Genomic DNA, 57671 nt, shown 5'->3' with positions numbered 1-57671 from the left:
GCGGTGTGGGACCCGACGACCGGTAGCCGCGTGGCGGCGGTGAGCGACGCGGTGACGGCGGCCTGCCGCGACGCGGCGATCGGCAAGTGCGTGGAGTGGGGCTATCACCCGTGGAAACTGGCGGATTACCACCAGACGTGTACCCGGCTGGTGCGCGCGGACTATTGCGGCGACGGGATACCACACACGACCGACAATGTCATGATCCACGTGGTCGACGAGATCGGGGTGCAGGTGCCCGAGCCCGACGCCAGCTATGCCGTCGAGGCCGAATGGGATCCGAACGGGGCGACCTGCCTCAACGCCGAGCACACGCGGTTGCCCGCGCCGGACATCGCGTGCGTGCTTCCGTCATGCGGCGAGGCCTTCGATTCGGGCGGACTGATCCAGACGGGGGTACCTGCGCCCTGAGCGATGCGATGGCCGATGCGCGACCCCAGCCCACGGCGATCGTCCCCTTCGTCGTCCTGCGCAAGCTCGGCGAGGGCGGCGCCTGAGCGGTTCAAAGGGGATTTCGTCGAGGTGTCGAGGACAAGAACGCTCGGAGGCCCACGGAGCAGGGTCAGCTCGTGAACCCCGATGCTCGACCTCGAACGGCTCTACAAGGCTCTCCGTCGGCAGGTATCGTGAATTGGGGCCGGCGGCAGTGGCGGCGATAGAAGCCCGACGGGCTCGGCTGCATGTACCGCGGTTCAACGACGGCAGCGGCCGCCCGTTGCCGTCGAGGCGGCGCTGGCGACGCTCGACGTCGCCGCGAGACCTCAATTGTGGCGCTCCGGCGACGACCGCGCCGGCGTGCGCGGCACTCACGTCGAGCTCGTGCTGCTCGGCTCCGGCGATCACCGGCGCGAGATCGCCGAGCCGAGCCCACCTCGCTCGTCAGCGTGCGCGGGGCCGCGGTCGCCCGGGCCGACCTGCGTGAGGAGGTGTCCGGCGGGGCGACACTCCTGCTCGCCGTCCGCGGGCCGCTCGACCTCCGCATCTGCGAACACGGCCTCGTCGCCCTCGTCCGCGTCCATCCGTGAGCGCAAAACCGCGCCGGTATCGCGACGGCGACCCGATGGCCGCACAGCCAGGAGCGGGCCAGTGAAGCGCGAGCCGCCACATCCCTCGGTTCGAGTCGACGCGCCGCAGACGCCACACGCGCAGGCCCGCCAGCACCACGACCCCCCGCGTACGCTGCCCCTGTCCCGCCGCCCGCCTCCGAACGTCCGCGGGCCCGCGGCTGAGCGGACGGGGAGGGCCCCGCGGACCCGATCGACGACACGCGCCGATCGGGCCGAGGACCGGAGTCAGGCGCCCTCGCAGACCTTCATCGTGTTGTCGAACAGCGCGTCGGACATGCACGCGTTGACGGACGAGCAGCCGCAGGCGCCGTCGTAGCACTTGTCGGAGTACATGGTACCCGCGCAGTCCGAGTCCTGCCCGCAGCCGCACACGCCACCGTTGCAGACCGCGTACCCGGCGATGCCGGAGCCCTTGCAGTCGTCGTCGCTGGCGCACTCGCACTTCCCGGTACCGACATTACACGTGGGGTGGCCGCCCTGCGCCGGACAGTCGGCGTTCGCCTCGCACGGGTCGAAGCAGACCTCGTCTTCGCACCTGGCCCCGGTCCTGCCGCAGACCGTCACCATCATATCGCCCTCGATCGTGTCGATCATGACATCCTCCATCATCAGGGTGGCGCACATGACGACGTCGTTGGGCTCGATCGCGCATTTGCCCATGCCGCCGCCGATGTCCACACAGGCCGACCCGGCCATGCATTCGGCCTGCGCCGCGCAGTCCACGACCCATCCGCTGATGGTGGCGTTGCACTGCTCGTCGGTCGAGCACTTGGCGCCCTCGTCGACGCAGCGGTTATTCTGGCAGGTGTAACCCATGTCGACGCCATTGATCGTACAATCGGCGTCGCCGGCGCAGGACTCCTGACAGAACTGGCCCGCGCCGCCGCCGGTGGTGGTGTCGTCGGTCGTGGCCGTCGGGCTCGTCGTCGGCGGAGCCGTGCTCGTCGGCGAGGCCGTGGTCGTCGTCGTCTCGTCCTCGGTGGTGCCGGTGGCCTCGTTCGTCGTCGTCGCCGTGGTCGAGGTCGATTGGGTGGTGTCCACGGTCATGGCGGTGACGCCCCCCGTCTCGGTCTCGCCGCCCTTGTCGTCGCCGCAGGCCAGCGGAGCGGTGATGAGGGCCATCAGAAAGGGAAGAACAGAAGTTCGTGAAGTGAAGGTGAATTCCATTCACCGAGATTACATCAATCCGCGCCGCCCACAATGGTTTAAAGCACAAACGATATGTCTCTTGGGTCATGTGAAACTTGTTTCAAACTACATCGCCTCCAGCCCGGCCTTGACCACACCGCAGAGCTTCACCGGCGGCGGCCAGGATGACGACGAGGCCCGTCGGGCCGCGTTTGCGGGCCTGTCGCGGGAGGCGCGAGGCAACAACTCCGAGACTCTTCGGAGCTTGAAACTGTGATTACTCTGTCGAGCGCGCCGAACCGGCCGCGCGACCTCGGCGTCCATGAGGCGCCTCGTCTTGGAATTTTCCGTCCTCGCGCGACATATGAAGACCAGCGCACGCGTGTCGGCGCGGTCCCGGACGAACCGGCGCGTCGAGGATGCATTTCAAGGCGTGGGTGGCGGGGTGGATCGGCGTGTCGACCGCGCTCAGCCTGGTGGTCGTCGCCGGGACGGCCGGCCTCATCGTCTATCGCGACGAAGAGGAGGAGGAGCAGGCCGGGGAGGCGGTCGAGGAGGACGCGCTGGCCGAGGTGCTCGAGCAGGTCGGGCTGGCGCTGGCGGCGGCGATTCCGCTCGGGCTGGCGCTGGCGCACGCGATATTCGCGGCCACGCTTGTGCCGAGGACTGCGCCGCGAGGGCGCGGGGGACGAGCCTCCGATGCAGCAATGACCGGACTCGACGCCCGTTTCCTGTACATGGAATCCCCGTCGGTGTCGATGCACGCCGTCGTGGTCATGCTCGTCGACGTGTCGAGCATGCGGGGCGGACACTCTACCCGGAGCAGCGGCACGAGGTGGATCCGGCGCTCGAGCAGCCGTCGTACGCGCTCGAAGAGTGGTCGACGCCCCGTGCAATCTCCACCATCCGGGGTGGATCGAGGATCCTGATATCGACCTATCGCGTCACCTGCGACGAGCGACGCTGGCGTCCCCGGGCGACCTGCGGGCCCTCGAGTCCCTGGTGGGCGAAATCCTCTCGACCCACATGAGCCGCGTCCGGTCGCTGTGGAGATCACCGTCGCCGAGGGCCTGCAAGGCGGCCGCATCGCGCTCGTCTGCAAGGTGCATCACGCCGGCATCGACGGCGCGGCGATGGCCACGGTGCTGAAGCGGGTGATGAGCAGCGCCGACGATGCCCATGACGTGGCACGCCGCCTCGGTGTACAGCTCGCCAACAGGACGCTCGGTGTCCTCGGCAACGTGCTCGGCCTGCTGGTGCGGGCGCTGTTCGTCGTGTTCGTCATGTTCTATCTGTTCCGCGACGCGAGGATGGTACGGCCCGCATTGGCGAGCGCGATCCCGCTGCACGACCGCAAGACCCGCGAGATCCTGATTGGCCTCGTCGACAACTTCCTGCGGCCCCGGCTCGTCGGCAAGCGGGCAAGCTGCACGAACTCTTCATCGTCTTCGCGGTGCTCGGCGGCTTGCAAATCTTCGGGCTCATCGGCCTGGTGCTCGGGCCGGTGGTGTTGGCGATCGCCCTCTCGCTCTTCGAAGCGTTTCGCCACCCCGGAGATGCCCCGACGGGGGCAGGCTCGAATGGCCCGGCTGACGCCGGGTCCTGAGGCGCTGTCAGCGACGGGAACAGGCCGGAGAACTTCGTAGCTGTCTTGAAAGACAGGTCCTATGCCATGGTTGGAGAGTCGTCTGCCGCGCACGCGATCCGCCTCCCGGGCGAGTTCGGCTTCTGCTCGCCTGCGTCGTCGGGGCGCCGCCGCGAGGCCATCGCCACGCTCGACGGCCTCGCCGAGCCCCGCGCGACGTCGAAGCGCGAGCGGCGCCGGTGACCGAATCGTCCGCACAGCTCCTGCGTGCAGCAGTGTTAAGAATTTGTGCGTCCGAGACGGACGCTTGACTTGCATCGCGCGGGACTGCAACCATGTCTACTCGAGACGCGGACCGTGGGCACTCGAGCACGCATGGCCATCACCGTGACCGGAGTCGTGCAGGGCGTCGGGTTTCGCCCCTTCGTGCACCGCCTGGCGTCCGGGCTCGGCTTGGGCGGGTTCGTGCGCAATCGCATCGGCGACGTGCTCATCGAAGTAGAGGGGGGAGCGGGCACGGCTCGAACGCTTCCTCGCCGCGCTCGAGCGCGACGTGCCGGCGGCGGCTGCGATCCGGGGTGTGGCATGGGATGAACGGGCGCCCGGCGGTGCACGGGAGTTTTGCATCGAGACGAGCGACGAGCGCGCAGGCGGCGACGGCGTCGCGATCAGCGCGGACCTGGCGACCTGCGACGCTTGTCTGACCGAGCTCTTCGATTCGGCGGATCGCCGGTATCGCTACCCGTTCATCAACTGCACGAACTGTGGCCCGCGGCTGACAATCATCGACGCCACGCCGTATGACCGCGCCCGGACGACCATGGCGGGATTCCCCCCGTGCGACGCGTGCCGGCGAGAGTACGCCGATCCGGCGAGCCGGCGCTTCCACGCCCAGCCCAATGCGTGCGCGGCGTGCGGCCCGCGCCTGCTCGCACGCGAGGGGAGCGGCGCGCTCGACGGGGACGCGCTCGTCCACGCCGCGCGGGTGCTGCGCGAGGGGGGGATCGTCGCGGTGAAGGGGCTCGGCGGCTACCACCTCGCCTGCGACGGCACGAGCGACGACGCCGTCCGCGAGCTCAGGCGGCGCAAGCACCGCGACGACAAGCCGCTCGCGTTGATGGTGCGCGAGCTGGATGGGGCGGCCCGCCTCTGCCACATCGACGCCGACGAGGAGACGCTCCTGAGTTCGCCGGCCCGGCCGATCGTCCTCCTTCGACGACGAGCCGGGGCCAAGGTGGCCCACGAAGTGGCGCCGCACAGCCCGTGGCTCGGGCTGATGCTGGCGTACACGCCGCTCCACCACCTGCTCCTCGCCGAGCTCGACGGGACGCCGCTGGTGATGACCAGCGGCAACCGCACGGACGAACCGATCGCGATCGACGACGACGACGCGCTGGCCCGGCTCGCGGGGATCGCCGACCTGTTCCTCGCGCACGATCGGCCGATTCGGACGCGGTGCGACGACTCCGTCGCGCGCGTGATCGGCGGGCGCCCCACCGTGCTGCGCCGCTCGCGCGGCGAGAGCCCGCGTCCGCTCGTGCTGCCGTTCCCGTGCCGACGGCCGCTCCTGGCGCTCGGCGGCGAGCTCAAGGCGACGTTCGCGCTCGGCCGCGGCGCGACGGCAATTCTCGGTCCGCACCACGGCGACCTCGAGGACCACCACGCCTATCGCGCCTACGTCGACGCGATCGCGCACTTCGAGCGCCTGTTCGCGATCCGTCCCGCCGTGCTGGCCCATGACCTCCACCCCGACTACGCGTCGACGCGGTACGCCGGAGAGCGCGCGCGCGCCGAGGGGCTCGAGGTCGTCGCCGTGCAGCACCACCACGCGCATGTCGCCGCGTGCATGGCGGAGCACGGGCTCGACGAGCCGGTGATCGGCGTCGCCCTCGATGGCGGCGGTTACGGCCTGGACCGGACGATCTGGGGCGGCGAGTTCCTCGTCGGTGACTACCGGAACTTCCGCAGGGCAGCGCACCTGCGTCCCGTCCCCATGCCGGGCGGGGAGCGGGCGATCCGGGAGCCCTGGCGCATGGCCGTGGCGCACCTCCGAGACGCCGGCATCGACGCGGGCAACCGTCCGGAGGCCACGCTCCGCGTCCTGTGCGCGATGATCGATCGTCGCGTCGGCTCGCCGCTGACCAGCAGCATGGGCCGCCTCTTCGACGCGGTGGCGGCGATCGTCGGCGTGCGCGACGAGGCGCGGCACGAGGCGCAGGCGGCGATGGAGCTGGAGTGGATGGCGACCGATCTCTCCGAGGACGGCGCCTACCCGTGCGTCCTCGCCGGGGTGGACGATACGCTGGTCGTCGACACCCGTCCGATCGTTGGCGCCGTCCATGAAGACCACTGCGGCGGCGTCGCTGCCCCTCGCATCGCGCGTCGGTTCCACTCGACGGTCGTCGACATCATCGACACCGTCTGCCGCGCGCTGCGCGACGCCACCGGTCTCGAGACGGTCGTCCTGACCGGCGGCGTCTTCATGAACGCCATCGTCGCGGCGGAGGCCAGGCGCCGCCTGTCCGACCGCGGCTTCCGCGTTCGCTCGCCCGCCGCGACCCCGACGAACGACGGCGGCCTCTCGCTCGGGCAGCTGGCGATCGCCGCGGCGCGGGAGGTGTGACGTGTGCCTCGCCGTCCCCGGGCTCGTGACCGACATCCTCTCGCACCACGGGCTGGCGATGGCCGCGGTCGACTTCGGCGGCGTGTCGCGGCGCGTCTGCATCGAGCACGTCCCGGACGTCCGCCCGGGCGACTACGTGCTGGTCCACGTCGGCTTCGCGCTGTCCCGCATCGACGCCGACGAGGCGCGCCGCCTGTTCGAGCTGCTGAACGACCTGAACGAGGTGCCGGGATGAAGTTCCTCGCCGAGTACCGCGACGGCGACGTCGCGCGCCGCCTGCTCGACGCGATCGCCGGCACCGTCACGCGGCCCTGGACCCTCATGGAGGTCTGCGGCGGCCAGACCCATGCGATCGTGAAGTACTCGCTCGACGAGCTCGTCGCCCCGGGCATCGAGCTGCTCCACGGCCCGGGGTGCCCGGTGTGTGTCACCTCGCTGGAGATGCTCGATCGAGCCCACGCGCTCGCGTCGCGCCCGGGCGTGATCCTCTGCTCGTTCGGCGACATGCTCCGCGTCCCCGGCTCGCGCGGCGACCTGCTCGGCCTCAAGGCGCAGGGCGCCGACGTGCGCGTCGTCTATTCGCCGCTCGACGCCGTCGAGCTCGCGCGGAAGCACCCCGACCGGCGCGTCGTGTTCTTCGCCGTCGGCTTCGAGACGACCGCGCCGGCGAACGCGACGGCCGTCTGGCTGGCGCGCCGCGAGCGGCTGCGGAACTTCGCGATGCTGGTGTCGCACGTGCTGGTCCCGCCGGTGCTCACGGCGATCCTGCAGGCGCCGGGGAACCGCGTGCAGGCCTTCCTCGGCCCGGGGCACGTCTGCACCGTCATGGGCGAGGCGGAGTACGAGCCGATCGTGCGCCGCTACCGGACGCCGATCGTGATCAGCGGGTTCGAGCCGGTCGACCTCCTCGCCGGGATCCTCGCGGCGGCGCGGCAGCTCGAGGCCGGCGAGGCGCGGGTCGAGAACGCCTACCGGCGGGCGGTCCGGCGCGAAGGGAACCCGGGCGCGCGCCGGCTCCTCGACGAGGTGTTCGACGTCTGCGACCGGAAGTGGCGCGGCGTGGGGACGATCCCGAAGAGCGGGTTCCGACTCCGATACGAATACCGCGACTTCGACGCCGAGCGCGTGTTCGAATTGAACGACATCGAGACCGCCGAGCCGGCGGAGTGCATCAGCGGTCAGGTGCTGAAGGGGCTGAAGAAGCCCGCGGAGTGCCCGGCGTTCGGGACGCGGTGCACGCCGCAGACGCCGCTCGGGGCGACGATGGTCTCCGGCGAGGGGGCGTGCGCGGCGTATTACAATTACGGTCGAGGAGGCCGCTGATGTTGCGCGACGCGATCCTGCGGAAGTGCCGGGAGAGCACGGCCACGAAGGAGCGGTTCTTCGCGGAGCACGCCGACCGGATCGAGGCCTGCGCCCGCGAGATGGCGCGCGCCTTCGACGCGGGCGCGCGGCTGTTCGCGCTGGGCAACGGCGGCAGCGCCTGCGACGCGCAGCACCTGGTCGTCGAGATGATGCACCCGGTCGTCGACAAGCGGCCGCCCTTGCCGGCGCTCGCGCTCGGCGCGGACATGCCGCTCGTGAGCGCGCTCGGGAACGACCGCGACTTCAGCGTCGGGCTCGCGCACGAGCTCCGCGTCCTCGGGCGCGAGGGAGACATCGTCGTCGCCATCTCGACCAGCGGGCGATCGGCGAACGTGCTCCGCGCCCTCGTCGCGGCGCGCGAGCTCGGCATGCTGACCGTCGGCTTCTCGGGGCGCGACGGCGGGCGCATGGCCGAGCTCTGCGACTTCGCGTTCGTCGTCGCGAGCTTCAGCATCCATCGCATCCAGGAGACCCACGAGACGCTCCTCCACGTCCTGTGGGATCTCGTCCATCTGGTCCGCGGAGAGGAGGACGTCCTGTGACGCTCGAGTTCGACTGCCCGGCGCCGTCGGGGCGCCACGAACACATCATCCTGGGCCACGGCTCGGGGGGCAAGCTGGGCGCCGATCTCGTCGCACGGATGTTCCTCTCCGTGTTCGGCAACGCCGCAGAGGACGCCGCAGCCTGCGCCGGGGCCGGCCGGCTCGCCTTCACCACCGACGCGTTCGTGGTCCGTCCGATCTTCTTCCCCGGCGGCGACATCGGCCGGCTGGCGATCGCGGGGACCGTCAACGACCTCGCGGTGAGCGGCGCCCTCCCGCGATACGTCAGCGCGGCCTTCATCCTCGAGGAGGGGCTGGCGATGGCCGACCTCGAGCGGATCGTCGCCTCGATGCGCGCGACCTGCGAGGAGGCGGGCGTCGTGCTCGTCGCCGGCGACACGAAGGTGGTCGATCGCGGAAAGGGGGATCGCGTGTTCATCACGACGTCGGGGATCGGGTTCCTGCCGCAGGGGCGGGCGCTGTCGATCTCGGCCGCGCAGCCCGGAGACCGCGTCCTCGTGTCGGGGACCCTCGGCGATCACGGGATCGCGATTTTGTCGCAGCGCGAGGGGCTCGAGTTCGACACGGCGCTCACGAGCGACGTCCAGCCGCTCGCCGACCTGGCGCAGGCGATCCTCCAGACCTGTTCGTCCGTTCGTTGCATGCGCGATCCGACCCGCGGCGGCCTCGCCGGCGTGCTGCACGACCTGGCGACCGCGTCGCGCGTGGGCGTCCGCCTGCACGAGCAGGCCGTACCGCTCGCCCCGGCCGTGCGCGCCGCCTGCGAGCTGCTCGGCCTCGACCCGCTGCACGTGGCGAGCGAGGGGCGCCTGGTCGCCGTCGCGCCCGCCGACGAGGCGGAGGGCTTGCTCGCGGCGATGCGTCGCCACCCGCGCGGCCGCGAGTCGGCGATCGTCGGCGAAGTGGTCGCCGATCACGCCGGGACCGTCGTCCTGCGCTCGCGGATCGGCGGCGAGCGCGTCGTTCGCCCGCTCGCCGGCGAACAATTGCCGAGGATCTGCTGATGCTGCCCGCACCGATCAAAGAAGTCGATGTTTTCTGGATCACCGCCGGCCTCGGCTGCGACGGCGACAGCATCGCCATGACGGCGGCCTCGAACCCGAGCATCGAGGATGTGCTGCTCGGCGCCATCCCGGGGCTTCCGAAGGTGAACCTCTACAACCCGGTCCTGGCGCGCGAGTCGGGCGACGAGTTCATGGCGCACTTCCACCGCGCGCACGCGGGGGCGTCGCACCCGTTCCTGCTCGTCATCGAGGGGTCGGTCCCGAACGAGAAGATCAAGAGCGAGGGTTTTTGGGCCGGGTTCGGCACCGATCCCGCGACCGGGCAGCCGATCACGACCTGCGAGTGGATCGACCGCCTCGCGCCGAAAGCCTGGGCGGTCGTCGCCGCAGGCACCTGCGCGACCTATGGTGGGATCCACGCGATGGCCGGAAACCCGACCGGCTGCATGGGGCTCGCCGACTATCTCGGGCTCGACTTCCGGTCGAGCGCGGGGATCCCGATCGTCAACGTGCCCGGTTGTCCGGTGCAGCCGGACAGCTTCATGGACGTGCTCGTCTATCTCTTGCGACAGGCCGCCGGGAACGCGCCGATGATCCCGCTCGACGCCGCGCTGCGCCCGCGCTGGTTGTTCGGCGCGACGGTCCACGAAGGGTGCGACCGCGGCGGCTATTACGAGCAGGCCGACTTCGCCGACGACTACGGCTCGGCGAAGTGCATCGTCAAGGTCGGCTGCTGGGGGCCGGTCGTGCGCTGCAACGTGCCCAAGCGCGGCTGGATCGGCGGGATCGGCGGCTGCCCGAACGTCGGCGGTGTCTGCATCGGCTGCACCATGCCGGGCTTCCCCGACAAGTTCGAGCCGTTCCTGGACGAGCCCCCCGGGGCGTACATGTCGACCGCGGCGGTGACGACCTACGGCACCACCGTGCGCGCCCTCCGGCAGTTCACGACCGGGTCCATGGACCGGGAGCCCGAGTGGCGCCATCCGCGGTCGCTGCTGACGACGGGTTACCGGCCGCCTGCGAAGGACGAGACGAAATGAGCGACACGAAGTCGGGCCTGGTCGAGATGTCGTGGGATCCGATCACGCGGATCATCGGCAGCCTCGGCATCCACACGAAGATCGACTTCGCGAACAGGCAGGTCGCGGAGTGCAGGTCGACGTCGTCGATCTTCCGCGGCTACAGCGTGTTCATGAAGGGGAAGGACCCGCGCGACGCGCACTTCATCACCAGCCGGATCTGCGGCATCTGCGGCGACAACCACGCGACCTGCTCGATCTACGCGCAGAACATGGCGTACCGCTGCAAGCCGCCCCATTTGGCAGAGTGGATCATCAACCTCGCCGAGGCGGCCGAATACATGTTCGACCACAACCTGTTCCAGGACAACCTGGTCGGGGTCGACTTCTGCGAGCAGATGGTGAAGGAGACCAACCCCGCGGTGCTCGCCCGCGCGGAGGCGACGGCCGCCCCGCACGCGTCGCTGCACGGCTACCGCACGATCGCCGACATCATGCGATCGTTGAACCCGTTCACCGGCGCGCTCTACCGCGAGGCGCTGGTGATGAGCCGCCTGACGCGCGAGATGTACTCGCTCATGGGCGGGCGGCACGTGCACCCCTCGACGCTCTATCCGGGCGGCGTGGGCACGGTGCCGACCGTCCAGCTCTTCAACGAGTACCTGAGCCGACTCATGAAGTACGTCGACTTCATGAAGCGGGTCGTCCCGCTCCACGACGACCTGTTCGACTTCTTCTACGAGGCGCTGCCGGGCTACGAGGCGGTCGGCCGGCGACGCGTGCTGCTCGCCTGCTGGGGCAGCTTCCAGAACCCCGACGCGTGCGACTTCCGCTACGAGACGATGAGCGCCTGGGGGCGCGAGATGTACATCACCCCCGGCGTCGTGGTCGACGGCGAGCTGGTGACGACCGACCTCGTCGAGATCAACCTCGGGCTGCGGATCTTCCTCGGCAGCTCGTTCTACGACGACTGGGAGCATGCGGAGACGTTCGTAGCGAAGGATCCCCTCGGCAACCCGATCGATCAGCGGCACCCGTGGAACCAGACCACCGTGCCGCGGCCGCAGAAGCGCGACCTGACCTCGCCGGACGGCAAGTACACCTGGGTGATGTCGCCGCGATGGTACCACCGGGCGTCGGGCGCGAATCTGGCGCTCGACAGCGGAGGGGGGGCCCTGGCGCGCCTCTGGGTGACGGCGCTCGCCGGCGTGGTCGACTTCCAGCACATCCGCGCGACGGGGAGGAGCGTGAAGATCGAGCTGCCGCGCTCGGCCTCCGGTCCGGCGATGGAGCTCGAGTGGAAGATCCCTGCGTGGTCGAACACGCTCGAGAGAAACCGCGCGCGCAGCTACTTCCAGGCCTACGCCGCCGCGGCCGCGCTCCACTTCGTCGAGCAGGGGCTGCGCGAGGTGCACGCCGGGCGCACGAGCACGTGGACCAAGTTCGAGGTCCCCGACGAGGCGATCGGCTGCGGGTTCCACGAGGCCGTGCGCGGCATGCTCTCGCACCACTTCGTGATCCGCGAGGGGAAGATCGCCAACTATCACCCCTATCCGCCGACCTGCTGGAACGCGAGCCCGCGCGACTCGTTCGGCGTGCCGGGCCCCTACGAGGACGCGGTGCAGAACACGCCGCTGTTCGAGGAGAACGGGCCGGACCGCTTCAAGGGGATCGACATCATGCGCACGGTCCGGAGCTTCGATCCGTGCCTCCCGTGCGGCGTACACATGTACTTCGGACCAGGTAAGGAGCTCCTGGTCCGTCACTCGCCGACGTTCGGCGCCGGGCTCGGAGGCGGCGGATGAGCGCGCTGACGGCGGGCACGGCGAGCGAGGACGAGGTCGAGCGCCTGGCGCGCGCGGTGCTCTACGAGGGGTACCTGCTCTACCCCTACCACCGCGACGCGCTGAAGAACCGCTCGCGGTTCACCTTCGGCGATCTCGAGCCCGGGGCGCTCTGGCAGGCCGAGTGCCTGGTCGTCGGAGCGCGGGCGCGCGTCGACGTCAGCGTGCGCTTCCTCGAGGACACGGCCGAGCGGCGCGTCGAGGTCGAGCGAGCGGCCGTGGCGGAGCTGACGGCCGGTGAGACCGCCGGGGAGACGGTCCTCGTCTCCGCGCTCGGGCTCGGGGCCGGCGTGACGCGGCTGACGGTGCGCATGACCAACACGACCGGCGCGCGCATCCTCGCGACGCAGGCGCTCCTGCGGATCACCGACGGCGAGTTCGTGTCGCTGACCGATCCTCCGCAGGCGTTCCGCGAGCAGGCCGCCGGGTGTCGCAACATCGGCACGTGGCCGGTCCTCGTCGGCGCCGAGGGGGCGCGGGACCGCATCTTCGCCGCGCCGATCATCCTCCCGGACTACCCGCGCGTGGCCCCGGAGAGCCCGGGGGACCTGTTCGACGGCACCGAGACCGACGAGCTGCTCACGCTCAGCATCCTCGCGCTGCCCGATGCGGAGCGACACGCCATCACCGATCCGCGGGCGCGGGAGCTGCTCGAGCGCACGACGGCGCTCGGGCAGGACGAGCTCCTGGCCCTGCACGGACGGCTCGAGCGGCCGATCCAGGTCGGCGATCGCGTGCGCCTGCGGCCGAACCGCCGCGCCGACATCATGGACTCGCTGCTCGCCGGCAAGGCGGCGACGGTCGTGGCGGTCGAGGAAGATCTCGAAGGAGTTCTTCACATCGGCGTCACCGTCGATGACGATCCCGGGGCCGACCTCGGGGAGTTCGGGCATCGCTTCTTCTTCCGGATCGACGAGGTGGAGCGGCGATGACGGGCCTTACGCTCGTGGCCGGGATCGGCAACGTCTTCTTCGGCGACGACGGCTTCGGCGTCGCGGTCGCTCGGCGACTCGCGGCGCGGCCGCTCCCCGACGACGTGCGTGTCGTCGACTTCGGGATCCGCGGGTACGATTTGGCGCTCGCCATGCTCGACCCCTACCAACAGGTCGTGATCGTCGACGCCGTGGCGCGGGGCGGGGCGCCAGGCACGCTCTACGTCCTCGAGCTCGAGGCGGCGCGGGCCACGTCGAGCGTCGACGGCCACGGCCTCGGCCCGGCCCGCGTCCTCGAGCTGGTGCTGGCCTGGAGCGGACGCCTGCCGCCGGTTCGCCTGGTCGGGTGCGAGTCGGCGCGCGTCGACTTCGCGGCGGATGGGGCGATGCGCCTCACCCCGGCGGTGGCGGCGGCCGTCGACGGTGCGGTAGAGCTGGTCGAAGGGCTGGTGGCGCGTGCATGAAGTGGCGATCACCGAGGAGGTCGTGGCGATCGCCTGCGAGCGCGCGCAGGGGGCGAGGGTGAGGCGGATCGTGATGGAGATCGGCCGGCTCTCGACGGTGCTCCCCGACGCGGTGCGCTTCTGCTTCGACCTGTGCGCCGAGGGGACCGCAGCCGAGGGGGCGACGCTCGAGATCCGGGAGGTCGACGGCGTCGCCCGCTGCCGGGTCTGCTCGGCGAGCGTGGCGCTCACGCAGCCCTTCGGGTACTGCGTGTGCGGCAATACCGAGCTGGACTGGATCTCGGGCGACGAGCTCAAGGTCATTCTCATGGAGGTGTATTGATGTGCGAGTTTTGCGGCTGTTCGGGCGGTCCCCCCCACGAAGTGCATGACGCCGGCCGTCGTCACGCCAATCCGCAGGATCCGGCCAGTGCCCACCCGGAGGGTGCGCACGAGCACGAGCATTCACACGGGGACGACCACGAGCATTCACACGGGCACGCCCACGGGCATTCACACGGGCACGCCCACGGGCATTCACACGGGGACGGCCACGGGCATTCGCACGGGCATTCGCACGAGCACGGCCACGGGCATTCGCACGAGCACGGCCACGGGCATTCGCACGGGCATTCGCACGAGCACGGGCATTCGCACGAGCACGGCCACGGGCATTCGCACGAGCACGGGCATTCGCACGCCCACACCCATTCGCATGACCATGTACACGGGCATGCTCACGGGCACGGGCACGGGCACGGGCGTCCGCACATCCCGACGCCCGTGCCTGCGACGTCTCCCGCGTATGATGCGCCGCGCACGGCCGTCCTCGAGGCGCGTGTCCTCGAGCGCAACGCGGCGCAGGCCGCGCGAAATCGACAGTGGCTCGCAGAACGCGGCATCGTCGCGCTGAACCTCGTCAGCTCGCCGGGCGCCGGGAAGACCACGCTGCTCGAGCGAACGATCGCCGAGCTCGGTGGCTCACTGTCACTGGCCGTGATCGAGGGCGATCAGGCGACGGCGCTCGACGCCGAGCGGATCCGGGCCGCCGGCTGCCGCGTCGTTCAGCTCAACACCGGCACCGGCTGCCACCTCGACGCCGGGATGGTCGAGCGCGCCCTCCGCCAGCTCGAGCCTCCGCCGCGCTCGCTCGTGTTGATCGAGAACGTCGGGAACCTGGTGTGCCCGGCCCTGTTCGACCTCGGCGAGCGGTGCAAGGTCGTGATCGCGTCCGTGACCGAGGGGGACGACAAGCCGATCAAGTATCCGCACATGTTCCGCGCCGCGTCGGTCATGGTGCTGAACAAGCTCGACCTCCTGCCGCACGTGCGATTCGACTTGGAGCGCTGCCGAGAGCATGCGCACCTCGTGAATCCACGGCTCAGGATGCTGCAAGTGTCGGCGACCCGCGGCGACGGGCTCGAGGAGTGGTATGGCTGGCTGCGGGAGATCACCACCGCGCCATGAGCCCGACCCCCGAGGTGTCGCTCCAGATCCTCCAGCAACTCGCGGGCGCGCTCGCCGCGGTGCCGAGGGTGAGCCAGTCGTCCGCGCCGCGCGACGCGATCCTGGCGCACGCCGAGGCCCGCTACCTCGTCGAGCAGATCCCGGCGGTGACGTTCATGGCGTCGCTCGAGGGCGGCCTGAGTGAGGTCTACGTGAGCCCGCAGATCGAAGCGCTCCTCGGTTTCAGTCAGGAGGAGTGGAGCACGAACCCCGTGCTCTGGTTCCGCCAGCTCCACCCCGGCGACCGCGACCTGTGGAACGCCGAGTTCGCCCGGGGCTGCGCGACCGACGGCCAGTTCCGCGCCGACTGTCGATTCCTCGCGCGTGACGGACGGGTGGTCTGGGTTCACGGCGAGGCGCGCCTGGTGAACGACGAGCGCGGCCGCCCGCTGTTCCTGCAGGGCGTGGCCTTCGACATCAGCGAGATCAAGCGCGCCGAGGAGGCCGTCCGCGCGTCGCTGCGCGAGAAGGAGCTCCTGCTCAAGGAGCTCCACCATCGGGTCAAGAACAACCTCCAGATCACCGCGAGCCTGCTGCGCCTGCAGTCGGACAAGGTCGACGACGAGGCCGCGCGACAGCTGCTCAAGGAGAGCCGGGACCGCATTCGTTCGATGTCCCTCGTGCACGAGATGCTCTACCGCTCGAAGGACTTCGCGCGGGTCGACTTCGCGGACTACACGCGGAGCCTCGTCGCCCAGCTGTTCCAGTCGTATGGCGGGAGCGCGTGCCACATCGCGGTCAAGACCGAGCTGGACAGCATCGAAGTCGGCATCGACGTGGCGGTGCCCTGCGGCCTCATCATCAACGAGCTGGTCTCGAACTCGCTCAAGTACGCGTTCCGCGACCGCGACTGCGGCGAGATCCACGTGAGGCTCCGAGCGCTCTCCGGATCCCGCGCCGAGCTGATGATCCGCGACGACGGCGTCGGGATGGCCGCGGAGGGCCGCATCCAGGGGGCTCAGACGCTCGGGCTGACGCTGGTGCGCACGCTGGTCGCGCAGCTCGAGGGCACACTCGGGCTTCTCGTCCAGGACGGCACCGAGACCACGATCACGTTTCCGTTGCCGGTCCGCGGCGACGGCGGGGACGAACGATGAAGCCCAGGACCCGAATCCTCGTCGTCGAGGACGAGAGCGTCGTCGCGCTGGATATCCAGTCGCAGCTCGAGAAGCTCGAGTATCACGTGATCGGCACCGCCGCGAGCGGCGAGGAGGCGATTTGCCGCGCCAGCGAAGGCAGGCCCGACCTGGTCCTCATGGACATCCGGCTCAAGGGCGCGCTCGACGGCATCGCCGCAGCGAGCGAGATCCGGACCCGGCTCAATATCCCGGTCATCTACCTCACCGCCTATTCCGACGAGGAGACCCTCGACCGCGCGCGGGTGACCGAGCCGTTCGGGTACTTGCTCAAGCCGTTCGATCAACGCGAGCTCCAGGTCGTCATCGAGATGGCGCTGTACCGCCACCGGATCGAGCGCGCGCTCACCGAGAGCGAGCGGCGGCTCGACGCGATCCTGTCCAGCATCGGCGACGCGGTGATCGCTTACGACGAAGAGCGGCGCGTCACCTTCCTGAACCCCGCCGCGGAGGCGCTCCTCGGGTGCCGCTCCGCCAACGTCGTCGGGAGGGACGTCGACACCATCGTCATGGTCACCCGTGCCGAGGCGGGCTGCGCCTACCTGCAGGACCTCCGCGGCAGGACGGTGCCGGTCGAGGAGACCGTCGCGCCGATCTCGGGCGCTCGAGGGATGGGCGGCGGAGTGATCGCGCTGCGCAACATCAGCGAACGGCAGCGCGCCCAGCAGGAGCACGAGAAGCTGGTGCGCGAGCAGGCGGCCCGCGCCGGCGTCGAGAAGGCGCACGCGCAGATGCAGTTCGTCTCGCGCGCGAGCGAGTCGCTCATGGCGTCGCTCGATGGTCGGCAGACCACCGACGCCGCGGTCGAGCTGGTCGTCCCGTACCTCGCCGACTGGTGCGTCGTCCACCTCCGCGAAGACGACCGGATCTGTCCGGTCGCGGCGCGCCATATCTCCGGCAAGGAGGCGCTCGTCCGCGAGGTCGACGCCGGCTTCGACCCCGGCGGCTCGGCGCCCCTCGGGTGCCACGAGGTCGTGCGCACCGGTCGGTCTCGCCTGATCGAGGAAGTGTCGGGTGAGGACCTCGAGCGGTCCGCCCGCGACGCGACACACCTGGCCCGCCTGCGCGAGCTGGCGATCCGCTCCTCGATGTGCGTGCCGCTCGTCGTCCGCGGCGAGACGATCGGCGCGATCACCTTCGGCGCAAGTCAGACGCGCCGGCGCTACACCGTCGAAGACCTCGCCCTGGCCGAGGAGCTGACGCGACGCACGGCGATCGCTATCGAGAACGCGCGGCTCTACCGCGACGTGCGGGAGGCCAACCGGCGGAGCGAGACGCTGCTACGAATCGGGACCAGCCTCAACGCCGAGCTGGACCTGCAGAAACTGCTTCAGGTGCTCATCGATCAGGGCACGGCGCTCTGTCGGGCGCAGTTCGGCGCGTTCTTCTACAACGTGACCGACGAGAACGGCGACCGCTACATGCTCTACACCCTCGCGGGCGCGGCGCGCGACGCGTTCGGCCACATGCCGATGCCGCGCAACACGGCGATCTTCGGCCCGACGTTCAACGGCGAGGGCGCCGTCCGCCTCGCGGACGTCACCAGGGACCCGCGCTTCGGCCACAACCCGCCGTACCACGGCATGCCCCCGGGCCACCTCCCCGTGCGGAGTTATTTGGCGTTGCCGGTCGTGGCGCGGGACGGCGAGGTCATCGGCGGGCTCTTCTTCGGCCACGCCGACGTCGACGTATTCGAGGAGCGCGACGAGCAGCTGCTCGTCGCGGTCACCACCCAGGCGGCGACCGCGCTCGAGAACGCGCGCCTGTACGAGGACGAGCGGCGCGCGCGCGCCCTCGCCGAGCGCACGCAGCAGCGGACGGCCAAGCTGCATACGATCACCGCGGCGCTCTCGCGCGCCCTCGACGCCGAGGAGGCGGCGCGGCTCGTCATCCACGAGACCCTCCCCGCGGTCGCGGCGACCGCCGGATTCGTCCTCGTGCTCGACGCCGCCGGGAAGGCGATCGAGCGGCTCGTCGACGAGGATGGGCGGTCGACCGCCGAGCTCGGCCCGCTGACGCTCGCGTCCGAGGTCCCCGCCTGCGAGGCCGCGCGCACCGGGAAGATCGTCTGGCTCTCCACGCGCGAAGAGATCGCGCGTCGCGATCCGCGTCTCGTCGAGGTGAGCGATCGTCTCGGCATCAAGACCTGGGGCGCGATACCCCTGGTATTCGAGGGGCGCACGGTCGGCAGTCTGGCGTTCCTGCACGCGACCGAGTACCACCTCTCGACCGATGATCAGGAGTTCCTGCTCGCGGTCGGACAACAGTGCGCACAGGCGCTCGAGCGCGCGCGGCTGTACGAGGCGACCCTGGCCGCGCGGGCCAGGGCCGAGGCCGCGAGCAACGCCAAGGACGAGTTCCTGGCGATGCTCGGCCATGAGCTCCGCAACCCGCTCGCTCCCATCGTCACGGCCCTCGAGCTCATGCGGCTGCGCGGCGACGTGGAGTCGACCCACGAGCAGCGCGTGATTGAACGTCAGGTCCAGCACCTCGTCCGCCTCGTCGAGGACCTGCTCGACGTGTCGCGGATCACCCGCGGCAAGGTGCGTCTGGAGAAGCGCCCGCTCGAGCTCGGCACCATCATCGCCAGGGGCGTCGAGATGGCGAGCCCGCTGCTCGAGCAGCGCAGGCATCGGTTCCGGCTCGACGTCGCGCAGCAGCACATGTCTGTCGAGGCCGACGAGGCCCGGCTGTCGCAGGTGATAGCGAACCTCCTCACCAACGCCGCGAAGTACACCGAGCCGGGAGGGAATATCTCGTTGACCGCCTATCGAGACGGGCAGGAGCTCGTCATTCAGGTCAAGGACGACGGGATTGGCATCTCGCCGGAGCTGCTGCCGCGTGTGTTCGACCCGTTCGTGCAGGGTCACCGCGAGTCGGACCGGGGACAGGGCGGGCTGGGGATCGGCCTGGCCCTCGTGCGCAATCTGGTCTCGATGCACAGCGGCAGCGTGGTCGCGCGCAGCGAGGGGCCCTACAAGGGGAGCGAGTTCGTGGTTCGGCTCCCCGCGCTCGATCATGGGGACGCCGCGAGCGCTCCAGCGACCGCCACCGCGTCACTCGACGTGACGCGGACTCCCCGGCCGCAGCGCGTCCTCATCGTCGATGACAACGTCGACGCGGCCGTGCTGCTGGCCGGCGTCCTCCGCGCCGCGGGGCACGAGGTGGTGGTCGCGCACGATGCACCACACGCCCTCGCCGCCCTCGAAGCCTTCAGGCCCGCGATCGCGATCCTCGACATCGGGCTCCCGGTCATGGACGGCTACGCGCTGGCCGAGCGGATCCACGAGAAGCTCGGCGCCGCCATGAGCCCGACGCTCATGGCGTTGACGGGCTACGGTCAGGACGCCGATCGGAGGCGAGCGACGCAGGTCGGCTTCGCCCGCCACTTCGTCAAGCCGGTGAACGCCCAGGAACTGCTCGCCGTGATCGACGCGACCGAAGCCGTCGACGGCGTGGCCTGATCGCCCGCTCGCGCTGCAGAGCCAGTCCGAGAGCCGCTCGAGCCGGGGTGCGAGGGGAAACGCTGGATTCGACATGGCGTGTCGTCCTGCTGCGTGTCGTGGTTGAGCAGCTCGAAGCGGGATTCGAACGGTGAGGAGGAGGTCGGGGCGGCCGACGGAGACCATGGAGGCGAGGCGACCGCGGAAGACCGTCCGCGGGTGACCCGGCTTCCGCGCCTCACGATTCGCGGCGCTGGTGCTGCTCGGGCAGGTAGCTGTCGCGGTGGGCCCACACCCCATCGTTGTCGAGGCTGGCGCCGGGCTCGCGGTGAAGCTCCGCCTCGAAGAACTCGACGACCACGCGATCCGAGTGACGCAGGCTGGTGTATTGGCTCAGCGTGAATGCGACCGAGGGAGGTGCGGCTTACGGACTTGCGGGCGGGCAGGTCTGGTTGGGATGATGGTGGGTTCGGTGTCGGCGAGCAAGTTCTCGGCGTTGACGGCGGAGCTGCGGATCCGTTGCCAGCTTCGATCAAGGCTCTTGAGCCGACCGCCCGTGCGCGACGTGATCACGTGGCCGTTGCGGGTGCCGCCCGAGTGCTGCCGGATCTCCCGCAACACCTCGAGCACCGATCGGCCTGACGGGCGCAACGGTCCGAGCGCGCGAAACCCCGTGCATCCGGCTGCCTGGGGCGAACGCCGGACCACACGGGGCGAACGAGTGGGATGTCCCTGAGGACAGGTCAGCGTCGCGCGGCCGGGAGCGCCAGCGCGCGCGCCTGCCGGTGGACCGTCGCGAGTCGACCCTGGTCGACGAGGCGGAGGTCGCGGAGCTCGTAGGGGCCGCGCAGGCCGGCGGCGGTCAGCGTGGCCTCGTCGAATTCGAGCACGAGCTCGCCGGGGCCGGGCTCGAGCCAGCGCGCGGCCTGGCCGACGCCGATCGGCTGGAGCTTGCCGGACCGGTTGGTGCCGTGGAGGACGGCGCTGGCGCCGAAGCGGCTGGCGGCGCCGACCTCGACCTGGAGGCGGATGCGGAGCCGGCCGTCACCGGCGTCCTCGATGGCGACGCCGCCGGTGTAGCGGGCCGTGGGCGCGGCGATCGAGACCGCGTTGGTGGCGGTGCGGCGGACCGGGACGCCGCGCGCGGTGACGCCCTCGGCGTGGACCTGCAGGGTGTGCAGGACGCCGGGCGCGGCGGCGCGACGCGGCGCGGGGACATCGGCGCGGTAGCTGCCGTCGGTGGCGCGGGTCAGGTCGAAGCGGGTGGTCTCGCCGTCGGGGCTGATGAGCTCGCCGGTGATCGACCTGGCCTTGAGGACAGCCTCGCCGTCGCGCAGGTGCGCGCGGACCTGCAGCCGCCCGCCGACGAGCGCGAGGTCGGTGTCTGGCTCGAGGGACAGGTACGCGCCGGCGTCGCGCTCGAGCACGTGGACGAGCAGGGGGGCGCGCACGCGGGCGCGGAGGACGAAGGCGCCGACGCCGAGGTCGGGGCGGAGGGTGAACATCGCGGTGCCGGCGGCGAACGAGGCGCCGGCGCTGCGCAGGTGGGTCGGGTCGGCGAGCGGGCGCAGGGCGTCGACGCCGGGGTAGACGCGGCCCTGCGGATCGACGAGCTCGAGCGCGGCGACGGCGATCGGGGCGCCGTCCTGCGGGCTGAGCTTGAGCAGCGCGCCGGGCTGGCTGATCGGCAGGGGGACGCCGGCGGCGAGGGCGGCGACGTCGACGCGGCGCCACCAGGCGCGGCTCTCGGCGCGGTGCGCCGCGGGGCGGTCCTGGAGGTCATCGGCGGACTGTTCGATGGGCCAGCTCATCGCCACGGGCGCGCGGTCGATGCTCGCGGGCACGGCGGGGACGTCGGTGGCGAGCTTGTCGCCGGCGACGTCGCCGGGCGCAGGGGCCGACAGGCGGGCGCCGGGAGCAGCGGGCGCGGCAGCGACGGTCGGGGCGGCGAGCAGCACGGCGCCGAGCGAGAGGAGACGGAGGCGAGTCAACATGACGGAGGTTCCTCGTGAAGATGGGAGTGCGGCGCGGGAGACAGATCAGACGTCGTTGCGCAGGATGACGTCGAGGCCGAAGCAATTGCGCCGGCTCTGGTTGTGGCTCAGGGGCTCGCCGCCGGTCGCGAACTCGGTGTCGTACAGCCACACGTAGCCGGCGCCGCCCTGGGAGGAGCACTCGAGGAAGCCGTCGGAGCAGTCGTCGAGCCAGTTCTGGGTGGTCTCGAGGCCGACGTTGAGCGTGTAGCCGCCGCAGTAGGAGTCGGAGTCGACCGGGGAGGAGTCGACGTCGGTGCCGACCACGGCCCACAGCTGGCGCGGCAGGGCGGGCCGGCCGGCGGTGCCGTAGAGGTAGTTGCTGTTGTAGAAGGCCATGTGGCTGGTCTGCTGCATCGTGACCGCCTCGCTCTTGTAGCCGAGCAGCCAGCCGAGCGACTGCTCGAAGCCGTTGCCGGCGGTGACCGCGTCGGCCAGCGGGGTGCCGAGGCTCGAGGGCGCGAGGGCGTCGACCCACTTGATGGTGCTGATGATCTTGGGGTAGCGACTATCGTAGGTCGGGTTGGAGAGGATCCACCGGATCACGTTGCCGCCGTTGGAGTGGGTGATCACCACCATCGAGGTGATCTTCTTGTTGTTGATGAAGGTGGTGAGCTGCCCGGCGAGGCAGCCGGCCGCCTCGGGGTCCCACATGTATTGTTCGAAGTCGCAATTGATGACGACGTAATTGGCGGGGTTCGGCAGACCCTGGCGCACCGAGTCGACGAACGGGGCGGTCCAGTAGTCGGCGAGGGCATTGGTCTGCTTGCCGGTGCCGTGGACGAAGGCGACACCGACATTGGCGTGTGCGAGGCCGGGGAGGGCGAGGACGGCCATGCAGGCCAGGGACGACAGCACGCTGCTACGCATGAGGCAGGGACACTCCAGCGGGCATCAAAGCGGGAAGGCGCGCCGGACGTCAATCGAAAAGATGCGCGAAGTCGCCCCTTCTGCATGGGCGGGCGCGCAGGGCGATTCGCTGGATCTGCGAATCGCAGAAGCCCGAACTCGGCTGCGGGGAATGCTGGCGACTCCTGCCAATCAGGGCCGCGGCGAGAGCTCGAGCAGGGCCAGGCAGGGGCGGCCGGATTCGCAGGGGAAGTCGTGGCGGGCGATGATGCTTCGCCCGGTCGCGGGCAGGACGGAGACGAGGGCACGCTCGGTGGCGGCGTTGTCGGTGAAGGGGCCGTCGAAGAGATTGGGGCCGGTCGACAACACCACGAAGCGGGCCGGATAGGTGCGGAGGATCTCCCGCCAGGCGGAGATCGTCGCCGCGCCGTCGCCGCGGCGGAGCGCGCGATAGGCGTGGATCGGCGGGTGTGGTGATTGCGGCGCCCAGGCCTCGAGCATGCCGACGTGATTGTAGGTCGTGGTGACGACGTCGCCCTCGCCGGGGTGACGCGCGGCGAGGGTGGCGGTGAGCTGCCGCTGCGCGGCGCCGCTGAGCATCGGGTTGGTGACCGCCTGCTCGGCGGACAGGAGGGCGGCGCACTGCCAGGCGCGGAGGCTCAGCAGGGCGGTGACGGCGAGCGCGGCGAGCCGCGGCGAGCGCAGCGACTGCAATGGATGGGCGACGGCGAGGACGAACAGGGGCTCCAGCGCCATGCCGAGCTGGAACTGCTGCGGGTCGCCGTACAGCCAGGCGCCGAACAGGGCGTTGCCGAGGGCGGCGGCGACGAACAGGCACTCGCCGTCGCCGGCGCGGGCGCGCCACCAGCGGCCCAGCGCGAGCGCGAGGACGGCTGTCCCGAAGACCAGGCCGGGCAGCGGCGAGCGGGGGAGGTCGGCGACCAGCGGCAGCAGGACGGTGTCGGGGTCGGCGACCCAGGCGAGCTGGGCGGCGAGGGTCGCGGGGGCGGTGGCTGTCCGATGGGCCAGGTCGGCGAGCGGCAGCTTGGCGGCCGGGGCCGTGCCCGCGTGCAGCGGGAGCGCCAGCTGGACGGCGAGCGCGAACAACAGCGGGATCGCGGCGCCGAGGCCGAGCGCGAGCGCGGGGCGGCGCAGGCCGGTTCGGCGATCGGGGTGGACGAGCAGGAGCAGCAGCGCGGGCAGCAGGGTGGCGGCGATGGTGGCGCGGCAGAGGATCGCGGCGGCGAGGACGAGGCCGAGGGCGAGGCTGCGGGCGCGGGTGAGGCGGCGCGCGGCGAGGACGAGCGCGGCGAGCATGGCGACGCGGCTGGCGAGCTCGAAGCCGTAGCCGGTGCGGGCGAAGAACAGCAGGCCCGGCGACAGCGCGCAGGCGAGCGCGGCGGCGCCGGCGAGCGCGAGGCCGAGGCCGAGGCGGCGGCCGAGCGCGAACACGAGGCCGATCAGCGCCAGGCCGAGGACGACCGAGCTGCGGCGCACGCCGGCGAGGCCGTCCCCGAGCGCGGGGGCGAGGGCGAGGCCGGCGTAGGTGCCGAGGGCGCTCTGGTGGCCCTTGATCAAGACGGGCCAGGTGCGGGCGTCGCCGACGTAGGCGAGGTTGGGCCACTGCGCGGTCGAGACCCAGCCGCGCCGATCGGGGCGATCGTGGGGCGGCAGCAGGCGCACGCCGCTGCCGTCCGCGCTGGCGAGCACGACGGGGTGACGCGGCAGGTAGGGCGTGATCTCCTCGGCGATCACGCCGCGCTCGCCGGCGCCGGGCCACGCGAGCGCGAGGTGGACGGCGGCGAGGCCGACGAGCAGCGCGGGCGCGGCGAGGCGGGAGGGCTTCATGCCGTGAGGGGAGGGCGGCGAGCGGTCAGGCAGCGGATGGTCTTTAAGACATGTGACGGCGGAGGAGTCCGATGCGGCGTCGCGCGGGTGAGGCGGCGTCGAGGCGCTCACCGCGTGAGCGGGCCGAGGGGCGGCGAACCGGCGGCCTCGCGGGCCCGCAGCGCCTCGGCCAGGGCGGCGGCGGCGGCGAGCGCCGCGGTCGGGGTGGGGCTGTCCGGAGGGACAGGTCGGGCGAGGAACAGCGCGAGGTGGGCGGTGTGGGCGAGGGGGCGCGGACCGTCGCGGAGGAGGCGAGTGACGGCGAGCTCGACGTCGGGCTGACCGGCGGCGCGCAGGGTGAAGACGACGGCGCCGTCGCGCGGCCGATCGACCTGCACGACGGACCATGTCCCGAGCGACATGCCCGGAGCGACAGGCCCGAAGAAGGCCCACAGCGCGGTCTCCTCGGCCGCCGTGCCGGCGCTCCGCGGGGCGCCGGGGCCGGCGCAGGCGGCCGCGCGCGAGAGGACGCAGACGCCGAGGGTGAGGGCGCCGTAGGCGAGCAGCGTGCCGAGGAGGCTGTCGCGGCCGAAGGCGGGCACGAGGGGGCGACTATAGCACCGCGAGGGGGGCAGTGACATGGCTCAAGGAGCAGGTGGCCGGGGCGGCGGGACGCGTGCCGCGGGCCGGCGGGGAGAGAGCTGTCGCAAAGGCCAGGTGACGGGGGCGAAGCCGGCCACACCGGGCGGTGATGATCATCACGGTGGCGGCCTTGAAGGGGGCCCGGGAGGTGGCGAAGATGGCCGCGTATGAAGCGGAATTCCCCGGCGTTCGGGCGGCGCGGGCTGTTGCGCGGCGGGGCCGCGATCGTCGGCTCCTCGGCGCTGCCGTTCACGTTCACCTATCACCGCACGGCCCGGGCCGCGAAGTACGGCGCGCTGGTGCCCGACCCGGACGGCATCATCGATCTGCCGCCGGGGTTCTCTTATAAAATTCTCACGCGGCTGTTCGACCCGATGAGCGACGGCTACCGCTCGCCGGGGCTGCCGGACGCGATGGGCGCGTTCCCGGGGCCCGACGAGGGCACGATCGTGCTCATGCGCAACCATGAGCTCGGCGTGCTCGACATCCTGCACACGCCGCTGCACCCGGAGCAGCAGGCGCCGCCGGAGTCGTACAACCCGGGGGCCTCGGGCTGCGTGACGCGGCTGGTGATCGACAACGAGACGCTCGAGGTGAAGTCGAGCAACCTGGTGCTGTTTGGGACGCTGCGCAATTGCGCGGGGGGCAAGAGCCCGTGGGGCTGGCTGTCGTGCGAGGAGACGACCGACGGCAAGCACGGGTACACGTATCTGTGCTCGACGGAGGCGACGAGCGTGCAGCCGCCGCGGCAGATCGCCGGCTACGGGCGGTTCAAGCACGAGGCGGCGTGCGTCGACCCGGACACGCTCGTCGCCTACTTGACCGAGGACCAGGGCGACAGCTGCCTGTACCGCTTCGTGCCGAAGGACAGGGCCGATCCGTTCACGGGCAAGCTGCAGGCGCTGCGCGCGGTCGAGATCGACGAGTTCGCGACGTCGGACATGGACGTGGGGCAGGTGGTGCCGATCGCGTGGGTCGACGTCGACGACCCGACGCCGACCGACGACAGCGTGCGCGGGCAGGCGCAGGCGAAGGGCGCGGCGGTCGTCAAGCGCGGCGAGGGCATCTATTACTGGCAGGGCGCGGTCTACGTGTGCTCGACCAGCGGCGGGCCGGTCGGCGGGGGACAAATTTTCAAGCTGGTCGACGGGCCGGACGGCGGGACGCTCGAGCTGCTGGCGCGCTCGGAGGACCTCGAGGTGCTCGACCACCCGGACAACATCGCGGTGGCGCCGTGGGGCGAGCTGTTCATGGCGGAGGACGGCGACGGCGACGACTTCGTGCGGGTGCTCGACGCCCAGGGGCAGGTGTTCGACTTCGCCCGCAACGCGAAGAGCGACAGCGAGTTCTCCGGGGTGTGCTTCTCGCCCGACGGCAAGACGATGTTCGTCAACCTGATGTTCGACCACCTGACGCTGGCGATCCGCGGGCCCTTCCCCGAGTTCGAGCCGCCGCCGGAGACGACCGGCGGGGAGACGGAGACGGAGACGGGGGCGGGGACGGAGTCGGGCGGGAGCGCGGCGCCGACGACGGGCGGTGGGGCGAGCACGACGTCCGCCGGCACGACAGGGGACAGCGGCGACGCGGACGCGACCGGGTCGGCCAGCGGCGGGCTGGACGACGACGGCGGGTGCGGCTGCAAGGCGGACGACGAGGGGCCGGGGGCCGGGGCGCTGCTCGCGGCTGGAGCGATGATGGCGCTGCGCAAGGCAGGCGAGCCGACCGGAGCATGAATGCCGGGACATGTCCGCGAGGGCATGTCTGAAAAGTTAGGTTCGGAAGCGGCATGGGAGCGGCGGAGATGACGGCAGGCATGACGACGATCGCTTACGTGTCGGGGCACCTCGATCTCAGCGAAGAGGAGTTCGCGGCGCACTATGTGCCGAAGATCGAGGAGGCGTGCGCGCGCGGGTGCAGGTTCGTGGTCGGGGACGCGCGCGGGGCCGACCTGCTGTTCCAGCGCCACGCGCAGGCGAAGGGGCTCGAGGTCACGGTGTTCCACATGTTCGCGCGGCCGCGGCACAACGTCGGCGCCTTCGCGACGGTGGGCGGCTTCGACTCGGACACGGCGCGCGACGAGGCGATGACGGCGGCGTCGACGATCGACATCGCGTGGGTGCGGCCCGGGCGCGAGCGCAGCGGGACGGCCAAGAACCTGCTGCGGCGGGCGCAGGCGCGGAAGTAAGGCCGCGTCGGGTCGAAGGTCGGGCTCGTCGAGGGCTGCGCGAACGGGTGATAGCCCGAAGGACGATGGGTCGCGGCGAGCGCGAGCGGGAAGGTGACGCCCGCGGGGCCGCGCGAGGGGCTGTCGACCAGGATGGATGATCGTGGGCGGCTCAGCCGGCCAGGTGGGCGGGGAAGGTGCGGACGGTGAGCAGGTGGTGCAGGGCGCCGCGCGGGGTCGCGGGCAGGCGCGAGAAGTAGCGCATGGTCGAGGTGAGGTCGCCGAACACCCGCTCGAGCTGCATGTAGCGGGGGTCGCTCAGGACCTCGTCGCACAGGAGCGGGGTGGCGACGCGGCGGCGGAAGGCGCGGAGGCGGGCGAGCAGGCGGGGGTGGTAATCGGCGTCCTCGACGGTGGCGGCGAGCTCGGCGGCGCGAGCGTGGGTGCCGGCGCGCAGGGCCTCGAGCTCGGCCTCGAGGCGATCGAGGCCGTCGGGGAAGGACTCGAGCAATTGCAGGTCGTAGTCGGGGTTGGCGTGGACGACCTGTAAAAGATGGTGGATGACGGTGTCGCGCGCGCTGTGGAGGCCGAGCGGATCGATCATCGAGGCCGGGTCTTCGAGGGCGCGCAAGAGGGTGTGAAAGCCGAAGTGGATGTTCTTCTGTGAATAATAGGTGGCGGCGCAGGGGACGAGGAAGAAGCGCAACATGTCGATCGCGCCGACCATCCGCTGAATCGCGGTGGGGAGCGGCGCCTCGAGGCGGCCGAGCGCGTGCAGGTGCTGCAGGCGCCGATCGACGGCACGGGAGTCGGCCCAGCCGCGCAGCGCGACCGCCAGGCGGCCGAGCTTGTCGCGCCAGTGGGCCGGGCGGCCGACGGCGCGGCGGAGCAGCTGCAGGGTGGATTCGCGCAGGCGCGGGGCGGCTTCGGCGGGCATGATCGGGGGATCATGGCGCCGATCGGGCAGGTGTGCAAGAATTTGCACGCCTGCCGACATGAGGGCGAGGATCAGCGCATGGCGGCGTAGAACACCAGCGAGCCGCCCTCGGGGCGGGTGAGCTCGCAATTGCCGGCCGCTTCGGGCGTGGCTGCCCACGAGCCGAGCGGCAACTTGGCGTCGTAGCCGGCGTCCGCGTCGGCGTTGACGGCCGAATAGCTGTAAAGGTAGTGGAAATCGCAGCAGCCGTTGAGCATCAGCGCGTCCGGGGTCTCGTTGGTGAACCCCAGGGTGGTGGTCTTGTTCTGGCAGCTCACCTGTCCGTCGGGCGTCGAGGTGATGCCGAAGTCGCCGCCCTTGGCGACCTTGGCCGGGAGGTTGGCCCAGCCCATGAAGGCCTGCGCCGTGGCGCCGTTGTTGGCCGTGATGGTCACCGGACCCTTCCAGGACGCGTCGGGCTGGATGAGGTTCTGGTTGAAGGCCGGCTTGTTGACGCGCAGCCAGGTGCCGTTGTTGCGGACGAAGATCGTCTCGCTCGAGATCAGGCTGAGGCCGGCCTTCTTGATCTGGTTGACGCTGTAGGCCTGGAAGTTCAGCGGGTTGCCGCCCAGGTTCTCGGTGTTGGTGACCAGCGCCCGCTCGTTGTTGGCGCCGGTGACGGCGTGGAAGATGGTCCAGCCGCCGCCGTCGGTGGTCATGTCGCACCACACCTCGAAGGGCGGGACGCCGGGGAAGCCGGGGTCGATCGTGTACTTGCCGCTCGGCAGCGAGGGATCTCCGGTGTGGAGCTGCTTGCACGACTGCGCCGGCGCGCACACGCCGAGGGCGCAATTGCCGGTGGTGCAGTCGCTGGGATTGACGCAGCTGTCATTGACCGGGCACTTGGCACAGGTGCCGCCGCCGCAGTCGACGTCGGCCTCGGCGCCGCTCTGGATGCCGTCGTCGCAGGCCGGCGGCTTGCACAGGTGGGTGCAGGTGTCGCTGTCGTTCTGGTTGCCGTCGTCGCACTGCTCGTGGCCGGCCCACACGAAGCCGTCGCCGCACGACGGGTTGGTGCAGCTATTGAGGCAGTCGTCGGTCTCGATCTGGTTGCCGTCGTCGCATTGCTCGTTGTCGGCCCACACGAAGCCGTCGCCGCAGTCGGCGGCCTTGCAGGTGTCGAGGCAGGCGTCGGTGTTCGACATGTTGCTGTCGTCGCACTCTTCCAGGTTGGAGGGCTGGACGAAGCCGTCGCCGCAGTCGGGCAGGTTGCAGGCGAGGGTGCACTCGCCGACGTTGTCGTTGAGGTCGCCGAGGTCGCACTGCTCGCTGCCCTGCTCGAAGCCGTCGCCGCAGGTGGCGAACTTGCAGACGTTGGTGCAGGCGTCGTTGTTGCTCTGGTTGGCGTCGTCGCAGGCCTCGCCGGGGCCGACGTCGCCGTCGCCGCAGAAGTTGGCGGTGCAGTCGGCCTTGCAAGCCTGGCCGGGGCCGTTGTTGGCGCCGTCGTCGCACTGCTCGACGTTGGCGTGGGTCAGGCCGTCGCCGCAGGTGGCGTCGAGGCAGGACAGGGTGCAGGCGCCGGCGTCGCTGTTGTTCGCGCCGAGGTCGCACTGCTCGCCGAGGCTCGGCTGCTCGAAGCCGTCCCCGCAGTCGGGGAAGGCGCAGTTGTCGGTGCAGCCGTCGTCGGGGTCGCCGTTGGCGCCGTCGTCGCATTCCTCGCCGAAGTCGAGGACCTCGTTGCCGCACTCCTCGAGGCCGCAGAGGGCGTTGCAGCCGTCGCCGTCGTCGAGGTTGCCGTCGTCGCAGGCCTCCTCGGGGCCCTGGTCGCCGTCGCCGCAGACGTTGAGCTGACACCCGGCGTTGCAAGCCTTGCCGGGGCCGTTCTCGGCCCCGAGGTCACACTCCTCGGCGCCGCTGCCGCTGCTCCACACGTGGCCGTCGCCGCAGGTGGCGGCCTTGCAGGTGGTGGTGCAGTCGGCGTCGTCGGCGTTGTCGTTGCCGTCGTCGCACTCCTCGCCGACGCCGGCCTGGACGAAGCCGTCGCTGCAGGCGGCGTTGGTGCAGGTGTCGGTGCAGAGGTCGGTGTTGTCGGCGTTGCCGTCGTCGCACTCCTCGGTGGCGGCGACGACCGCGTCGCCGCAGGTCGCCGGCGCGCAGGCGTTGGTACAGTCGTCGCCGTCGACGTCGTTGCCGTCGTCGCAGCCCTCGCCCGGACCGACGGCCCCGTCGCCGCAGACGTTGTCGCTGCAGTCGGCCTTGCAGCTGTTCATGTCGCCGTTGCCGGCGCCGTCGTCACACTCCTCGCCGGGGCCGACGTCGCCGTCGCCGCAGGCGTTGGCCTGGCACTCGGCGTTGCAGGCCTTGCCGGGGCCGTTCTCGGGGCCGTCGTCGCAGATCTCGCCGTCCTCGACGACGCCGTTGCCGCACTCGGCGACCGGACCGGTGGTGGTGGTCGTGGTGTCGGTGTCGCCGTCGGTGGTGGTCGTCGAGTCGGTGGTGGTGAGCGGGGCGGTGGTCTCGGTCGTGTCGGTGGAGGTCGTGGTCGACGTCGGGCTCGTGGTGGTCGGCAGCGAGGTGGTCGGGACGCCCGTGGTCGGGTCGGGGCCGGTGGTCGGGCCGCCGGTCGTGGTCTGCTGCGACGTCGTGCTCTCGGTCGTGGTGTCGGTATTCGCCGTGTCGGTCGTGACGGCGGTCGAGTCGGAGCACGCCGTCAAGTACGCGCAGGTCGTCAAGCCAAAGATCAACCTCAAGCCCTTCATGTTCTCCAAGCCTCCAGCGCGGCGACGCTACCACGGGCGATCGGCGTGCAGCAACGCGAGCGCGCGCTCGCAAGCGCGCGACGACCTTCCGCAGGCGAAAGGTCGTCGCGAATCATTGACCGGCGGGCGGCGTGAAGCTGCGTCGCGCGGCGATCACATCACCCCATTGATAGGGCACGGCCCACTCGGGGCGGGCGCTCGCAGGGGCGTCGGGGGCGAGCCCGGGCGCGAGGTCGACGACGATCCACGGCGCCGCAGTGGTGATGTCTGCGACGACCTCGACACCCTCGGCCGGGCAGCCGAAGACGGTGACGACGCGGGTGTCCGAAGGACCAGGTCGCAGCGCCGTCACGTCGAGGTCGCGGCCGCCGACGCGGAGCGTATTGACGGCGCCGGCGGGGATCACGAGCATGGAGGCGAGCGCGCCGGGGCGGGCCCGCAAGGTCATGGTCGCGCGACCCGGCGGGTCGCCCGCGGCCGGCGGGCGCAGCTCGAGGGTCGGGCCGGCGTCGCTGATGACGGTCGCCGGCGCCGAGGGGACGGCGCGGCTCGACCACGGCAGGAGCGCGCGCGGCTCGTCCCACGCGAGCGCGGCGGCGAGCGGCTCGGGCACGCCGGACGGGGCCTCGACGACGTGCCAGGCGCGGCCGGCGTCGAGGTCGGTGAGGTGGATCAGGTTGGCCTTGCTCGGGTGATCGACGTCGTGGCGCGGGGCGACGGCGGCGAAGGTGGTGGCGAGGAGGGCGACCAGCGCGAAAGACCATGTCCAGAGGGGCAGGGTCTTTTCGCCAGGTTCTTCGGGACAGGCGGGGAGCAGGGCGGTGCACAGCCAGCCGACGGTGGCGCCGACCAGCGGGGCGGACAGGCCGAGGGCCTCGACCAGCGCCGGGGCGAGCGGGGCCCACACGGCGGTGGCGAGCAGGGCGGCGGCGATCGGGGCGAGCCGCGAGGCGGGGGCGACGGCGGCGAGGACGGCGGGGGCGAGCAGCAAGATCGCGGCGCCGGGGATCTGCGTGGCCAGGAGGAGGCCGAGGCCGGTCCACAGCAGCCAGGTGACGAGCGACTGGGCGAGCGGGCCGGCGCGGCGGACCAGCGGGCGCGCGGCGGCGAGGGCGGCGGCGAGGGCGGCGGCGGCGAGGCCGAGCAGGGCGGTGCCGGTGGCGGCCCGCCAGGGGCCGAGCGGGCTGGTGAGGGACTCGGCGGCGAGCAGCAGGACGGTCGCGGCGGCGACGGCGGCGAGCACGGCGACGAACGGGGCGGCGAGGGCCAGCAGGACGGTGCGCGCGGACAGCTCGCGGCGGCGGCGGACGGCGGTGACGAGCAGCGCGAGCAGGGCGGCGGCGGCGAGCGGGAGGTCGAGCCAGGCGGGCCAGCGCAGCAGGACGAGGCCGAGCAGGTCGACGTAGTGGGCGTTGTGCGGGGCGGGCGGCGGCAGGTCGGCGGCCAGGAGGTTGCGCGCGGTGGCGAGGACGGCGTCGCCCTGCTGTTGCACGCTGCCGAGGTCGAGGTGGGCGAGGTCGTCGCGCGGGGTGTGGTAGCGCAGCACGCCGCCGATGAACGCGAAGTTCATGCCCTGAAGGCCATGTCCCTTGAGGACGGTGAGGTCGGTGTCGTTGGGCAGGCGGCGGTAGATCTCGTACGACAACGAGAGGGCGCTCGGGCGGGCCGCGGCGTAGGCGGCGATCAGCGCGGCGTTGCCGTCGCTGGTCTCGAACATGCGCGCGGCGCCGGTGGTGCCGCGGGCCTCGAGGTTGAGGGCGACGCCGATCTCGCGGGCGCGCGGGTGCTCGGCGAAGGCGCGCATGCCGAGCAGGCCGGCCTCCTCGCCGTCGGTGAACACCGCCATCAGCGGCGGGCGGCGGGGCAGGGGGAGCAAGATCCGGAGGAGCTCCAGCGTCGTCGCCACCCCGTGGCCGTCGTCGGCCGCGCCCGGGCCTGCGCCGACCGAGTCGTAGTGCGAGGTGAGCGCCAGAGCCGGGCCGGGGACCTGTCCCGGAAGCCAGGCGATCACGTTGGTCACCGGAGCACAGTTGCCGCCCTCGCTGCAGGCGAAGGCCCGCTGCTCCTCGGGCTGGAGGCCCAAAGCGCGCAGGCGGGCGACGAGGCGCTCGCGCACGGCCGCGTCGGCGGCCGAGCCGACCGGGTGCGGGCGCTCGTCGCCGAGTAACTGGACCAGCTCCTCACGGGCGCGGGCGGCCGAGAATTCTTCAGGGGGCACCTCGAGGCCGGCCGGCGCGGGCGGGCCCGTGCGCACGAGGGCGAGGGTGGCGACGCCGAGGCTGGCCGCGAGGACGGCGTGACGGAGGCGGCGCGGGGACACGGCGATCGCGGAGGATAGCCCAGACGGACGGCGAACGGCGGGCTCGGCGCGGCGCTCGCGGGACGCGAGGTCGGCGGAGGTCGCGAGCCCGGAGCGGTCGCAGGTCGGTGGAGATCGGCGGCGCGGAGGTCGCGAGCGTGCCGAGGTCGCAGGCCGGGCGAGGTCGGCGGCGCGGAGGGTGCGAGCTTGCGGAGGTCGCAAGTCGGCGAGGGGGCGGCGCGGAGGTCCGAGGTCGCTGGGGGCGGGGAGCGGCGGTGCCGGTGAGCGAGGGCCGCGCGAGTGACCTGGCTGCGGCTCGCGGCGGACTTGCGGGGCGCGTTAAACGCGAAACGCGAGCGAGGAGCGGGGCTCCTGCTCGCGTCTCGGGGTTTTTGTCAGGGACGGGGCTGATTACCAGCGGCCGCCGCCGCCGCCGCCGCCGCGACGGTCGTTGCTGCGGCCGCCACGGCCACCGCCGCCGCCGCCGCCGAAGCCGCCGCGACCGCCGCCGCCGCCGCCGTAGCCACCACCGCCGCCGCCGCCGCCGAAGCCGCCGCGACCACCGCCGCCGCTGCCGCCGCCGAACGAGCGGTTACCACCGCCACCGCCGCCGCCGCCGCCGCCGCCGGGGCCGCGGCGCTCTTCGGCCTCGTTCACGCGGAGCGGGCGGCCGTCGAGCATCTGGCCGTTGAGGCTCTCGGTCGCGCGGCGGGCGGCATCGTCGTCGGCCATGGCCACGAAGGCGAAGCCGCGGGAACGACCGGTGTCACGGTCGAGGACGAGGCGGATCTCGGCGATCTCGCCGAAGTCTGCGAAAACTTGCTGGAGGTCCTCCTCGGTGGTCTGGAAGGACAGGTTACCTACGAACAGTCGGTTGCTCATGTGCGTCGTCTCGTGCGTGCGGCTCGTGGGCGCTCTCGCCCCGTGTACACTGCCCGACCGTCGTGGAAGCCGCGCCACGATGGTCAGCGTCGCCGGAGACAAGGACCGATACAAACTCAGAGACGAGCGTGCAAATGAGCCGAGTGCCAGAAACGTTTGTGCGCGCGTGGGATACCACGAGGTCCGCTGGCGCGCAACGAAGCGCGAGGCGAGGTTGCGCAGGTCGGGCGGCGAACGGCGGTGGGGGGCCGTTGGCTGCTCACCGGGCGCAGCCGGCCGCGGGGCAGGCCCGGGTGTGAGCGATCAGTCGGCGAGGGTGGTGTCCAGCTCGCGCTCCTCGTCGAGCACGGCGAGGACGTCGACCTCGGGGCGGATCTTGTCGTACAGGTCGGGAAAGGCGGCCGAGGCGCCGTAGCGTTCGCGGACCTGGCGGTACAGCCGGAGGTCGAACATGGCCTCGAATTCATCGCGGGTCATGAAGGTGTCGGCATAGAGGAACGGGAAGCCGCGCACGCCGGCGGTGAAGGCCTCCATGGCCCGCATCGCGTGGACGGTCTTGAACGGCAGGCCGCGCTGGATCGGCCCGGGCACCCCGTAGACGCCGAGGTCGAAGTACATCGCGTAGTCCTTGCCCGGGACGATGTCCTGCGCGAACGGGCGCGGCAGCTGGCCGCCGGCCTCGCCGTGGTCGTACACCCGCGACGGGTACAGCAAGATCGGGAACATCTCGAACCGCTCGGCCACGAGGTCGACCGCCCGCTTCATCGCGCTCATCGGCAGCACGATGTCCTGGAACACCTGCATGGTGAAGGTCATCTTGCGCACCGCGGGGGTGGTCGAGAACTTCAAGAAGGCGATCCGCGGCGGCATCATCCACCCGAGCAGGGCGCGGAACAGCGGGTGGTTGCCCTCCGGGATCATGTGCGCCACCACCCAGAAGATGCTGCGGTTGTGGCGGAGGATGTAGTCCTCCAGCGGGATGTACTCGTCGCCGCCGCGCTCGAGGAAGGTCTCGACGTGCTTGTAGAACCACGGCTTGTACCAGCGGCCGAGGTGGTTGATCTTGGCCCGCTCGGCCGGCTCGGTCGGCTCGTCGGCGAAGTCGCCGCACATGATCACGGCGCGGTCCCTGGCGAAGACGGTCGCCTCGAGGAAGTGCGGCGCGTCGTCGGCGTTGGCGAGGCGGTACATCTCGTCGCAGTAGCCCTGCTGGGAGTGGACCGGGACGTAGCGCATGTGGACGTACTTCTTGATCGGGACGACCGCGAGCTCGACGCCGACGAGGAGGCCGAGGGTGCCGTGCGACCAGCCCATGGCGCGGAACAGGTCGGGGTGGCTGTCCTTCGTCACGCGCACGAGGCGGCCGTCGGCCAGCACGACCTCGTAGGCGACCACCGTCTCGAACAACATGCCGACCTTGTGCGAGTGCGTGGTCATGCCGGCGGCCAGGGCGAGGCCGCCGATGGTGGCGTCGGCGATCTCGAGGTGGACGGCGAGCATGTAGCCGCGCTTGGCAAGGTAGCGCATGGCCTGGCCGACGGTGACGAACGGCTCGACCCGGACGGTCCGCGCCGCCTCGTCGAGGCCGAGGATGTCGCGCAGCGCGCCCATGCGCACCTTGTGCCAGGTGTGCTTGGGCTCGAACCGGGTCGAGAGGTTCATCCACGTGCGCCGGTCGGTGCACATCGGCTTGCGCTCGCTCGCCGGCAGGCCGGCCCAGCGCCGCACCTGCTCCTGGATGTCCCGCACCTTTTCGTCGTGGCGCTCGGGCGCGGCCCCGAGGACCTCGTAGACCCGCGCCCGCGCCCGCAGGACGGCGTCGAAGACGAAGCCGACCGGCAGGCCGACGCCGACCAGCAGCAGCGAGCGGTACTTGGTGAGCAGGTCGACGAGCTTCTGGCGCATGGATGTTTTAATGGACAGGTGCGAAAAGACAGGGCCGGGGAGACAGGGCCAAAGGGACAGGCCTCAACCGAGCAGGCGCGGCAGGTGGACGACGACCTGGCGCTGCCACCAGTCCCAGTCGTGCCGGGACTCGCGGCCCCAGATGTCGGTGACGCTGGGGATGTCCTTCTCCTTCAGGAGCTGGCCGAGGGCGATCGTCTCCTCGATGCAGCCCTCCTCGTAGGCCCCGCGGCCGCACACGAGGGTGAGGTGGGTGTTGCGGCGCAGCCGCTCGAGCGGCTCGCCGCGCAGGCCGGGGACGAACGCCAGCGGGTTGTTGAAGTAGAGGTCCGAGTCGTTGTGCTTGCCGGTCAGCTCGGTGGTGAGGTAGCGGCCGCTCATGCACAGCACCCGGCGGAAGGTCTCGGGGTACTTGAGCGCGAACAGGGCGGCGTAGGTGCCGCCGAGGCTGCAGCCGACGGCGGTCATCGGCGCGCCCTCCCAGCGGCAGTCCTCGCGGATGAACGGGACGAGGGTGTCGAGGATGAAGCCCTCGTAGGCGCGGTGCCGCTGCATCCGCGCGGCGATCGAGCTCTCCTTGTCGGTCCATACCTGGGAGACGTTGCTCTCCGGGCAGTAGAACTTGACCTTGCCGGCGCGGATCAGCGGGCCCAAGACCTCGAACATGCCGTGGCGGTCCCACTCGTGGGCGAAGCCGGCGGCGGACGGGAAGACGATGACGGGCGGGCCGTAATGGCCGTAACACCACAGGTGAACCTTGCGCCCCATGGCGGGGCTCTCGAGCATCAAGTGACGGGCGTGCATGCGTGCGACCTCGATGATGCCGGCGCCGGTCCGCGCGGCGCAAGGGTCGGCCGCCGCGGAGCCCGGACGGCCGATTCGGGCCGCTCCGCGGCCGACCCGGACGGGCGGGGCCGGGCGGCCGCGGTGGGACCTAGCCCTCGGGACAGGTCTCGGCGAGGGCGCTGCGCACGACCGCCGGGTCGCCGGCGGCGAGCACGAAGATGCCGGGGAAGCCCTCGGTCTCGAAGCCGTCGCTCGGGTTTGCGCACAGCAGCGAGTCGGTCAGCGCGAGGCTGCCGCTGCGGTCGTTGCTGACGAAGAAGATCGCGCCGCCGCCTTCGTTGGCGTGGTTGTCGCGCACCACGGTGCCACACAGCGAGAGGGTGAAGGTGTTGCCGTCGTTGTAGATCGCGCCGCCGCTGCCGCCGCCCGGGGTGCCGCTCTGGGCCGGGTTGGCGCCGTCGCCGATCGCCCGGTTGTGCGAGAAGTGGCTGTTGATGACGGTGTACGACACGCCGATGCTCGACAGGGCGCCGCCGTTCGAGCCCACGTTGCCGAGCTCCGGGGCGCCGCCGAAAGTGGAGTTGACGATGTAGACCGGGCGGTCCTCGTGCTGGTCGAACACCCGGATCGCGCCGCCGCCGACGTCGGGCCCGACGTCGGCGCAGACGTTGTTGAAGAAGCGGGTGTTGACGGCGCGGAAGCGGCCGCCGCGGACGAAGATCGCGCCGCCGCCGTCCTCCTCGCTCCTGGCGTCGCCGTCGACGAAGGTGAGGTTCTGGACGACGAGCCGCGGGTGGTCCTGGTCGTCGCAGTGGTCGGTGGTCCAGCGCTGGGCCTGGTCGCAGGTGTTCTGATAGAGGATCCGCCGCGCCCCGCCGCCCGAGAGGGTGACCTTGCCGCCGCCGTCGATGACGATCTCGGGGCCGGTGTCGTTGAAGATCTTGGCGGTGCGATCGAGGGTGATGACGACCGGCTCGGGGCCGCAGTCGAAGGTGATGACGCCGCCCTGCTCGACGGCGGCGATGAAGGCGTCGCTCGTGCAGCTGGCGGCGGTGCCGTCGCCGACGACGTGGTCCGGAGCGCTGGTGTCGACCGGACGGGCCTCGTCGGGGATGTCGCACGCGCCGTCCGGGTTGCCCGCCGGCGGGCCCTCTGCGGGATCGGTGAGGGGATTGTCGACGGGACCTCCGTCGCCGCCGCCGCAGGACAGGTGCAGGAGCAGGGCGGAGGCGAGGCGCGAGCGACGTCGAGGCATGGCTCGTCATCGTATCGCGGCGAGCGCGGCGGGCGGGCGCGTATCAGCGCGCGAGGCGGGGCGCGGGGGGACAGGGCGCGTGACCTGAGCCGTGGGTGTGACGCGCCAGGCGGTCTGCGAAGGTCCGCAATGCTAGGAGTGCCTGACGGACGCGGAGCGTCGCGCGGCGGCGCTGCGCGTGGCAAAATGCGGCCCGGAGGTGTCACGCGCGCGGCGTGAGGCGAGGCACGGTGCGGCGCGGCGATCCGGCACGACGAGCCGGCGCACTACAAGGAACGATGAAGATCGCAATTATCGGCGGTGGTATCTCCGGGATCGCGGCGGCCCGCATGCTGCAGCGATTCGGCCACGAGGTCGTGATATTCGAGCGCGGGCCGCGGCCGGGCGGCGTATGGGCGGTGGCGTACCCGGAGGTGCGCCTGCAGAACGTGGCCGAGCACTATCGATTGGCCGAATTCCCGTGGCCGTTCGCGCCGGACCTGCACCCTACGCGCGAGCAATTGATGCGCTACATGGAGGCGGCGATCGCCCGCTTCGGTATCGACGTGCGGACCGAGCACGAGGTGCTCGCCAGCGAGTTCGTCGGCGACGGCTGGGCGCTCGAGCTGCAGGCGCCGGCGGGGCCCCGGCGCGAGCGGTTCGACTTCGTGGTGGTCGCGAACGGGCAATACACGGGGGCGCAGCATGGGCTGCGGCTGGCCGATCGAGCGTGTTTTCCGGGACAGGTGATTCTCGCCCGCGAGGTCCGCGACCTGGGGGTGCTGGCGAACAAGAAGGTGGCGGTGATCGGGTTCGGCAAGAGCGCGGTCGACATGGCGAGCTTCGCGGCGGCCCGCGGCTCGCAAGTCGAGCACGTGTTCCGCGAGCCGCGCTGGCTGATCCCCCGCCACATCCTCGGGGTCCACGGGTCGAAGATCCTGTTCATGCGCGCGAGCACGGCGATGATCCCGGCGTGGGTCCATCCGAGCCGGGCGGAGCGGCTGCTGCACACGCACCTGCAGCCGCTGGTGCGCGGGTTCTGGGCGATGGTCGGCGGGCTCATCCGCGCCCAGGTCGGGCTGCACGGGCTGTGGCGCGACCCGGCCGTGCGCCGGCGGATGACGACGCTGATCCCGACGACGCCGGTGCCGTTCGAGATGCGCTCGGCGGTGGCGATGGCGCCCGACGAGTACTTCGCGCAGGTGATCCGCGGGCAGATCGAGCCGCACCGCGGCGAGCCGGTCGGGTTCACGCCGCGGGGGCTGCGGCTCGCCGACGGGCGCGAGCTGACGTGCGATCTGGTGGTGGTGTCGACGGGCTCGCTGGCGCCGCAGTTCCCGTTCCTGCCGCGAAAGTACCGCGATTTGCTCGAGCGGGAGCGGGACGGGGCGCAATTGTACCGTCACGTGATTCACCCGAAGGTGCCGCGAATGGCGTTCGCCGGCCACAACCACGGGTTTTTGCACGTACCCGGGGTCGAGGTGGCGATGCTGTGGCTGGGGGCGCACCTGCGCGGGGACCTCGAGCTGCCGCCGGAGCCGGAGATCGAGCGCCAAATCGCGGCAGTCCAGCGGTGGAAGCGCGCGAACATCCTGTTCGAGCCGTCGCGCGCGGGGGCCGTCAATACGCGCTTTCACCAGTACCTCGACGTGATGCTGGGGGACCTGGGTGTGTCGCCGTACCGCAAGCGCGGGGTGCTGGCCGAATTGACGGCGCCCTACACCGCGGCCGACTACGCCGGGATCTTCGACGAGTACGAGCGCTCGCGCGGGGCCGGACCGCGCCGGCCGCTGCCGCTGCCGACGTGATTCACGAGCGGCGCACGTGCTGCCAGTGCAGCGCGGTGGCCAGCAGCCAGGCGCAGGCGAATGTCCACAGCAGGCCCTGCTCGAGCAGGATGGCGCCGGCGCGCGGCAGGACGTGCTCGGCGGCGGCGGCGGCGACGAAGGCGAGCGCGCGGGCGATCCCGGCGACCCCGGCGGCGCCCCAGATCCACGCCCACGCGCCGCCGAGCTGCAGGGCGGCGACGGCGAGGACGACGCAATAGCCGCCGACGACGGCGCCGACGCTGGCCGCGAGCAGGCGAAAGGTGATGATGCCGGTGTCGCTCGGGGCCGGGACGACCTGCGCCTGCAATGCGTAGACCGCGAGCGGCAGCGGGACGACGAGGAGGATGACGAGCAGGTCGCGCGGCCGCGGCCGAATGCCGAGACCGCTGCAACGCAGGCCGCGGAGGGTGCGGACCACGCCGAGCAGGAGGGCGAGGTCGGCGGCGACGTAGAGATAGCGCAGACCGTAGAGGAAGGCGTCCGCGAGGGCAGGGCGCTTCAAGATGACCGAAGGGACAGCCGACAGGTACATCAGGCCGAGGCGCAGCTCGGCGGCGACGCGCAGGCCGAGGCCGAGGCAGATCGCCGTGCTCGCGCCGCGGGTCGGATCGTCGTCGGCGAGGGCGCGCCGGCCGGCCATCGCGGTGGCGAGCGCGAGCACCTCGACGACCACGGTGGCGATGAAGAGGGCGAGGCGCACGTGGGCGGGGTCGACGTCGCGGAGGAAGTCGATCGCGGCCAGCACCGCCGCGGCGAGCCAGATCACGAGGATCGGCGCACGGATCGCGGCGAGTCGAGGCGAGAGCACGCGCCCCGAGGGTGCGCCCGGGCGCGCGGCCCGGTCAAGTTGTGGGCGGCCGCGCGAGGTCGCGCGAGGCGGCCGGCGCGAATGTCATCACCGGCCGACTGGGGTGCGCGTGCGATTGTAGGGACCGCGACGGCGGTGATTGAGCGGACCCGGCGGCCCGGACGAGTGCCCGGTCAGGTGCAGCGCGGCGCCGCCGAACAGCCGCCCCCCCGCCGGACGACCGACGCGGGGCGGCGCAAATGCACCAGGTCGGCGATCAACAGTCGTTGGTCGAGCAGATCACCCAGCCGGTGTACGCCACCGAGGCGTCGGCGTCGTTCCAGCCGCCCTCGATGCCGCAGCCCTCGTTCCACTTGTAGATGCGGTAATTGACGCTGTTGTCGCCGTTGGGCTCGTGCGAGGCCGGCGGGGCCAGGCAGGACACGTTGCCCTGGGCGTTGTCGGTCATCCAGAACGTGCAGGGCTGGCCCTGGCAGCGGCCGGTCCAGTTGGTGATGTACTGGGCGCCGTTGTACTTGGGGAACACGTTGTAGAGGTTGGGCACGACGCCGCCGTTCCAGCCGACGATCGCGGTGGCGTGGGCCTTGGTCCGCGGGACGATGACCTCCATGCCGACGGCGGCGCACTTGTTGGTGTAGGCGTCCTGGTGGCCGCCGAGCGCGCCGTCGTTGAAGCGGACCATGGTGTAGCCGCAAGCGCCGGCGTCCATGTCGCAGTGGACGACGAGCGGCTGGACCGAGCCGCCGCCGTCGGGGTCGATGGTGTAATCGCCGTCGCCGAGCGCGGGGTTGGCCTGCTTGAGCTCCTTGCAGCTCTTCGTCAATACGCAGACGTTGTTGACGCAGGCCTGCTGGGCGCAGTCACCGTGGCTCTGGCACGAGCCGCCGAGGCCGCACTTGCCGCAGGGGCCGCCGCAGTCGACGCCGGTCTCGCTGCCGTTCTTGACGCCGTCGCTGCAGGTCGGCGACAGGCACTGGTTGCTGCAGAAGTCGTTGCCGACCTGGTTGCCGTCGTCGCACTGCTCGACGCCCTGATGCACGACGCCGTCGCCGCAGCTGGCGGTCTTGCAGGTGTTGAGGCAGGCGTCGTTGTTCGACAGGTTGCCGTCGTCGCACTGCTCGCCCTTGCCGGGCTGGACGAAGGTGTCGCCGCAGATCGGGTTCTTGCAGGCGAGGGTGCAGGCGCCGGTGTTGCTGTTGCTGTCGCCGGCGTCGCACTCCTCGCCGGGCTGCTCGAAGCCGTCGCCGCAGCTGGCCTGCTTGCAGACGTTGGTGCAGGCGTCGTCGTTGCTGCCGTTGCCGTCGTCGCAGGCCTCGCTCGGGCTCTTGTCGCCGTCGCCGCAGACGTTGGTCTTGCACGTCGCGTTGCAGGCCTTGCCGGGGCCGTTGTTGCCGGGGCCGTCGTCGCACTGCTCGACGTTGGCCTGGACGAGGCCGTCGCCGCAGGTCGCGAGCTTGCAGGCGACGGTGCAGGCGCCGCTGTCGCTGTTGAGGCCGCCGAGGTCGCACTCCTCGCCCTCGCTCGGCTGGTGGATGCCGTCGCCGCAGGCCGGGAGCTCGCAGCTGTCGGTGCAGCCGTCGTCGTCGTCGCCGTTCTGCTGGTCGTCGCAGTCCTCGCCGGGGTCGAGGATGCCGTTGCCGCACTCCTCGAGCTTGCAAGTCGACGAGCAGCCGTCGCCGGGGTCGAGGTCGCCGTCGTCGCAGGCCTCGCCGGGGCCCTGGTCGCCGTCGCCGCAGGTGTTGAACTGACACTGCGCGTTGCAGGCCTTGCCGGCGCCGTTGTCGACGCCGTCGTCACACTCCTCGGCGCCGTCGCCGGTGTTGTAGAGGGCCCCGTCGCCGCACACGTTCTGCTTGCAGGCGGTGGTGCAGGCGGCGTTGTCGGCGTTGTCGCTGCCGTCGTCGCACTCCTCGCCGGCGCTCGGCTGGACATGGCCGTCGCTGCAGGTGGCGTCGGTGCAGGTGTCGGTACAAGCGTCGGTGTTGTCGAGGTTGCCGTCGTCACACTGCTCGGTCGGGGCGACGATGCCGTCGCCGCAGCTGGCCAGCGCGCAGGCGTTGGTGCAGTCGTCGGCGTCGTCGTCGTCGCCGTCGTCGCAGCCCTCGCCCGGACCGACGGCCCCGTCGCCGCACACGTTGTTGGTGCAGTCGGCCTTGCAGGAGTTGGAGTCCATGTTGTCGGCGCCGTCGTCACACTCCTCGCCGGGGCCCTGGTCGCCGTCGCCGCAGGTGTTGGCCTGACACTGCAGGTTGCACGGCTTGCCGGCGCCGTTGTCGGGGCCGTCGTCGCAGGCCTCGCCCGGATCGACGTGGCCGTCGCCGCAGGCGGGGCCCGGGTCGGTGGTGGAGGAGGTGTCGTCGGTGGTGGTGGTCGTGGTCGTGGACGGATCGCCGGTGGTCGGGTCGACGGTCGTGCCGCTCATGCCCATCGTCGACGTCGGCGTGCCGGTGGGGGTCGGGTCGGGGCCGGTCGAGACCGGCGCGCCCGTGCTGGTCTGCGCGTCGGTGCCGGCCCCGCCGTCGGTCGTGCCGCCGGTGGCCGTCGGGTCGGTCTGCCCGCAGGCGCCGATCATCAACATGGTTGAAAAGACAGCTGCACAATCGCCAATTCGGATGATCGATCGCTTCATGACTCCTCCACGTCCCGCGCCAGCCCGCCAAACCCATGCACTGTCGCCGGGAGACCTCTCCTGGATATCAGAATGGGGTCTGCGGGCACCAGAGGCGCGCCGAGGGGCCGCTCGGCGTCGAATCACGGGGCGCGCTCGCGCGCGTGGTCGCGGCGCGGCGCATTCGGTGCTCGAGCGTCTGGGCGATCTGCGTTCGCGACGGGATCGGTGGCTGGTGTGAGGGGGGGCGGGGGAGGCTCGGGAGCGCGGGGCGTCGCGGCGGTGGAGTCGCGCACGGAATTGGCCTGTCTCAAAGGACAGGTGAATGCGCGGCTCCGCGGCTCGCTCGCGCGCGGCTGCCGAGGGCTCGCCCCGCGTCGGGCTCGAGCGAGTCGGACGAGCCGGTCGGCGCGGCTCGGCGTGCGGATGAACCTGGCCTTCAAGACATGAAAGAATCGCGGCGGATCTCGGGTGCGGGGGACGTCTCGTCGTCGCGGCGTCGTGGACTTCACCGATCGTTATCGAGCGGCGCAGGCGACGCGGTGCGCAATGGATCGCACGCATCGGTCGGCTTGCCCGGCTCGTGAGGGCGTCTGTACCCTGCGCGCATGACAACGAGCTTGCGGGGACTCGGCTGGGCCGCGGCGGTGTGCGGCGCGCTGAGTGGTTGCGGTGACGACGGACGGATGGACAGCGCGGGGCTGACGATGACGGGCAGCCTCACGACGACGGGGGCGAGCGCGCCGACCGGGACGGATACGGCGGGGACGACGACGCCGACGTCGACGAGCGAGGGCGGCATGAGCGAGTCGGCGAGCGAGGCGACGACCGGCGAGCCGACGTCGACCGGCGAGCCGACGACGAGCAGCACCGGCGAGACGACCGCGGGGGTGTGCCCTGCCGACTGCGAGGCGAAGGGAGGCGTGTGCATCGGCGAGGAGTGCTGTCCCGACGAGGACCACGCGTGCGGCGACGTGTGCTGCCCGCAGGGCGACATCTGCTCGTTCAACACCTGCGTGACGCCGGGCGACTCGTGCATCGACGCCAGCGAGTGCGCCGACGACGAGTACTGCGAGTACAGCCTCGGCGAGCCGGCGATGATGGGCGGCGACATGATGTGCATGGGCGGGATCGTGCCGGCCACGGGCAAGTGCCTGCCGTCGCCGCCGAAGTGCATGGAGGGCGAGGACCCGGGCGACCCGCCGACGTGCCTGGCGACCTGCCAGTACATCCCGGGCGCCGGCCAGTTCACGCCGTCGGTCAAGTACCACTGGGACGCCGGCACGGTGATGATGACCCCGATCGTGGTCCAGCTCGACGATGACAACTGCGACACGATCGTCGACGAGCGCGACATCCCGGAGATCGCGTTCACCACCTTCGTCGACGGCAAGTACCAGGAGAACGGGACGATCCGGGTGATCTCGATCGTCGGCGGCCAGATCGTCGAGAAGTGGACCTACAACGGCGGTATGGCCGACCCAATCGCGCCGGGGCGCGAGCTCGCGGGCGGCGACATCGACGGCCTGCCCGGCAACGAGCTGGTGGCCTGCTCGACCACCGGCAAGACGCGGGCGTTCACCGGCGACGGCCAGCCGCTGTGGACGTCGACGTACGCGGGCAGCTGCGCGTTCGTGTCGATCGCCGACCTCGACCAGGACGGCAAGCCGGAGATCGTGGTGCCCGGCGCGGTGCTCGACGGGGCGACCGGTGCGACCGAGCTGATGCTCGGCGTCGGCGGCTTCAACACCCCGGCCGACCTCGACGGCGACGGGCAGCTCGACATCATCCACCCGCGCGGGGCGTTCAACGCGGCCGGCGGGGTGATGGCGACGACCGGGCTCGAGGGGGCCTACCCGGCGGTCGCCGACCTCGACCTCGACGGCAAGCCGGAGGTGGCGGTGATCGCCAACAACAAGAACAGCGCGACCACGCCGCATCACCTGATCGTGTGGCGCCACGATCCGCAGGCGCCGAACGGCGCGCAGATCATCCGCGCGGGCATCGACATCAACGGGATGCTGTCGCCCGACCTGTGCCCGATGGGCTCGGCCGGCAACACGGGCGGCGGCGGGCCGCCGACCATCGCCGACTTCAACGGCGACGGCACGCCCGACGTCGCGGTCGCCGGCGGGGTCGGCTACGCGGTGTTCGACGGCACCAAGCTGATGGACCCGAACGTCGCCGACGTCGACACGTTCCTGTGGATCAAGCAGACGCAGGACTGCTCGTCGGCGGCGACCGGCTCGTCGGTGTTCGACTTCGACGGCGACGGCAGCGCGGAGGTGGTGTACTCCGACGAGATCCGCCTGCGGGTGTACCGCGGGACCGACGGCGAGGTGCTGTGGAGCACGTGCAACACGACGGGCACGCTGGTCGAGTACCCGGTGATCGCCGACGTCGACAGCGACGGTCACGCCGACATCGTCGCGGTGTCGAACAACTACTCGAGCATCAACTGCGACGGGACCAAGCAGACGGGCGTGCGGATCTTCGGCGACAGCGAGGGCCGGTGGGTGCGTACGCGGCGGGTGTGGAACCAGCACTCGTACCACGTCACCAACACCGAGGAGGGCGGGAAGATCCCGGCGATCGAGCCGACCAACTGGCTCACGCCCGGGCTCAACAACTTCCGCCAGAACGTCCAGCCGGAGGGCGAGTTCGCGGCGCCCGACCTCATCGTCGACCTGCGCCTGGCGTGCGAGCCGGACCCGTACGGGCTGGTCGGCCGCGTGCGCAACATCGGCGAGGCGTCGGTGCCGGCGGGGGTGCCGGTCCACTTCTTCGAGGGCGACCCGATGAACGGCGGGACGCTGCTCGGCAGCGGCGCGACGACCAAGGTGCTGTACCCGGCCGAGGCCGAGGACGTGACGCTGCTGCTGCCCAACGCGCCGCCGGGGCTGCTCGACGGCTCGTCGGTGGTGTGGGTGGTCGTCGACGACGCGATGCCGATGCACGCGTGGCACGAGTGCCGCGTCGACAACAACTCGGCCAGCGGCACCGGCAAGTGCCCGCTGCCGGGTTGAACGCGACGAAGGCGAGCGCAGCGCGCTCGCCTTCATCGGGTCTTTCAAACAGGCTGTCTTTCGGGGCAGCCTGCGATCGCCTGCCCCTACGGACAGGTCACTTGACGGTGTAGCAGGTGCCGCGGCCCATGCCGTGGCGCTTGAGGCGGCCGTGCTTGACCAGCTGGCCGATGTGGAAGCGCAGCTTGCGGCGGCCCATGCCGGTCTGCTCCTCGAGGTCCTGCATGGTCGCCTCCTTGAGCTTGCGGACGATCGGGACCAGCAGCTTGGCCGCCTGGTCGAGGTTCATCGCGTCGCTGTCGTCCTGCATCGCCGGGACGTACATCGCGGCCTTCTTGGCGGCCTTCTTGCTCAGCTTCTTGCCGCCGGCGGCGCCCTTCTTGGGCGGCGGGGCGGGGATGATCGGCAGCGCGGTCTGGGTCGGGACGACGCGGCCGCCCTTGCCCGACTTGGTGGCGGCCTTGGCGGTCTTCTTGGCGGCGGCCTTGGCCTTGCCCTTGCTGACCTTCGGGGCAGGCGGCGGCGCGACGTCCTCTTCCGTCTCGCTGAGGTCGTCGTCGTCCTCGGGCTCCTCGGCCGACGCCTCGTCCTCTTCTTCTTCCTCTTCGCCTTCGTCCTCGGGCTCGCCGGCGTCGGCGACCGCGGGCGGCACGGCCGGCGCCGCGACCTCGCCGCCGAGCAGGGCCTCGGCGAATTCACCCAGCGACAGCTCGCCCATCGCGTCGCCCCAACCGAGCTCTTGCGCGGCGTCGACGATGTCGCCGAGCGTGGTCGTCGGGCTCAGTTCGCGGGCGATGGTCTCGAGCACGGCCTTGCGTTGCTCGACGACGAGGTGACGACGGTAGCTGTCTTCGAAACCGGTCGAGAGGTTGCGCTGCACGGCGCGGAATCTTGCGCCCGGGCCGGCGCCTCAGCAAGCGCGAACAGGTGACCGGCGCGCCGCGCGAAGCATGCAGCACGCGAGCACAGCGGGGGGTTCGAGGTGGGTGCGCTAACCCACATCAACTGGGGCTGAGTACGTTGTTCTCGGCAGGCGCAGCGGCCTCGGCAGGTCCTGCCGGCGTCTCGGCGGCGGGGCCGTCAGCGGGCGCAGGGGTGTCGCTCGGCTTGGGGATGTAGCCCTCGATCGGCTTCTGCCGCGTGCCCTTGATCCGGCCCTCGGTGACGTCGACGGCGATCGGCTGCACGAGCTTGTAACGATAGCCGCGGGTCTTGAGGGAGATCTTGAAGGTCTGGTCCTCGTGGACGAATTCGCGGGAAAACCCGAGCTTGATCTGGCCCTCGCGCACGAACTGGCGGTGGCTGAGGATGAACGAGAACAGCCGCACCGCCGACATGTTGTAGAGGCGGTGACAGCCGTGCGAGTAGCGGCGCAGGATCGACATGTAGTCGACGCTGCCGTGGGTCCGGATCGAGTTGTCGAAGTCGGCCTTGAGGGTGCCGTCGGGGTTCTTGATCTCTTTGATGTGGTAGGCCGCGACCAGGCCGTAGGCCGAGGTGTAGCTGGGCCCGAACTCGGCGTTGTTGACGACCGTGCGGACCCGGCCGTCCTTCCACTTGCGGCGCACAAGCTCGCGCGGCGGCGTCGTCGCCGGCGGGATCCACACCGGCGCCGCGACGATCTCCTTCCACACGCGCGGGCCGACGTCGGAGTCCTTGTACTTGTAGTACTCGCCGCCGTTGTACATCTCGCTGCGCCACGAGCCGATGGTGGTGCGCCAGTGGACCAGCGGGATCTTCTGGCCCTCGTAGACGGTGTAGAGGGTGAGGTGCGGGTAGCGCTCGCGCGGCTGGGAGAGCCGCTTGCCGCTGCTGTCGAACGGGAAGTCGTACCAGACGTCGCCGCGGTCGATGACGACCTCGAAGGCCATGTCCTCGAGGTAGTAGTCGGGCCGCGGCGGCAGCTTGACCGCGACCAGCAGCTCGTCGAAGTTGCCGCCGCCGAGCTCGCTGAGCTTGTCGAGCTGGCGCCGGGCGCTCTCGGGGGTGCCGAGGTCGAGCGCGGCGACGGCCGCGTCGACCGACTCGCGCACCACGTCGCGCAGCGGCTGCTCCTCGCCGCGGCGGTCCTTCCAGCGGAACTTCGGCTTCCAGCGCGCGGCGCTGCCGTCCTCGAGGATCGCCGCGGCCGAGACGACGCGCTCCTCGATGACGCGGAGGAGCCGGCGGTGGGCGCTCTCGTCCTGGGTCCGCGCGAGCGCCTCGAGGTTCTCGCGCGTGAAGTGACCCCAGCCCATGATCGCGTGCTTCTTCTCGAACTGCGCCAGCGCGTGGGTGGTCGCCGAGTCGAACTCGCCCTTGGTGTAGGTGCCCTCGCCCTCGGCCGACTGGAACATCTTCTCGCAGCGGAGCCGGCGCTGGGCGTGGTCGACGACGTCGACCTTGTTCTGCAGCGCGCGCCAGTTGTCGTAGGCGCGGCCGAGCTTCGGGTGGCCCTTGGCCTGCTCGAGGTCGGCCGGGTCGAGCTTGGCCTTCTTCATGTCCTTCTCGAGCGCGGCCCGCAGCCGCGCGAGCCGGCGGACGTCGCCCACCTTCTTGTTCTCGTAGGCGATGCCGCCGCCGGTCCACCCGCGCAGGACCTCGGGGTCGAAGCCGGCGGCCTGCAGGCACGGCCCGACCTCGCTGTCGGCGGCGCGCCACTCGCTGGCGACGACCTGCAGCGTCGGCGGGATGCCGTACAGCTCGAGGAAGTTGCGCTCGTGCTTGTCGAGCGGCTCGCCGTCGGCGTCGACGCGGTCGTTGGCGAGGTCGATGTAGCGCTTGCGGTAGTCGTTGGGCTGCGTGTCGTCGACGGCGACCGTCTTCTCGCTGAAGATGTACGGCACCCAGCTGTTGCCGAGGTCGATCACCGTGTAGCCGGCGGCCTCGGCCGCGGCGATCTCCTGCCGCTTGGGCTCCGCGCCGGGGCCGTCGAACACCCACGCGTGGCCCGCGGGCTGCTCGCGCTGGCTGGTCTTGGGGAACACCAGGGCGGCCGGCGGAGCCGCGGGCTCGCTCGCCTGCGGCGCGGCGCCGGCGGCGGCTCCAGTCGGGACCTCGGGCGCAGGCTTGGAGGGGAGATCCGCCGGTGGGGTGCTCGAGCAGGCGAAACAGAGGGCGAAAAACGCGCTCCAGCGCGCCGCAAGCGGTCGCGCGCGCACGAGCCGGGGCGAGGCCCCGCGACCCAGCGATACTGGCATGGTGGACCGAGGATAGCCCGCCGCGGGGAAACTGCCAAAAGCCGGGCCGGAACCCGCCCGGACCGCATCCTGGGACATGCGCGCGAAGTCAGCGGCGCACGTGCGTGGCGGTGCGGACGGTCGTGAAGAAGTGGACACACGGACGATACGCGCCACGCCGTCCATGCCATCCATCGCCCGCGCGAGGGCTGCCGCGCCGGCCGGCCACGTGCCGCCCTCGCAGCGAGCTGTGCGTGCCGGCGGCGCAGGCGAAACGGGCGTATGCCGGGTGCCGTGTGCGCGGTGGCGAAAGCCGGGCGCGCGCGACGGATGCTTTACAAGCTGTGGCCGGATGTGCCACGTTGACGCTGCCGCAAGGAGACCGCGTTGAACCTCCTCAAGACTGCCCTGACCTACGCCGCCCTGTTTAGCGTGGGCGCCGTGACCTCGGTCGCGTGCTTCGAGCCGGAGCTCGATATCCCGTCGTTCCGGTGCAACCCGGCCCAGGCGACCAAGCAAGGCGACAACGGCTGCCCGGGCGAGGAGACGTGCTGCTCGGACGACCCGGCCACCGTCGGCGGCAAGCTCCCGAATTATTACATGGACGGCGTCAGCAACGAGCGGTACGGCGCCCCGCTGTTCTCCGACAACAACAACGCGCTCAGCACCCAGGGCATGTGCGTCAAGACGGGCGACTTCGACAGCCCGCTGATCAACGGCTGCCCCGTGCCGTGCAACCCGAAGTGGGACGCCGACACGATCAACGAGATCTGCATGGGCTCGCAGTGCTGCCAGACGCAGGAGCTCGACCCGGCCCGCGACTGCATCATGGTCGACGGCAAGTGGCGCGCGGCCAACGGCTCCGACATCATCGCCAAGCGCACCGGCTGGGGCCCGCAGCACGCCACCAACCAGGACCCGTTCGCCGAGGGCTGCACCATCTTCTCGCAAGGCGACCAGAAGAGCCTGGTCGACTGCATCGAGCAGCTCGGCGTCGCCAGCTCGCGCGGCTTCTGCTACTTGCTCGGCTGCCCCTGCGTCGAGGACGTGTGCGAGATGAAGAACCCCGACTACGTGCCGCGCTGCACCGGCGCGCCGGCGCCGGGCGTGTGAACCTCTCCAGCGCCGCGGCCGCGTCGCGCGCCCGCGCCCGCGCGTAAGCTCGCCTGCCGCGACGAGCAAGGAGATCGGCGCGACGAGATCGCACGACCAGATCCGCGCGCCGGGATCTTGCACCGCGACTCCAGGGGCCCAATGCTCCGGTCCCGGACCTGAACTCGCGCTCGGACCGCCTGCCCGCGCTCGTCGCCCTCGTGGCGCCGCTCCGCGTCTCGCTGGCGCCGCCGTGAGGCTTCTATTAAAGAGGTAGGCTCCGGTGGACCTGGCGGCGCCAGGTCCGGGGCTTTTTTATTGCCCCTCCTTCCTGTATCTCGTCTCACACGTGACCCCCATGGCGCGAGCTTCCTCTGCAGACGGCCCCAAGACCGACGCCCCCACCAAGACCCGCAAGGTCGCGAAGGTGAAGGCGAAGGCGACTGAGGCGAAGGCGAAAGCCAAGCCGAAGGCCGCGGAGGGCGCCGCCAAGAAGGCGCCGGCGAAGAAGGCCGCCAAGGCCGCGACGCCGAAGGCGGCGAAGGCGCCCAAGGCCACGAAGGCGCCCAAGGCCGCCGCGGCCGCGCCCGCGGCCGCGCCCGAGGAGGGCGACGAGGCGGAGGGCGGCAGCGAAGGCGCGTCGGCGCGCGGCAAGCAACTGGTGATCGTCGAGAGCCCCGCGAAGGCCAAGACGATCAACAAGTACCTCGGCTCGAACTTCGTGGTGCAGGCGTCGGTCGGCCACATCCGCGACCTGCCGACCAAGTCGGAGAAGGGCGCCAAGCAGCCGGTGCCCGGGGTCGACCTCGAGCACGGCTTCCGCCCGACCTACGTGGTCCTGACCAATAAGAGCAAGACGGTCGCCGACCTCAAGCGGCTGGCGAAGAGCGCGTCGCAGGTGTGGTTCGCAACCGACCTTGACCGCGAGGGAGAGGCGATCGCCTGGCACCTCGCGGAGGAGCTGCGCATCCCGCCGCAGGCGGCTCGCCGGGTCGTGTTCAACGCGATCACGCAGCAGGCCGTCCACCGCGCGTTCGCCAACCCGCGGCCGATCGACGTCAACAAGGTCAACGCCCAGCAGGCGCGCCGCATCCTCGACCGCATCGTCGGCTACCAGGCGTCGCCGCTGCTGTGGAAGAAGGTGGCCCGCGGGCTGTCGGCCGGGCGCGTGCAGTCGGTCGCGGTCAAGCTGATCGTCGAGCGCGAGCGCGAGATCGCGGCCTTCGTCCCCGACGAGCGCTGGGAGGTCACCGTCCGCCTGTGCGTCGACCCGAGCCAGGCCGCGCCGCTGGCGTCCGCGTGGGCCCAGTTCCTCGCCACCGTCGACGAGAAGGGCAAGGGCCCGACCCTCAAGGCCCAGAACACGTGGATGTCGCAGCACGCGGCGATCGAGGCGGAGCTGGTCGAGCTCGGCGGCGAGAAGTTCTCGCTCACGGCCGCCGCGACCGCCCCGCGCGACCTGTCCGCCGACGTCGCCCGCGCGGTCGAGGCCGTCGGCCTGCGCGACCTCAAGATCACCGCGCGCGACAACCCGGAGGGCAAGGGCCCGCAGAAGACGCTGCGCACGGTCACCGGCGCCGTCGACCCGGGGGTGCGCTACCGCGTCAAGTCGGTCGAGACCAAGCGGACCACCTCGCGCCCGCTGGCGCCGTTCATCACCTCGTCGCTGCAGATCGCCGCCGCCAATCAGCTCGGCTTCACGACCCAGCGGACCATGCGGGCGGCCCAGCAGCTGTACGAGGGCATCGCCATCCCGGGCGAGGGCCAGGTCGGTCTCATCACCTACATGCGTACCGACGCGACGGCGCTGTCCGCCGAGGCGCTGACGCAGATCCGCGGCTTCATCGGCTCGCGCTTCGGCGAGCCGTACCTGCCCGAGAAGCCCAACATCTACACCTCGTCGAACAAGGACGCGCAGGAGGCCCACGAGGCGATCCGGCCGACCGACATCAACCGCCGCCCGGAGGACCTGCGCGAGGCGCTGACCGACGAGCAGTTCAAGCTCTACTCGCTGATCTGGGCCCGCACGGTGGCGTGCCAGATGACGCCGGCGCAGTGGGACGCGACCGCGGTGATGTTCGAGCGCGCCGACAAGCCGACCGGCGCGGTGGTCCGCGCGACCGGCCGCACGCTGGCGTTCGACGGCTTCCTCAAGGTGCTCGGGGTCCAGGCGACCGACGAGCAGACGCTGCCGACGCTCGGCGAGGGCCAGGCGTTCGGGACGTTCTCGATCGAGCCGCAGCAGAAGTTCCAGAGCCCGCCGCCGCGCTACACCGAGGCGTCGCTGGTCAAGACGCTCGAGGCCGAGGGCATCGGCCGTCCGTCGACCTACGCGTCGATCATCTCGGTCATCCAGGAGCGCAAGTACGTCGAGCAGCTCGACCGCCGCTTCTACGCCACCGACCTCGGCGAGGTCGTGACCGACAAGCTGGTCGAGGCGTTCAGCGACCTGATGGACGTCGGCTACACGCGGGCGATGGAGGCCCAGCTCGACGAGATCGAGGACAAGGGCGCCGACTGGCAGAAGATGCTCGAGCGCTTCTACGGCGGCTTCCGCCGCTCGCTCGACCGCGCCAGCGACACGATGACGCACGCCAAGGCCGAGGCGCAGCCGGCAATCTACAAGTGCCCGGAGTGCGGGGCGCCGACTTGCTACCGGTTCGGCAAGAACGGCCGCTTCCTGTCGTGCACCCGCTACCCCGAGTGCAACTACGCGGCGCCGATCACCCGCGACGGCCGGCCGCTCCTGCCCGAGCGCGTCGACATGGTCTGCCCCGAGGACGGCTCCGACATGGAGCTCCGCAACAGCCGCTTCGGCCCGTTCCTCGCCTCGGTCAACTTCCCGAACACCAAGTTCGTCATCAACCTCGACAAGAAAGAGGGCGTCAAGCTGCCGACGCCCCCGGCCCTCGAGGTCGACGTGCCGTGCCCGAAGTGCGGCGCGCCGCTCAACCTGCGCATGGGCAAGCGCGGCCCGTGGCTCGGCTGCTCGAAGTTCCCCAAGTGCCGCGGCCGCCTGGCCTGGACCGCGCTCGACGAGGCCAAGCAGGCGGCGCTGAGCAAGCAGCTCGCCGCCCACGAGAAGGCCCACCCGCCCATCGTGCTCAAGCGCCGCGACGGCAGCGTGATCGCCGAGGGCACGCCCGTGGCCGACCTGCTGATCCCGGGCGGGCTCGCCGAGCTCGAGATCCACCCCGACGCGCTCGCCGACAAGGCCGCCGGCGACAACAAGCCCGCGACCGTGGTCGCCGCGCCCGCACCCGCGCCCGAGAAGGCGCCCTCGCTGCGCAACTGAGCGCGCGCCGCGAGGCGCCCGCGGTCAGGACCATGAGCGGGCGCCGCGAGGCGCCCGCGCTTCGTCGCGCGACAGCTTCTCGAGGGAGATGACCCTCGGGTCGCCGCGCGGCGGACTCACGAGCGAGACGCCTGGGGCGGGCGACAGCCCCGCGACTGCGCGGCGGCCCCACGAGGGAAGCGCCGTTCGTCGCGCGGCGGGCTCCCGAGCGAGGCGCGCGCTTCGTTGCGCGACGGACTCCCGAACGAGACGGCCGCTCTGCTCCGCGATGGTCGCAAGAGCGAGGCACGCTGCGTCGCGCGACGGTGTCACGCGCGAGGCGCCCGGTTCGGCGCGGCGGACTCACGAGCGAGGCCCGCGCCCGGGGTCCGAGAGACGTACGAGCGAGGCGACAAAGCGAGCGCGGCGGCGTGACGCGCCCGACCCGACTCCAACATGTCTAAAAAGACATGCCCACAAAGACATGCTCGGAGCGCCATGCTCGAAAGCACATGCCCTGCAAAGCAGGTCACGAAGTTATGTTTTTACGGCCAGATCGTCGAGCAGCGCGGCGCAGGCGCGGGCGATCTGCTGGTAGGCGGCGAGGAAGCCCTCGGGGCCGCCGCGGACGGGGTCGGGGACGTCGAGGTCGGCGCCGCGGGCGCCGGGGTCGGCGAGCGACGCGAGCAAGCGGATGCGCGCCGGTTTGCCGGAGCCGGCGATCGGGCCGAACGCGGAGCCGGCGGTGAGGCGGCGCAGCTCGGAGGCGACCAGGCGGTCGAGCAGGAGGACCTCGTCGAAGTCGAACAGGTCGTCGCGACGCAGCAGGCGGCTCGAGTGGACCAGCGCGAGGCCGTGGTCGGCGGCGACACGGACGCTGCCGGCGTGGGCGGGGTTGCCCGCGTCGGCGGCCACGCCCGCGCTGTCGATGCGGAAGCGCGCTGCCAGGCCGCGCTCGGCCACCAGCCGCGTGAACACGGCGGCGGCCAGGGGCGAGCGGACGATGTTGGCGTAGCAGACGAACAGGACGCCGACCGGACGCGCGCTCATTTGATCAGCTTCTGCACCTCGGCGTCGTCCTTGACGATCTCGAACGTCGGGTCGAAGCCGACCTGCTTGAGCAGCTTCTTGCCGCCGCGCTTCGACACTTCTTTGAGCAGCTCGACCGTCTGCGGCACCTCGCCGGCGTTGGCGCTCTGCTTGGCGAGGTTGAACACCGGCTCGGGGTACGTGGTGTCCTTGTCCTTGGCCCACGTGAAGAACGCGGCCGCGCGCTCGGGCTCGTCGAACAGCGCCTCGCCGCGGGCGTTGGCGGCCTCGGCGAGCTCGCGCACGGTGGCGCCGCCCTTCTCGGCCTCCTCGAGCGCCTTCTTCGCGCGCGTATCGGACGTCTTCTTCGCCTTTGCCTCGTCGAGCAGCTTCTTGTTGGCTTGGGCGGCAGCGGCGGGATCGGCCGCGGGCGGCGGCGGAGCGGTCTCGCCAGCGGTCGCAGCGGCGTCGGTCTTGGCGTCGTCCGGGGCCTTGGCGTCGCCGGGCGGAGGTGTCGCGGGGTCACCAGCCGTCTTCGTCTCGGTCGACGGGGGCGGCAGGGCGGCCTTGATGTCGGCCGGCGGCGGACCCTTGGCCTCCGGGGCGTCGGTCTTGCCGGCGACGACGGGCGCGTCTTTCGTCGCCGACTCCGGGTTCGTGTTGCACGCGAGGAGCGTCAGCGACGCGAGGACGAGCCGGGTCAAAGCTGGGCGCATGGCGCGGATATTATCGGAGAGTTTGGCGCCACGCATTGTGGTAACACTCACGGTTGACGCACATGCTCGCGCCTGCAGCACCACTCGTTCTGGCTGTCGTTTCGGCCCTCGCGCCGGCCCCTGACCTCGAGGCGAAGGTCAAGGCGATCTTCGAAGACAGCTGCACCGCCTGTCACGATGATGGCGCCGACGAGGTGTCGCTCGCGGGGTCACCCGCGCGGCTGACCTCGGTGAAGTCGAAGGCGACCGGCAAGCCGCTGGTCGTCGCCGGCGACCCCGACGCCAGTTACCTCTACGCCAAGGTCATGGGCACCAAGGGCATCACCGGCGAGGCGATGCCGCCCGGCGACTCGCTGCCCGCGGCGCAGAAGAAGGCGCTCAAGGAGTGGATCGCCGGCCTCAAGCCGGCGACCGCCCCGGCGCCCGCGGCCACACCGGCACCTGCCCCTTCGGCCAGCAGCGGCGGCGCGGCCGGCAACAAGAAGGCGGCCGACCTCGAGGTCAAGGTCCGCAAGCTGTTCGACGACAAGTGCAGCGCCTGTCACGAGGCCGGCGGCAGCGAGGTCGTGCTCGTCGGCGACCTGGCGCACCTGTCGCGCGACAAGTCGAAGGAATCGGGCAAGCGCTTCGTCGTGCCCGGCGACCCGGAGGGCAGCTACCTGGTCGCCAAGCTGGTCCCCGGCCACAAGGGCATCAAGGGCGACGTCATGCCGATGGGCGACGACCCGCTGAACGCCAAGGAGATGGAGCTCGTGCGCTCGTGGATCGTCGCGCTCGGCGAGTCGCCGGGCGCGGGCGCGGCGGGCGAGACGCCGGCGCCGATCGAGGGCCCCGCGGCCGAGCCGGGCGAGGCCCCGGCCGAGGCCGCCGGCGGCGACGACAAGCCGGCGGAGAAGGAGCGCGGCAAGTCGCCGTTCCACGGCACGTTCCAGATCAACCTGCCGACGACGACGACGCTCGGCCGGCGCACCTTCGAGTTCCGCATCGACCACCGCTTCGGTCAGGTCGGCGCCGAGCGCGGCGCGTTCGGCCTCGACGCCGGCGCCAACATCTCGTACGGCTTCGCCTACGGCATCCTCAACGGCTGGGACGTGCTGATCCGGCGCACCAACTCGCGCAAGGGCTACGAGCTCGGCACCAAGTACATCCCGATCCGCCAGGAGGACGGCAAGAAGCTCAGCTTCGGCGGCTACGCCTCGGTCGAGTACCTGCGCGACTTCCCCAGCAACACCGCCAACCCGTGGGCCGGCAACTTCCAGCTGCTGCTCAGCCGGCTGTGGTTCGACCGCTGGAGCACGCAGCTCACCGTCGGCTACCACCTGCGCACCAACCACTCGGCCAACGTGCAGGTCGACCTGCCCGACGACGAGGTCGCCGGGCCGGTCAGGGTCCGCGACAAGCGCGGTACGCTCGGCATCGGCATCGCCTCGACGGTGTGGCTCGGCCAGAAGAAGCGCTGGGGCATCGACCTCGAGTACCACCTGCCGATCCCCGCCGACGTGTTCTTCTACCGCGGCGGCAACGCCGACCGGAACGGCAGCAACATCGGCTCATGGGCGATCGGCGGCTCCGTCAACACCGGCAAGCACTTCTTCCAGATCTTCATCACCAACACCCGCGAGATCCACACCAACCTGTACGCCCCCGGCGGTCAGAGCAAGAACCCGTTCACCGACCGCGGCAACTTCTTCTTCGGCTTCAACCTCAGCCGCAAGTGGAGCCTGTAACGACATGTCCCGGAAGACATCCAAGTCCGTGTCCCTCGCCCTGGCGACGACGACGTTGCTCGCGGGCTGCAACCAGCTCGAGGCGATCGAGACCGAGGGCAGCGGCGGCGGCGGCGGCGGCGGCGTGCCGCCGGCCGTGCGCGCGGCGTTCGAGGGCAGCTGCGGCAAGGCCGGCTGTCACTCGCCCGGCGCGACCTTGCCGATCCTCGCCGGAGACGAGCTCGACGGCATCCTCACCGGCGAGATCAACGGCGTGCCGCTGGTGACGCTCGGCGACACCGCGAACTCGTACCTGGCGATCGTGATGCTGCCCGACGCGCTGCTGTCGAGCCTCGGCCTCACCCGCACGGTGCCGCGCATGCCGGCCGACAACGACTTCCTGAACCCGAACAACCAGGTCATCCTGTCGTGGATCGGCGGCGCCGAGTTCGAGGGCGGCGGGCCGGACAC

Annotated in this window: 46 protein-coding genes and 1 pseudogene (2 of these 47 cut by a window edge); 28 read left to right on the top strand and 19 right to left on the bottom strand. The window is 71.3% G+C overall.

Going from position 1 to position 57671, the window contains the following annotated elements; translation table 11 throughout:
- Both NAEX_RS17210 and NAEX_RS50315 read left to right on the top strand, forming a co-directional pair.
- A protein-coding gene (locus NAEX_RS17210) for an ADYC domain-containing protein (protein WP_170135790.1) crosses the window boundary here: on the top strand, window positions 1-411 show its 3' end. Its footprint begins 498 nt before the window's first position; 411 of the gene's 909 nt are visible here — the last part of the coding sequence; the start codon falls outside the window, past its left edge; it ends in the stop codon at window positions 409-411.
- Between the two features lie 473 nt (window positions 412-884).
- Window positions 885-1025 carry a hypothetical protein gene (locus NAEX_RS50315; protein WP_170135789.1) on the top strand — a complete coding sequence of 47 codons (141 nt, stop codon included), beginning with the start codon at window positions 885-887 and terminating at the stop codon, window positions 1023-1025.
- A gap of 267 nt (window positions 1026-1292) precedes the next feature.
- On the opposite strand, the gene NAEX_RS17200 is transcribed toward NAEX_RS50315, so the two are convergent.
- Window positions 1293-2189, bottom strand: coding sequence for a hypothetical protein (locus tag NAEX_RS17200; RefSeq protein ID WP_096328578.1), 897 nt, complete (start codon window positions 2187-2189; stop codon window positions 1293-1295).
- 28 nt (window positions 2190-2217) lie between these two features.
- On the opposite strand from NAEX_RS17200, the gene NAEX_RS47960 reads away from it, so the two are divergent.
- From NAEX_RS47960 to NAEX_RS17125, 18 genes and pseudogenes are all read left to right on the top strand, one after another.
- A complete protein-coding gene (locus NAEX_RS47960) occupies window positions 2218-2472 on the top strand; it encodes a hypothetical protein (RefSeq protein WP_143141114.1) in 255 nt (84 codons plus the stop codon).
- Between the two features lie 142 nt (window positions 2473-2614).
- On the top strand, window positions 2615-3124 hold the full coding sequence (locus NAEX_RS50310; RefSeq protein ID WP_096328577.1) for a hypothetical protein: 510 nt from the start codon (window positions 2615-2617) through the stop codon (window positions 3122-3124).
- Window positions 3072-3841, top strand: a pseudogene (locus NAEX_RS50305) (wax ester/triacylglycerol synthase domain-containing protein). The gene NAEX_RS50310 and the pseudogene NAEX_RS50305 overlap by 53 nt, the downstream one beginning before the upstream one ends.
- A gap of 26 nt (window positions 3842-3867) precedes the next feature.
- On the top strand, window positions 3868-4023 hold the full coding sequence (locus NAEX_RS50300) for a hypothetical protein (RefSeq protein WP_170135788.1): 156 nt from the start codon (window positions 3868-3870) through the stop codon (window positions 4021-4023).
- A gap of 132 nt (window positions 4024-4155) precedes the next feature.
- A complete protein-coding gene (locus NAEX_RS54550; protein ID WP_245913745.1) occupies window positions 4156-4374 on the top strand; it encodes an acylphosphatase in 219 nt (72 codons plus the stop codon).
- Window positions 4334-6403 (top strand): carbamoyltransferase HypF, encoded by a 2070-nt coding sequence (hypF, locus tag NAEX_RS17185; protein ID WP_420814124.1) that lies wholly within the window; start codon window positions 4334-4336, stop codon window positions 6401-6403. Before NAEX_RS54550 ends, hypF begins: the two co-directional genes overlap by 41 nt.
- Window position 6404: 1 nt before the next feature.
- Window positions 6405-6638: a HypC/HybG/HupF family hydrogenase formation chaperone gene (locus NAEX_RS17180; RefSeq protein ID WP_096328575.1), complete on the top strand. Its 234-nt coding sequence runs from the start codon at window positions 6405-6407 to the stop codon at window positions 6636-6638.
- Window positions 6635-7726 carry a hydrogenase formation protein HypD gene (gene hypD, locus NAEX_RS17175; protein WP_096328574.1) on the top strand — a complete coding sequence of 364 codons (1092 nt, stop codon included), beginning with the start codon at window positions 6635-6637 and terminating at the stop codon, window positions 7724-7726. Before NAEX_RS17180 ends, hypD begins: the two co-directional genes overlap by 4 nt.
- The gene (locus tag NAEX_RS17170; RefSeq protein ID WP_096328573.1) at window positions 7726-8310 is read left to right on the top strand and encodes a D-sedoheptulose-7-phosphate isomerase; all 585 of its coding nucleotides are present in this window, start codon (window positions 7726-7728) and stop codon (window positions 8308-8310) included. Before hypD ends, NAEX_RS17170 begins: the two co-directional genes overlap by 1 nt.
- Entirely contained in the window at window positions 8307-9335 is a 1029-nt protein-coding gene (hypE, locus tag NAEX_RS17165; protein WP_096328572.1) for a hydrogenase expression/formation protein HypE, read from the top strand. The genes NAEX_RS17170 and hypE overlap by 4 nt, the downstream gene beginning before the upstream one ends.
- Window positions 9335-10375, top strand: coding sequence for an NADH-quinone oxidoreductase subunit B family protein (locus NAEX_RS17160; RefSeq protein ID WP_096328571.1), 1041 nt, complete (start codon window positions 9335-9337; stop codon window positions 10373-10375). Before hypE ends, NAEX_RS17160 begins: the two co-directional genes overlap by 1 nt.
- The gene (locus NAEX_RS17155) at window positions 10309-12159 is read left to right on the top strand and encodes a nickel-dependent hydrogenase large subunit (RefSeq protein WP_420814123.1); all 1851 of its coding nucleotides are present in this window, start codon (window positions 10309-10311) and stop codon (window positions 12157-12159) included. The genes NAEX_RS17160 and NAEX_RS17155 overlap by 67 nt, the downstream gene beginning before the upstream one ends.
- The gene (locus tag NAEX_RS17150) at window positions 12156-13130 is read left to right on the top strand and encodes a hypothetical protein (RefSeq protein ID WP_096328569.1); all 975 of its coding nucleotides are present in this window, start codon (window positions 12156-12158) and stop codon (window positions 13128-13130) included. Before NAEX_RS17155 ends, NAEX_RS17150 begins: the two co-directional genes overlap by 4 nt.
- Window positions 13127-13594, top strand: a complete 468-nt coding sequence (locus NAEX_RS17145; RefSeq protein WP_096328568.1) for a hydrogenase maturation protease — start codon at window positions 13127-13129, stop codon at window positions 13592-13594. The genes NAEX_RS17150 and NAEX_RS17145 overlap by 4 nt, the downstream gene beginning before the upstream one ends.
- Window positions 13587-13916, top strand: a complete 330-nt coding sequence (locus NAEX_RS17140; protein WP_096328567.1) for a hydrogenase maturation nickel metallochaperone HypA/HybF — start codon at window positions 13587-13589, stop codon at window positions 13914-13916. The genes NAEX_RS17145 and NAEX_RS17140 overlap by 8 nt, the downstream gene beginning before the upstream one ends.
- A 41-nt stretch (window positions 13917-13957) precedes the next feature.
- A complete protein-coding gene (gene hypB, locus NAEX_RS17135) occupies window positions 13958-15040 on the top strand; it encodes a hydrogenase nickel incorporation protein HypB (protein ID WP_211302421.1) in 1083 nt (360 codons plus the stop codon).
- Window positions 15037-16176, top strand: a complete 1140-nt coding sequence (locus NAEX_RS17130) for a histidine kinase dimerization/phosphoacceptor domain -containing protein (RefSeq protein ID WP_096328565.1) — start codon at window positions 15037-15039, stop codon at window positions 16174-16176. The genes hypB and NAEX_RS17130 overlap by 4 nt, the downstream gene beginning before the upstream one ends.
- A complete protein-coding gene (locus NAEX_RS17125) occupies window positions 16173-19679 on the top strand; it encodes a GAF domain-containing protein (protein WP_096328564.1) in 3507 nt (1168 codons plus the stop codon). Before NAEX_RS17130 ends, NAEX_RS17125 begins: the two co-directional genes overlap by 4 nt.
- Window positions 19680-19896: 217 nt before the next feature.
- Here NAEX_RS17125 and NAEX_RS53835 read toward each other — a convergent pair whose 3' ends face one another.
- From NAEX_RS53835 to NAEX_RS17105, 5 genes are all read right to left on the bottom strand, one after another.
- Window positions 19897-20019: a hypothetical protein gene (locus NAEX_RS53835; protein ID WP_256254097.1), complete on the bottom strand. Its 123-nt coding sequence runs from the start codon at window positions 20017-20019 to the stop codon at window positions 19897-19899.
- Window positions 20020-20401: 382 nt separating this feature from the next.
- Window positions 20402-21652, bottom strand: coding sequence for a DUF4785 domain-containing protein (locus tag NAEX_RS17120; RefSeq protein WP_096328563.1), 1251 nt, complete (start codon window positions 21650-21652; stop codon window positions 20402-20404).
- Between the two features lie 45 nt (window positions 21653-21697).
- The gene (locus NAEX_RS17115; RefSeq protein ID WP_096328562.1) at window positions 21698-22561 is read right to left on the bottom strand and encodes a hypothetical protein; all 864 of its coding nucleotides are present in this window, start codon (window positions 22559-22561) and stop codon (window positions 21698-21700) included.
- 171 nt (window positions 22562-22732) lie between these two features.
- The gene (locus tag NAEX_RS17110; RefSeq protein WP_096328561.1) at window positions 22733-24388 is read right to left on the bottom strand and encodes a glycosyltransferase family 39 protein; all 1656 of its coding nucleotides are present in this window, start codon (window positions 24386-24388) and stop codon (window positions 22733-22735) included.
- Window positions 24389-24495: 107 nt separating this feature from the next.
- A complete protein-coding gene (locus NAEX_RS17105; RefSeq protein WP_096328560.1) occupies window positions 24496-24969 on the bottom strand; it encodes a hypothetical protein in 474 nt (157 codons plus the stop codon).
- A 207-nt stretch (window positions 24970-25176) separates the two neighbouring features.
- On the opposite strand from NAEX_RS17105, the gene NAEX_RS17100 reads away from it, so the two are divergent.
- On the top strand, window positions 25177-26742 hold the full coding sequence (locus NAEX_RS17100; RefSeq protein ID WP_096328559.1) for an alkaline phosphatase PhoX: 1566 nt from the start codon (window positions 25177-25179) through the stop codon (window positions 26740-26742).
- Between the two features lie 80 nt (window positions 26743-26822).
- Complete coding sequence (locus tag NAEX_RS17095; protein WP_096333639.1) at window positions 26823-27194, top strand: hypothetical protein; 372 nt, start codon at window positions 26823-26825, stop codon at window positions 27192-27194.
- Window positions 27195-27345: 151 nt separating this feature from the next.
- Here the strand turns inward: NAEX_RS17095 and NAEX_RS17090 are convergent, their stop codons facing one another.
- The 7 genes from NAEX_RS17090 to NAEX_RS17060 form a co-directional block, all read right to left on the bottom strand.
- Entirely contained in the window at window positions 27346-28110 is a 765-nt protein-coding gene (locus tag NAEX_RS17090) for a hypothetical protein (protein ID WP_096328558.1), read from the bottom strand.
- 71 nt (window positions 28111-28181) lie between these two features.
- Window positions 28182-30839: a DUF4215 domain-containing protein gene (locus tag NAEX_RS17085; protein WP_143141115.1), complete on the bottom strand. Its 2658-nt coding sequence runs from the start codon at window positions 30837-30839 to the stop codon at window positions 28182-28184.
- Between the two features lie 121 nt (window positions 30840-30960).
- Window positions 30961-33168: a M28 family peptidase gene (locus NAEX_RS53830; protein ID WP_170135787.1), complete on the bottom strand. Its 2208-nt coding sequence runs from the start codon at window positions 33166-33168 to the stop codon at window positions 30961-30963.
- A gap of 390 nt (window positions 33169-33558) precedes the next feature.
- The gene (locus tag NAEX_RS17075) at window positions 33559-34029 is read right to left on the bottom strand and encodes an RNA recognition motif domain-containing protein (RefSeq protein WP_096328555.1); all 471 of its coding nucleotides are present in this window, start codon (window positions 34027-34029) and stop codon (window positions 33559-33561) included.
- A gap of 303 nt (window positions 34030-34332) precedes the next feature.
- The gene (locus NAEX_RS17070) at window positions 34333-35934 is read right to left on the bottom strand and encodes an FAD-binding oxidoreductase (RefSeq protein ID WP_096328554.1); all 1602 of its coding nucleotides are present in this window, start codon (window positions 35932-35934) and stop codon (window positions 34333-34335) included.
- Window positions 35935-35997: 63 nt separating this feature from the next.
- Entirely contained in the window at window positions 35998-36738 is a 741-nt protein-coding gene (locus tag NAEX_RS17065) for an alpha/beta hydrolase-fold protein (RefSeq protein WP_096328553.1), read from the bottom strand.
- Window positions 36739-36868: 130 nt separating this feature from the next.
- Window positions 36869-37975 (bottom strand): hypothetical protein, encoded by a 1107-nt coding sequence (locus tag NAEX_RS17060; protein WP_245913743.1) that lies wholly within the window; start codon window positions 37973-37975, stop codon window positions 36869-36871.
- 278 nt (window positions 37976-38253) lie between these two features.
- Between NAEX_RS17060 and NAEX_RS17055 the strand changes: the two genes are divergently transcribed.
- Window positions 38254-39762 carry a flavin-containing monooxygenase gene (locus tag NAEX_RS17055; RefSeq protein WP_096328552.1) on the top strand — a complete coding sequence of 503 codons (1509 nt, stop codon included), beginning with the start codon at window positions 38254-38256 and terminating at the stop codon, window positions 39760-39762.
- Between the two features lies 1 nt (window position 39763).
- Here the strand turns inward: NAEX_RS17055 and NAEX_RS17050 are convergent, their stop codons facing one another.
- Complete coding sequence (locus NAEX_RS17050) at window positions 39764-40591, bottom strand: hypothetical protein (RefSeq protein WP_096328551.1); 828 nt, start codon at window positions 40589-40591, stop codon at window positions 39764-39766.
- A gap of 256 nt (window positions 40592-40847) precedes the next feature.
- Window positions 40848-43169, bottom strand: a complete 2322-nt coding sequence (locus NAEX_RS17045; protein WP_096328550.1) for a DUF4215 domain-containing protein — start codon at window positions 43167-43169, stop codon at window positions 40848-40850.
- A gap of 638 nt (window positions 43170-43807) precedes the next feature.
- On the opposite strand from NAEX_RS17045, the gene NAEX_RS17040 reads away from it, so the two are divergent.
- Window positions 43808-46225: an FG-GAP repeat domain-containing protein gene (locus tag NAEX_RS17040; RefSeq protein ID WP_143141321.1), complete on the top strand. Its 2418-nt coding sequence runs from the start codon at window positions 43808-43810 to the stop codon at window positions 46223-46225.
- Between the two features lie 97 nt (window positions 46226-46322).
- Here the strand turns inward: NAEX_RS17040 and NAEX_RS17035 are convergent, their stop codons facing one another.
- Both NAEX_RS17035 and NAEX_RS17030 read right to left on the bottom strand, forming a co-directional pair.
- Entirely contained in the window at window positions 46323-47105 is a 783-nt protein-coding gene (locus tag NAEX_RS17035; RefSeq protein ID WP_096328548.1) for a hypothetical protein, read from the bottom strand.
- 121 nt (window positions 47106-47226) lie between these two features.
- Window positions 47227-49191 (bottom strand): hypothetical protein, encoded by a 1965-nt coding sequence (locus tag NAEX_RS17030; RefSeq protein ID WP_143825583.1) that lies wholly within the window; start codon window positions 49189-49191, stop codon window positions 47227-47229.
- A gap of 579 nt (window positions 49192-49770) precedes the next feature.
- Between NAEX_RS17030 and NAEX_RS17025 the strand changes: the two genes are divergently transcribed.
- Both NAEX_RS17025 and NAEX_RS17020 read left to right on the top strand, forming a co-directional pair.
- Complete coding sequence (locus tag NAEX_RS17025) at window positions 49771-50496, top strand: hypothetical protein (RefSeq protein ID WP_096328546.1); 726 nt, start codon at window positions 49771-49773, stop codon at window positions 50494-50496.
- 337 nt (window positions 50497-50833) lie between these two features.
- Complete coding sequence (locus tag NAEX_RS17020) at window positions 50834-53770, top strand: DNA topoisomerase family protein (protein WP_096328545.1); 2937 nt, start codon at window positions 50834-50836, stop codon at window positions 53768-53770.
- A 516-nt stretch (window positions 53771-54286) separates the two neighbouring features.
- Here the strand turns inward: NAEX_RS17020 and NAEX_RS17015 are convergent.
- Complete coding sequence (locus tag NAEX_RS17015) at window positions 54287-54799, bottom strand: low molecular weight protein-tyrosine-phosphatase (protein WP_096328544.1); 513 nt, start codon at window positions 54797-54799, stop codon at window positions 54287-54289.
- A complete protein-coding gene (locus tag NAEX_RS17010) occupies window positions 54796-55494 on the bottom strand; it encodes a hypothetical protein (RefSeq protein ID WP_143141323.1) in 699 nt (232 codons plus the stop codon). The genes NAEX_RS17015 and NAEX_RS17010 overlap by 4 nt, the downstream gene beginning before the upstream one ends.
- 62 nt (window positions 55495-55556) lie before the next feature.
- Between NAEX_RS17010 and NAEX_RS17005 the strand changes: the two genes are divergently transcribed.
- A complete protein-coding gene (locus NAEX_RS17005) occupies window positions 55557-57221 on the top strand; it encodes a DUF5777 family beta-barrel protein (protein WP_096328542.1) in 1665 nt (554 codons plus the stop codon).
- 4 nt (window positions 57222-57225) lie between these two features.
- On the top strand, window positions 57226-57671 hold the 5' portion of the coding sequence (locus tag NAEX_RS17000; RefSeq protein ID WP_143141324.1) for a hypothetical protein. It continues 391 nt past the right edge of the window; the window shows 446 of its 837 coding nt (coding positions 1-446); its start codon is at window positions 57226-57228; its stop codon lies off the right edge, out of view.

The sequence above is a fragment of the Nannocystis exedens genome (genome assembly GCF_002343915.1).
GTDB lineage: Bacteria > Myxococcota_A > Polyangia > Nannocystales > Nannocystaceae > Nannocystis > Nannocystis exedens.
This window is presented reverse-complemented; position numbering and strand designations above follow the sequence as displayed.

Coding starts and splice junctions, on each gene's coding strand:
- NAEX_RS17200 (WP_096328578.1), bottom strand. CDS start 2,189: ATGGCCCTCATCACCGCTCCGCTGGCCTGCGGCGACGACAAGGGCGGC.
- NAEX_RS50310 (WP_096328577.1), top strand. CDS start 2,615: ATGCATTTCAAGGCGTGGGTGGCGGGGTGGATCGGCGTGTCGACCGCG.
- NAEX_RS50300 (WP_170135788.1), top strand. CDS start 3,868: ATGGTTGGAGAGTCGTCTGCCGCGCACGCGATCCGCCTCCCGGGCGAG.
- NAEX_RS54550 (WP_245913745.1), top strand. CDS start 4,156: ATGGCCATCACCGTGACCGGAGTCGTGCAGGGCGTCGGGTTTCGCCCC.
- hypD (WP_096328574.1), top strand. CDS start 6,635: ATGAAGTTCCTCGCCGAGTACCGCGACGGCGACGTCGCGCGCCGCCTG.
- NAEX_RS17170 (WP_096328573.1), top strand. CDS start 7,726: ATGTTGCGCGACGCGATCCTGCGGAAGTGCCGGGAGAGCACGGCCACG.
- NAEX_RS17160 (WP_096328571.1), top strand. CDS start 9,335: ATGCTGCCCGCACCGATCAAAGAAGTCGATGTTTTCTGGATCACCGCC.
- NAEX_RS17150 (WP_096328569.1), top strand. CDS start 12,156: ATGAGCGCGCTGACGGCGGGCACGGCGAGCGAGGACGAGGTCGAGCGC.
- NAEX_RS17145 (WP_096328568.1), top strand. CDS start 13,127: ATGACGGGCCTTACGCTCGTGGCCGGGATCGGCAACGTCTTCTTCGGC.
- NAEX_RS17130 (WP_096328565.1), top strand. CDS start 15,037: ATGAGCCCGACCCCCGAGGTGTCGCTCCAGATCCTCCAGCAACTCGCG.
- NAEX_RS17125 (WP_096328564.1), top strand. CDS start 16,173: ATGAAGCCCAGGACCCGAATCCTCGTCGTCGAGGACGAGAGCGTCGTC.
- NAEX_RS17120 (WP_096328563.1), bottom strand. CDS start 21,652: ATGTTGACTCGCCTCCGTCTCCTCTCGCTCGGCGCCGTGCTGCTCGCC.
- NAEX_RS17115 (WP_096328562.1), bottom strand. CDS start 22,561: ATGCGTAGCAGCGTGCTGTCGTCCCTGGCCTGCATGGCCGTCCTCGCC.
- NAEX_RS17110 (WP_096328561.1), bottom strand. CDS start 24,388: ATGAAGCCCTCCCGCCTCGCCGCGCCCGCGCTGCTCGTCGGCCTCGCC.
- NAEX_RS17100 (WP_096328559.1), top strand. CDS start 25,177: ATGAAGCGGAATTCCCCGGCGTTCGGGCGGCGCGGGCTGTTGCGCGGC.
- NAEX_RS17095 (WP_096333639.1), top strand. CDS start 26,823: ATGACGACGATCGCTTACGTGTCGGGGCACCTCGATCTCAGCGAAGAG.
- NAEX_RS17090 (WP_096328558.1), bottom strand. CDS start 28,110: ATGCCCGCCGAAGCCGCCCCGCGCCTGCGCGAATCCACCCTGCAGCTG.
- NAEX_RS17075 (WP_096328555.1), bottom strand. CDS start 34,029: ATGAGCAACCGACTGTTCGTAGGTAACCTGTCCTTCCAGACCACCGAG.
- NAEX_RS17070 (WP_096328554.1), bottom strand. CDS start 35,934: ATGCGCCAGAAGCTCGTCGACCTGCTCACCAAGTACCGCTCGCTGCTG.
- NAEX_RS17065 (WP_096328553.1), bottom strand. CDS start 36,738: ATGCACGCCCGTCACTTGATGCTCGAGAGCCCCGCCATGGGGCGCAAG.
- NAEX_RS17060 (WP_245913743.1), bottom strand. CDS start 37,975: ATGCCTCGACGTCGCTCGCGCCTCGCCTCCGCCCTGCTCCTGCACCTG.
- NAEX_RS17055 (WP_096328552.1), top strand. CDS start 38,254: ATGAAGATCGCAATTATCGGCGGTGGTATCTCCGGGATCGCGGCGGCC.
- NAEX_RS17045 (WP_096328550.1), bottom strand. CDS start 43,169: ATGTTGATGATCGGCGCCTGCGGGCAGACCGACCCGACGGCCACCGGC.
- NAEX_RS17040 (WP_143141321.1), top strand. CDS start 43,808: ATGACAACGAGCTTGCGGGGACTCGGCTGGGCCGCGGCGGTGTGCGGC.
- NAEX_RS17020 (WP_096328545.1), top strand. CDS start 50,834: ATGGCGCGAGCTTCCTCTGCAGACGGCCCCAAGACCGACGCCCCCACC.
- NAEX_RS17015 (WP_096328544.1), bottom strand. CDS start 54,799: ATGAGCGCGCGTCCGGTCGGCGTCCTGTTCGTCTGCTACGCCAACATC.
- NAEX_RS17010 (WP_143141323.1), bottom strand. CDS start 55,494: ATGCGCCCAGCTTTGACCCGGCTCGTCCTCGCGTCGCTGACGCTCCTC.
- NAEX_RS17005 (WP_096328542.1), top strand. CDS start 55,557: ATGCTCGCGCCTGCAGCACCACTCGTTCTGGCTGTCGTTTCGGCCCTC.